Origin of the sequence: Empedobacter brevis NBRC 14943 = ATCC 43319 (assembly GCF_000382425.1) — a bacterium.
Lineage (GTDB): Bacteria > Bacteroidota > Bacteroidia > Flavobacteriales > Weeksellaceae > Empedobacter > Empedobacter brevis.
Genome location: NZ_KB908298.1, coordinates 115,344 through 167,698, shown reverse-complemented (window position 1 = coordinate 167,698; position 52,355 = coordinate 115,344). Strand labels below are relative to the sequence as shown.

The 52,355-nt window shown below is 29.9% G+C and carries 54 protein-coding genes (1 of these 54 only partly in view); 23 read left to right on the top strand and 31 right to left on the bottom strand.

Annotated elements, in window-relative coordinates:
* Nucleotides 1-213 precede the first annotated feature (213 nt).
* From H277_RS20570 to H277_RS0113100, 8 genes are all read right to left on the bottom strand, one after another.
* Entirely contained in the window at nt 214-525 is a 312-nt protein-coding gene (locus H277_RS20570; RefSeq protein WP_260392634.1) for a helix-turn-helix domain-containing protein, read from the bottom strand.
* A 245-nt stretch (nt 526-770) separates the two neighbouring features.
* Nucleotides 771-998, bottom strand: a complete 228-nt coding sequence (locus tag H277_RS0113130; RefSeq protein WP_019976065.1) for a hypothetical protein — start codon at nt 996-998, stop codon at nt 771-773.
* Between the two features lie 579 nt (nt 999-1,577).
* The gene (locus H277_RS19790; protein ID WP_019976064.1) at nt 1,578-2,396 is read right to left on the bottom strand and encodes a hypothetical protein; all 819 of its coding nucleotides are present in this window, start codon (nt 2,394-2,396) and stop codon (nt 1,578-1,580) included.
* A gap of 2 nt (nt 2,397-2,398) precedes the next feature.
* The gene (locus H277_RS0113120; protein WP_019976063.1) at nt 2,399-3,196 is read right to left on the bottom strand and encodes a hypothetical protein; all 798 of its coding nucleotides are present in this window, start codon (nt 3,194-3,196) and stop codon (nt 2,399-2,401) included.
* A gap of 15 nt (nt 3,197-3,211) precedes the next feature.
* Nucleotides 3,212-4,021, bottom strand: coding sequence for a hypothetical protein (locus tag H277_RS19070; protein ID WP_019976062.1), 810 nt, complete (start codon nt 4,019-4,021; stop codon nt 3,212-3,214).
* A gap of 736 nt (nt 4,022-4,757) precedes the next feature.
* Complete coding sequence (locus tag H277_RS0113110; RefSeq protein ID WP_019976061.1) at nt 4,758-5,450, bottom strand: type 1 glutamine amidotransferase domain-containing protein; 693 nt, start codon at nt 5,448-5,450, stop codon at nt 4,758-4,760.
* A gap of 116 nt (nt 5,451-5,566) precedes the next feature.
* Nucleotides 5,567-6,475 carry a helix-turn-helix domain-containing protein gene (locus H277_RS0113105; protein WP_185093393.1) on the bottom strand — a complete coding sequence of 303 codons (909 nt, stop codon included), beginning with the start codon at nt 6,473-6,475 and terminating at the stop codon, nt 5,567-5,569.
* Between the two features lie 45 nt (nt 6,476-6,520).
* Entirely contained in the window at nt 6,521-7,450 is a 930-nt protein-coding gene (locus H277_RS0113100; RefSeq protein ID WP_026357598.1) for an NAD-dependent epimerase/dehydratase family protein, read from the bottom strand.
* A 733-nt stretch (nt 7,451-8,183) separates the two neighbouring features.
* Between H277_RS0113100 and H277_RS0113095 the strand changes: the two genes are divergently transcribed.
* The 5 genes from H277_RS0113095 to H277_RS0113080 all read left to right on the top strand — a co-directional run bounded on the left by H277_RS0113095 (nt 8,184) and on the right by H277_RS0113080 (nt 11,970).
* The gene (locus tag H277_RS0113095; RefSeq protein WP_019976058.1) at nt 8,184-8,849 is read left to right on the top strand and encodes an ArsR/SmtB family transcription factor; all 666 of its coding nucleotides are present in this window, start codon (nt 8,184-8,186) and stop codon (nt 8,847-8,849) included.
* Nucleotides 8,850-9,017: 168 nt separating this feature from the next.
* A complete protein-coding gene (locus H277_RS0113090) occupies nt 9,018-10,121 on the top strand; it encodes an MBL fold metallo-hydrolase (protein WP_019976057.1) in 1,104 nt (367 codons plus the stop codon).
* A gap of 61 nt (nt 10,122-10,182) precedes the next feature.
* Nucleotides 10,183-11,427, top strand: coding sequence for an MFS transporter (locus H277_RS0113085; RefSeq protein ID WP_019976056.1), 1,245 nt, complete (start codon nt 10,183-10,185; stop codon nt 11,425-11,427).
* A 138-nt stretch (nt 11,428-11,565) separates the two neighbouring features.
* Nucleotides 11,566-11,673, top strand: coding sequence for a His/Gly/Thr/Pro-type tRNA ligase C-terminal domain-containing protein (locus tag H277_RS20620; RefSeq protein ID WP_373865942.1), 108 nt, complete (start codon nt 11,566-11,568; stop codon nt 11,671-11,673).
* Nucleotides 11,674-11,733: 60 nt separating this feature from the next.
* Nucleotides 11,734-11,970, top strand: a complete 237-nt coding sequence (locus H277_RS0113080; protein WP_081623226.1) for a hypothetical protein — start codon at nt 11,734-11,736, stop codon at nt 11,968-11,970.
* Between the two features lie 136 nt (nt 11,971-12,106).
* Here the strand turns inward: H277_RS0113080 and H277_RS0113075 are convergent, their stop codons facing one another.
* The 10 genes from H277_RS0113075 to H277_RS0113030 all read right to left on the bottom strand — a co-directional run bounded on the left by H277_RS0113075 (nt 12,107) and on the right by H277_RS0113030 (nt 20,745).
* A complete protein-coding gene (locus H277_RS0113075; RefSeq protein ID WP_019976054.1) occupies nt 12,107-13,018 on the bottom strand; it encodes a helix-turn-helix domain-containing protein in 912 nt (303 codons plus the stop codon).
* A 63-nt stretch (nt 13,019-13,081) separates the two neighbouring features.
* Nucleotides 13,082-13,876 carry an SDR family oxidoreductase gene (locus tag H277_RS0113070; RefSeq protein WP_026357597.1) on the bottom strand — a complete coding sequence of 265 codons (795 nt, stop codon included), beginning with the start codon at nt 13,874-13,876 and terminating at the stop codon, nt 13,082-13,084.
* 16 nt (nt 13,877-13,892) lie between these two features.
* Nucleotides 13,893-14,711 (bottom strand): SDR family oxidoreductase, encoded by an 819-nt coding sequence (locus H277_RS0113065; RefSeq protein ID WP_019976051.1) that lies wholly within the window; start codon nt 14,709-14,711, stop codon nt 13,893-13,895.
* A 17-nt stretch (nt 14,712-14,728) separates the two neighbouring features.
* Nucleotides 14,729-15,574 carry an SDR family oxidoreductase gene (locus H277_RS0113060; protein WP_019976050.1) on the bottom strand — a complete coding sequence of 282 codons (846 nt, stop codon included), beginning with the start codon at nt 15,572-15,574 and terminating at the stop codon, nt 14,729-14,731.
* A gap of 286 nt (nt 15,575-15,860) precedes the next feature.
* A complete protein-coding gene (locus tag H277_RS0113055) occupies nt 15,861-17,276 on the bottom strand; it encodes an aldehyde dehydrogenase family protein (RefSeq protein WP_019976049.1) in 1,416 nt (471 codons plus the stop codon).
* Between the two features lie 213 nt (nt 17,277-17,489).
* Nucleotides 17,490-17,936 (bottom strand): nuclear transport factor 2 family protein, encoded by a 447-nt coding sequence (locus tag H277_RS0113050; RefSeq protein ID WP_019976048.1) that lies wholly within the window; start codon nt 17,934-17,936, stop codon nt 17,490-17,492.
* A complete protein-coding gene (locus H277_RS0113045; RefSeq protein WP_019976047.1) occupies nt 17,933-18,751 on the bottom strand; it encodes a helix-turn-helix domain-containing protein in 819 nt (272 codons plus the stop codon). The genes H277_RS0113050 and H277_RS0113045 overlap by 4 nt, the downstream gene beginning before the upstream one ends.
* Nucleotides 18,748-19,245, bottom strand: coding sequence for a hypothetical protein (locus tag H277_RS19065; protein ID WP_019976046.1), 498 nt, complete (start codon nt 19,243-19,245; stop codon nt 18,748-18,750). The genes H277_RS0113045 and H277_RS19065 overlap by 4 nt, the downstream gene beginning before the upstream one ends.
* Nucleotides 19,246-19,641: 396 nt before the next feature.
* The gene (locus H277_RS0113035) at nt 19,642-19,989 is read right to left on the bottom strand and encodes a hypothetical protein (RefSeq protein ID WP_019976045.1); all 348 of its coding nucleotides are present in this window, start codon (nt 19,987-19,989) and stop codon (nt 19,642-19,644) included.
* Nucleotides 19,990-19,992: 3 nt separating this feature from the next.
* Nucleotides 19,993-20,745, bottom strand: a complete 753-nt coding sequence (locus H277_RS0113030) for an SDR family oxidoreductase (RefSeq protein WP_019976044.1) — start codon at nt 20,743-20,745, stop codon at nt 19,993-19,995.
* A 146-nt stretch (nt 20,746-20,891) separates the two neighbouring features.
* Here H277_RS0113030 and H277_RS0113025 point away from each other — a divergent pair, with 146 nt between their 5' ends.
* Nucleotides 20,892-21,248, top strand: a complete 357-nt coding sequence (locus tag H277_RS0113025) for a winged helix-turn-helix transcriptional regulator (protein WP_019976043.1) — start codon at nt 20,892-20,894, stop codon at nt 21,246-21,248.
* A 310-nt stretch (nt 21,249-21,558) separates the two neighbouring features.
* Entirely contained in the window at nt 21,559-22,383 is an 825-nt protein-coding gene (locus H277_RS0113020; protein ID WP_019976042.1) for a universal stress protein, read from the top strand.
* Nucleotides 22,384-22,642: 259 nt separating this feature from the next.
* Here H277_RS0113020 and H277_RS0113015 read toward each other — a convergent pair whose 3' ends face one another.
* A complete protein-coding gene (locus tag H277_RS0113015) occupies nt 22,643-22,834 on the bottom strand; it encodes a cold-shock protein (protein WP_026357596.1) in 192 nt (63 codons plus the stop codon).
* A gap of 603 nt (nt 22,835-23,437) precedes the next feature.
* Here H277_RS0113015 and H277_RS0113010 point away from each other — a divergent pair.
* Nucleotides 23,438-24,496 (top strand): 3-oxoacyl-ACP synthase III family protein, encoded by a 1,059-nt coding sequence (locus tag H277_RS0113010; RefSeq protein ID WP_019976040.1) that lies wholly within the window; start codon nt 23,438-23,440, stop codon nt 24,494-24,496.
* A 343-nt stretch (nt 24,497-24,839) separates the two neighbouring features.
* Here H277_RS0113010 and H277_RS0113005 read toward each other — a convergent pair whose 3' ends face one another.
* The gene (locus H277_RS0113005) at nt 24,840-25,040 is read right to left on the bottom strand and encodes a hypothetical protein (RefSeq protein ID WP_033422707.1); all 201 of its coding nucleotides are present in this window, start codon (nt 25,038-25,040) and stop codon (nt 24,840-24,842) included.
* Nucleotides 25,041-25,608: 568 nt separating this feature from the next.
* Here H277_RS0113005 and H277_RS0113000 point away from each other — a divergent pair.
* The gene (locus H277_RS0113000) at nt 25,609-26,706 is read left to right on the top strand and encodes a calcium:cation antiporter (RefSeq protein WP_019976038.1); all 1,098 of its coding nucleotides are present in this window, start codon (nt 25,609-25,611) and stop codon (nt 26,704-26,706) included.
* A gap of 15 nt (nt 26,707-26,721) precedes the next feature.
* On the opposite strand, the gene H277_RS0112995 is transcribed toward H277_RS0113000, so the two are convergent.
* The gene (locus H277_RS0112995; RefSeq protein WP_019976037.1) at nt 26,722-27,654 is read right to left on the bottom strand and encodes a beta-1,6-N-acetylglucosaminyltransferase; all 933 of its coding nucleotides are present in this window, start codon (nt 27,652-27,654) and stop codon (nt 26,722-26,724) included.
* Nucleotides 27,655-27,922: 268 nt separating this feature from the next.
* Between H277_RS0112995 and H277_RS0112990 the strand changes: the two genes are divergently transcribed.
* Together H277_RS0112990 and H277_RS0112985 are read left to right on the top strand one after the other, a co-directional pair.
* Nucleotides 27,923-28,483 (top strand): helix-turn-helix domain-containing protein, encoded by a 561-nt coding sequence (locus tag H277_RS0112990; RefSeq protein WP_051094547.1) that lies wholly within the window; start codon nt 27,923-27,925, stop codon nt 28,481-28,483.
* A 96-nt stretch (nt 28,484-28,579) separates the two neighbouring features.
* Nucleotides 28,580-28,822: a hypothetical protein gene (locus H277_RS0112985; protein WP_019976035.1), complete on the top strand. Its 243-nt coding sequence runs from the start codon at nt 28,580-28,582 to the stop codon at nt 28,820-28,822.
* A gap of 1,229 nt (nt 28,823-30,051) precedes the next feature.
* Here the strand turns inward: H277_RS0112985 and H277_RS0112975 are convergent.
* Genes H277_RS0112975 through H277_RS0112965 form a run of 3 tightly spaced genes read right to left on the bottom strand, consistent with a single transcriptional unit; the run spans nt 30,052 to nt 32,599 of the window.
* Nucleotides 30,052-30,372, bottom strand: a complete 321-nt coding sequence (locus tag H277_RS0112975) for a helix-turn-helix domain-containing protein (protein WP_019976033.1) — start codon at nt 30,370-30,372, stop codon at nt 30,052-30,054.
* A gap of 27 nt (nt 30,373-30,399) precedes the next feature.
* Nucleotides 30,400-30,813 (bottom strand): hypothetical protein, encoded by a 414-nt coding sequence (locus H277_RS0112970; protein WP_026357594.1) that lies wholly within the window; start codon nt 30,811-30,813, stop codon nt 30,400-30,402.
* A 16-nt stretch (nt 30,814-30,829) separates the two neighbouring features.
* On the bottom strand, nt 30,830-32,599 hold the full coding sequence (locus H277_RS0112965) for a hypothetical protein (protein WP_019976031.1): 1,770 nt from the start codon (nt 32,597-32,599) through the stop codon (nt 30,830-30,832).
* 263 nt (nt 32,600-32,862) lie between these two features.
* On the opposite strand from H277_RS0112965, the gene H277_RS0112960 reads away from it, so the two are divergent.
* The gene (locus H277_RS0112960) at nt 32,863-34,338 is read left to right on the top strand and encodes a tetratricopeptide repeat protein (protein ID WP_019976030.1); all 1,476 of its coding nucleotides are present in this window, start codon (nt 32,863-32,865) and stop codon (nt 34,336-34,338) included.
* Between the two features lie 142 nt (nt 34,339-34,480).
* Here the strand turns inward: H277_RS0112960 and H277_RS0112955 are convergent, their stop codons facing one another.
* From H277_RS0112955 to mobA, 4 genes are all read right to left on the bottom strand, one after another.
* Nucleotides 34,481-36,490: a BCCT family transporter gene (locus tag H277_RS0112955; RefSeq protein ID WP_019976029.1), complete on the bottom strand. Its 2,010-nt coding sequence runs from the start codon at nt 36,488-36,490 to the stop codon at nt 34,481-34,483.
* A gap of 407 nt (nt 36,491-36,897) precedes the next feature.
* Nucleotides 36,898-38,865, bottom strand: a complete 1,968-nt coding sequence (gene mobC, locus H277_RS0112950) for a conjugal transfer protein MobC (protein WP_019976028.1) — start codon at nt 38,863-38,865, stop codon at nt 36,898-36,900.
* A gap of 101 nt (nt 38,866-38,966) precedes the next feature.
* Nucleotides 38,967-40,253, bottom strand: coding sequence for a conjugal transfer protein MobB (gene mobB / locus H277_RS0112945; protein ID WP_019976027.1), 1,287 nt, complete (start codon nt 40,251-40,253; stop codon nt 38,967-38,969).
* Nucleotides 40,250-40,702, bottom strand: coding sequence for a conjugal transfer protein MobA (mobA, locus tag H277_RS0112940; protein ID WP_019976026.1), 453 nt, complete (start codon nt 40,700-40,702; stop codon nt 40,250-40,252). The genes mobB and mobA overlap by 4 nt, the downstream gene beginning before the upstream one ends.
* Nucleotides 40,703-41,344: 642 nt before the next feature.
* Here mobA and H277_RS0112935 point away from each other — a divergent pair.
* The 3 genes from H277_RS0112935 to H277_RS0112925 are packed head-to-tail and all read left to right on the top strand — an operon-like array spanning nt 41,345 to nt 43,172.
* Nucleotides 41,345-42,112, top strand: a complete 768-nt coding sequence (locus H277_RS0112935; protein WP_019976025.1) for a ParA family protein — start codon at nt 41,345-41,347, stop codon at nt 42,110-42,112.
* Between the two features lie 4 nt (nt 42,113-42,116).
* Nucleotides 42,117-42,548 carry a DUF3408 domain-containing protein gene (locus H277_RS0112930; RefSeq protein ID WP_019976024.1) on the top strand — a complete coding sequence of 144 codons (432 nt, stop codon included), beginning with the start codon at nt 42,117-42,119 and terminating at the stop codon, nt 42,546-42,548.
* Nucleotides 42,549-42,557: 9 nt separating this feature from the next.
* Nucleotides 42,558-43,172, top strand: a complete 615-nt coding sequence (locus H277_RS0112925) for a hypothetical protein (protein WP_026357592.1) — start codon at nt 42,558-42,560, stop codon at nt 43,170-43,172.
* A gap of 82 nt (nt 43,173-43,254) precedes the next feature.
* On the opposite strand, the gene H277_RS0112920 is transcribed toward H277_RS0112925, so the two are convergent.
* From H277_RS0112920 to H277_RS0112900, 3 genes are all read right to left on the bottom strand, one after another.
* Entirely contained in the window at nt 43,255-43,545 is a 291-nt protein-coding gene (locus H277_RS0112920; RefSeq protein ID WP_019976022.1) for a hypothetical protein, read from the bottom strand.
* A 718-nt stretch (nt 43,546-44,263) separates the two neighbouring features.
* Nucleotides 44,264-44,815, bottom strand: a complete 552-nt coding sequence (locus tag H277_RS0112905) for a hypothetical protein (RefSeq protein ID WP_019976019.1) — start codon at nt 44,813-44,815, stop codon at nt 44,264-44,266.
* Nucleotides 44,775-45,575 carry a KAP family P-loop NTPase fold protein gene (locus tag H277_RS0112900; RefSeq protein WP_019976018.1) on the bottom strand — a complete coding sequence of 267 codons (801 nt, stop codon included), beginning with the start codon at nt 45,573-45,575 and terminating at the stop codon, nt 44,775-44,777. The genes H277_RS0112905 and H277_RS0112900 overlap by 41 nt, the downstream gene beginning before the upstream one ends.
* Nucleotides 45,576-46,179: 604 nt before the next feature.
* Here H277_RS0112900 and H277_RS0112895 point away from each other — a divergent pair.
* The 8 genes from H277_RS0112895 to traM form a co-directional block, all read left to right on the top strand.
* The gene (locus tag H277_RS0112895; RefSeq protein ID WP_019976017.1) at nt 46,180-46,485 is read left to right on the top strand and encodes a DUF4134 domain-containing protein; all 306 of its coding nucleotides are present in this window, start codon (nt 46,180-46,182) and stop codon (nt 46,483-46,485) included.
* A gap of 10 nt (nt 46,486-46,495) precedes the next feature.
* Nucleotides 46,496-46,828: a DUF4133 domain-containing protein gene (locus H277_RS0112890; protein WP_019976016.1), complete on the top strand. Its 333-nt coding sequence runs from the start codon at nt 46,496-46,498 to the stop codon at nt 46,826-46,828.
* Nucleotides 46,825-49,320: a TraG family conjugative transposon ATPase gene (locus tag H277_RS0112885; protein WP_019976015.1), complete on the top strand. Its 2,496-nt coding sequence runs from the start codon at nt 46,825-46,827 to the stop codon at nt 49,318-49,320. The genes H277_RS0112890 and H277_RS0112885 overlap by 4 nt, the downstream gene beginning before the upstream one ends.
* 95 nt (nt 49,321-49,415) lie before the next feature.
* Nucleotides 49,416-50,030 carry a DUF4141 domain-containing protein gene (locus H277_RS0112880; protein ID WP_444979570.1) on the top strand — a complete coding sequence of 205 codons (615 nt, stop codon included), beginning with the start codon at nt 49,416-49,418 and terminating at the stop codon, nt 50,028-50,030.
* A 2-nt stretch (nt 50,031-50,032) separates the two neighbouring features.
* On the top strand, nt 50,033-51,025 hold the full coding sequence (gene traJ / locus H277_RS0112875; protein ID WP_026357590.1) for a conjugative transposon protein TraJ: 993 nt from the start codon (nt 50,033-50,035) through the stop codon (nt 51,023-51,025).
* A gap of 21 nt (nt 51,026-51,046) precedes the next feature.
* Nucleotides 51,047-51,670: a conjugative transposon protein TraK gene (gene traK, locus H277_RS0112870; RefSeq protein ID WP_019976012.1), complete on the top strand. Its 624-nt coding sequence runs from the start codon at nt 51,047-51,049 to the stop codon at nt 51,668-51,670.
* Nucleotides 51,671-51,681: 11 nt separating this feature from the next.
* A complete protein-coding gene (locus H277_RS0112865; RefSeq protein ID WP_026357589.1) occupies nt 51,682-51,966 on the top strand; it encodes a hypothetical protein in 285 nt (94 codons plus the stop codon).
* Nucleotides 51,953-52,355: the 5' portion of a conjugative transposon protein TraM gene (traM, locus tag H277_RS0112860; RefSeq protein WP_026357588.1), read on the top strand. 935 nt of this gene lie beyond the right edge of the window; only the first 403 of its 1,338 coding nucleotides appear in the window; the start codon lies at nt 51,953-51,955; the stop codon falls past the right edge of the window. Before H277_RS0112865 ends, traM begins: the two co-directional genes overlap by 14 nt.

Sequence of the window (52,355 nt, the reverse complement as noted above, 5' to 3'; positions counted from 1 at the left end):
ATTATTATGGACGAATTGAAGTTGTAAATACTTTGATAAATATACCAAGATTTGAAATCAATTCACAACCCAATTTCAGAGCGTGATTGGTGTACTTCTGTTGTAAATACTTACGTAAAATTACTAAAAGTGAAAGGAACTTACAACGCCGAGTGTATATATGTATTTTCTTTCATAGTTGTAACTACTTACGTAAAATTACTAAAAAAGCTCTTATCCAAGAGCTTTTTTGTTAAAGATATGTTTTGGGTAAAAGTACTTTTTACCGAGCTTAAAACAAGGAATCGTCTTGTTTCTCCTCATGCGATACAACGTTTTGTCACTAACGTTAAGGAGACTTTTTAGATCTGCACTATCGTAGAATCCGTGGTCTTTGTCCGTGGGTTGTATATTCGTAATTAATTCTACTAAAAGAAGTTTTAACTCGTTGCTATCCTTCTCTTTTTGTGTAAAAAAGTAAGTGTTTTGCGTACGTCTTAATTCACTTAATTTCAGTAAGATACATATTTTGATTAAATAAAACAAATCATAAGAGGAAGTAGGGATAGGGGGATTATTCTATATTTCTTCTTTTTATTTTTCAATATTCAAATTCACTTATAACAATGATTCTCAAAAGCCGTCATTACTGTAAATAAGAGCTTTAAAGCCTACGTACGATTTGCAGACGAGCTTCAATCCATTGAAACGAGCTTTAAAAAGATTAGTGAGCGATAGCGAGTCATTTAATATTTTTAGTGAGTAAAATGAAGATTTGCAATTTATATCTTTTAAGTATTCTTATTTAAATACTTTTTCATAATATTCAATACATTTTTGAGAGACTGCTCAGTAATTAAAATGGTTGACTTTTCAATCATTTTAGTTCTAAAATTATCACAGCAAGCAATAATTCTAAATCCATCTTTCGTTTCAATAAACTTAGGACTTTCATTATGATCAGAACATTTTTCTAATTCAATAATATCTTTAACATATTCGTAGTTAATTTTATCCATGGTAGATAATTTTTACATAACTATTTTATTTACTATTTTAAGTTCATTCAATTACGATTTAAAAAAATAAAGTGCAATTTTTACTAAAAAAAGTTATTCTAAAATTGATTCAAAAGCGTATCTTTTTTATTCTAAGACTTGTTGAATAATATTTATATCTTTTATCACGTAAGAGCTTATCAAAGAAAATTATCTCAATCTCACTATTCTTTGGTTAAATATTCAAACACATAAAATTTATAACTCAAAGCTTATTACTTATAAATAAATATAACTCTATTTCCGAAAACTTAGGCTTCAATCCATTAAAATGAACTTAAAAAAAGATAATTTTCTATATAAAGTTATTTACTCATTTTGAAGAATAAGATGTAAATTGAAAATTATACTTTCAAATACATAGGACATTCTGTATAATAGTATGCGATAAAAACATTAAACAAAAAAATACCGAGAATAAAATTCTATTTCTATAACCGTATTCTCGGTAATTAAAAAACAAACAGTTGATCGTATTGAGAATCATCTATTATTATAATACCTAGTGTTTTACTGAATAGGTATTACTTATCTCCACTCTTATTTTCCTAAATAAATAAATATATAAGCACCTAAAGATTTTGGTTCTAGAGGAATTGGAGTTTCTTCACCTCCTGATAATGCTGTGAAGGAATGACTATGTCCACCTGCAAGGCTTGTTTGTTTGGCTAAACCATCATCATCCACATTATTTTTAGTATTTGTTTGCGAACCACTATTTATTTTTCCTGCACCGATTTCATTATATTTATGTAGATGTGTAAATTCATCAGTCATACCATTTAAATCAATTTTAGGTAAATTAGAACGTGTTAATACAAACGAATCTTTTCCAACGAAATCACCTAAGTTTTCGTTTGAATATTTGTTTTTTAGAAAATGGTCTTTTGAATCAGGGAGATTTTTAGTAAAGCCCAATTCTGTAGCCTTTTGAGAAGCTTTCGTTGAAAGTGTACTTACATCTCTACCATTTAGTAAATACCAACCGTTATGATCTATAGAAGAAGCTGAATATTTTAAATCCCCAATAATAGGTGTATTAACTTCTAACTTTTGCCATACAAGTCCATCGTTATGGTAAACGCCTGGAAATACACTTGTATCTAGGTCGTTATTTATCACAGTTTCTTGATTGTAAACAATCATTCCAATAATATGTGTTGGAAAAGGGTCAGCTTCTAAAGTAGAAATTAAATTTACGTAAGGTAATAAAATACCTTTATTGTTAATAGATGTACTTAGTTCAACTATTGCATTATTATTAATAATTCTTGAAGATTTTTCGTTAGTTATTAATACTTGCGCATGTGAAAATATTAAAATACTTTTTAAAAATATTATAGTTAAAATTGTTTTCATAATTAATATCCTAAATAAATGAAAAATTGAGTTGTTAAGTTTTTTGGATAAATTTTAATAGGAGAATTCTTTCCTCCTGTTGCTATAGAAACTTTATGATCGTGTGCACCTGCAGGTTCTGTTGTTTTTGTAACGTTAGGTAAATACATTAAACCATCAAGGGTTCCATTTCTGTCATACCACATATTATTTCCGTGGCTTATATATCTATGACTATGATCTGGAATAGCATCAACCTGACCTTTGAATTCTATATTTGGTAAATTATTTTGTTTAATAGAAATAGTATTATCTCCACCAATCGTAGCAAATTTTGTTGAAGAACTTATTCCTTTTAAAATTCTATCCGTAGCATCAGGTAAATTATTTGTTATTTGAATACTATTAGCGTTTGACTGTGCTATTGCTGGTAAATTAGATAAAGATTGACCGTTTAATAAATACCAACCTTTATGTTCAGTTTCGTAAGCACTTGCTTTGATATCTCCAATTGTAGGATTTGATAGTTCTGTATTTAATAATACCCACTTTGTACCGTCGTTATAATATAGACCCGGATATACCTCATAAGGGTGCGATCCGTCATTTGCTATATTGTATACCCATAGTCCTTCTTGATGTTTTTCTAAAGGAGATGGATTATCTGTAGAAATCAATTTTATTTGATTAAATAGAAAACCTTTATCTTCAGCCTTTACATCAAGTATTGAAGATTCATTAGGATTTTTTGTACCTATTCCTACTTGCGCTTCAAGAGTAGAAAATATTACCAAGAAAATAATAAAAAAATATTTGTTCATAATTTTAAAAATAGGTTAGTCAATTCCAAGATAGATAAATGTATTTGTTACAATACTTTTTGGTATATAGGTGATAGGATTGTTTTCTCCTCCCAAAGGCATTTTAAAGGTATGAGAATGCGTTTCCGTATGCGTAGATTCAATAGATGTCAAACTATTGGCAAGAGGATTTAGTTGATCACGACCACTAATAGTCTTTTTAATATCACTTCTATTATCTATGTAAGTATGTGTATGATCTCCAACAGCGGATGTTATTCCTTGAAAACTAATATCTGGGAGATTAACTTGTTCAATAATGAAACTATTTTTCCCATTAAGTGAATTAATTTGTTCTGATGATGATTTATTTTTAAGATAGCTATCTTCCATATTAGGAATATTTTTCCCAAATAACTTTTCAGCAATAGCTTTTGCATTTTTTGGTAAACTTGAAGTTTCTCTACCATCTAGCAAATACCAACCATTTATATCATTTTTAATGAAACTATTTTTTATATCACCAAATCGGTTAGATTTAGCAGTTAATTTAAGCCATTTACTCCCATCATTTAAATAAAGGTTTGGTTGTACACCAGTTGTGCCACTAACAGTAGCTATATTGTATATAACCATACCTTCGACATGATCTGTTAATGGATAAGGAGAATTGATATCGTTGAGTGATAATCTTGGTAATAGAAATCCTCTATTCTGATCTTTACTTTCTAAATGTAATAAAGCATTCTCATTAACTTTATTATCATTAGAATCTGTTATTTTTACCTGCGCATTTAGTATATAAGTAAATAAGAGAGCAAACAAAGGTAATTGAATTTGTTTCATAAATTTTTTGGTTTGGGGTCAATTATTATTTTTAATAAGATGAATATTAATATAAAAGGTTGCGTTACTCCATAATTTTTTTTAATCTATTTATTTATTTTCCATTGTGTGCAATTAGTATTTGTCTCTATTATTAGTTGAGGCTAATACTTGGTTTTTTAAATAGTATAGACTATTCATCGTTATAGTAATTCTACTTCTCCGGAATGTTTGGCAGCTTTTCGAATCGTGAGAAATAATCAAAATCAAATATTTTAAATTTGGCTTTTGGTTCGCTTTGGTAAGTATTGGGTTTAGTATTCCAGGAATAGCAATGACAACAGTAGTTACAAGAATAATTTTCTTTTTCGTCATTTCGAGCTGTCGAGAACTCTCTCTCATTTAATAACGAATTTTAAAAACTGTCATTGCTGAAGAGTCGAGTGTCAATTCGACGTAGCGAGCGTTAAAAATGATTTTCTGTTCACATTTTATATGTGAATGATTTAAAGCATTTAGCGAGTAATCGTTATTGACCGATTTGTAAATAAAGTAATTAGCGAGTAATTGTTATTTATCGTTTAAGTCTTTGATACAACGTTTTACAAACGTCACTCTGACTGACGATAATAAGAAGCTGAAATAAATTTAGTTTGACAAATTATATCCTTACATCGTAAATCAAAAATCTCAAATCCCACATCTAGAATCTAATCTGTACACAATAAATTAATTTGTATTAAGACTTTCCCGAATCCTAAATCTGTTTCGAAAATTCCCCTATCACTACTTTTGCCATTTCTTTTGAGCTGAAAGGATTTTGTCCTGTGATTAGATTTTTATGTATTACCACATTTGAAGTCATTGGGATACATGCTTTTTTTAGATTAGCTTTTCGCAAATTAATTTCTGCTTCGAGATTAAAAGGAACTTCTCTTTTTCGTCTGGCAATAGTTTCTTCAAACCAATTAAAACCTGTTATGTTTTTCCCTTCAATTAGATAATTCCCGTTAGATAATTTCACATTGAGTAAACCGCTTACACCATGACAAATCGCTGCAACTTTTCTACCACTTTCATAGTGATTAGTAATGATATTTTGTAAGGTTTCATTATTTGGAAAATCATACATTGTGGCGTGACCACCTGCTAAATACACCAAATCGAAAGTTTTATTTTTTACATTTTCTAAAGATGAAGAAGTATTTAATTCCTTCATAAAATCAGCATTTTCGTAATAGTCTTTTGAGATTTTATCTAAAACTAAAGGTTTCAAGCTTTCAGGATCTATAGGTACTTTACCACCATTTGGAGTTGCAATATTAATCTCCCAAGCATTTTCTTTTAGGGAATGATAAATATGTGTGAGTTCACTCAACCACAAACCTGTTTCCAATTTACCACTTGCATACATGCTGACGTTGGTAACGATTAATAGTGCTTTTTTCATTGTTCGACCTTGATTGATTTTTATAGATATAAATTTCGTGTCAAAAAATACTTTTAAAGTAGCTCAATCCAAGAAATGAGTAGCAGAATCTCTGATAATAAGAGATTAAAGTACTGTTAATTGAAAGATGCCCTGTATTCCAAAGGCGATAAAATGCTGAACTTTTTGAATAAACGATGAAACGATTGCGGATGCTCGAAGCCCAATTGATAAGCAATTTCTGATACTGAAAGATGGGTAGTTGATAGCAATTCTTTTGCTTTTTCTATCACTCGATTCTGGATATGTTGTTGTGTAGTTTGTCCCGTTTGTACACGTAACATATCACTTAAATAATTAGAACTTAAGTTAAGCTTTTCTGCAAAGAATTGAACGGATGGAATACCATTTTCTATTAAATCATTTTTAAAATAATCATCTAATAGATTTTCCAATTTTGATAGTAAATCGTTGTTATTTTTTCTTCTGGTTAAGAATTGACGATTATAGAAACGGTCGCAATATTTGAGTAATAAATCGATATTAGAAACCAATAAATCTTGTGTAAAAGCATCCATATTGGTATTGATTTCGCTCTGAACATTCTCAATAATGTCAAAAATAGATTTTTCTTCTTTTTCGGACAAAAACAAAGCTTCGTTGCTTGTATAAGAAAAATAGCCGTAATCTTTGATTTTAGTTGCCAAAGGATAAGATTGTAAAAAATCGGGATGTACCACCATCACAAAACCACGAACGCTATTGAGTAACACATCTTCAAATTGCAACACTTGATGTGGAGCGATGAAATACATAATTCCCTCATCAAAATCAAAATAATTTTGTCCATATTTACATTTGCCACCTGCACAATCTTTTTTAAGAGCAATGACGTAAAAATCTGTAGTAATCGTGCTTAAAATGGTTTCTGTATTCAATTTTACATCATCAAAATTGAAAACGCTAATCAACGGATTTGAAGGACTTTTCAAACCCAAAAACTGATGCAATGCACTAATGGAGGCAATTCTTACAGGCGTTTTCATATTTTTTTCTGCTAAACGAAACATGGTAAATTTACATTATTTAAATTAAATATTTTGTTCATTTTTAATCTGTTCAATTCCTTTTCTATAGCTAGTCGATTCAAATTCAGGAAAGCGATTTCTGAATTTGGAATCATCAAAAATGTTGTCGTGTTCATATCTCGGTAATAATTCCTGCAGTTCTTTTAGTTTGTCATTGAATTTTGCACCAATCTTAAACACAAATTTTGGAACAGTAGTATATTTCAATCTTTTACCATAAACATCCGAAGCCAAATCGATAAGTTGACGATAGGTAAGATGGGACGGATCAACAGGTAAATTCCAAGTTTGATTATAAGCGTCGGGAGTATTGCCAATTAAAGCGGTCGCTCTACTGGCATCTGGCGTCCAAATAAGACTTCTTTTCTTATCCGCACAAAGAGGGACTTTTAGCCTTTTTACTTTTTTTATGTTTTTGAAAATAAGCGTGTTGGTAATGCTTTGTGTTTTCCTTGGTCCATAAAATTCGGGAGCACGACATATCACCGCTTCCAAGTCGCCAGATACCATTTCTTTCAGTACCATTTCAGCCATGTCTCTGCGTACTCTTCCTTTTCTGCCAATAGGTTCAAAAGACGTATTTTCAGTTTGTATGCGATCGTCTTGTGGATACATATACGTGTTGTCGAAAAATACCAGTTTAGTCCCGTTGATTTTACAAGCTTCAATAACATTACTCAAAATAAAAGGAAATTGTTTTTCCCATAAATCGGAACTTATCGGAAGTCCCAACGTGAAATAAGCAATTTCACTGCCTTTTATCGCTTCTATCGCTTTTTTTTTGATAGATAAGTCCGCAGAAAAAACTTCGTCTGTATCGTTTACTTTTCGGGGATATCTGCTTACAATTCTAATATTTGAAGTATAATTTCTTTTTAGTTCTCTTGCCAATTCTTCTCCAATTTGGCCATTGGCTCCTAATATTGTTTGCATTGTCATGTTTTTTATTTTTATAATACAAATTTCAGTAACAATTTATACAAAATAGTAACCCTTTTATGGTAAGTAGTAGCCAAATCTCGGTTTTAATATTCTATTTAGATTTTTTGTTTGTGTGCATATTCTAATACCATTCTCTTAACTTTTCATATAATCAAAATTGCTAACTGACAATGAATTTCAAAAACTGTTATTGCTGATAAATCGAACACTGTTATAAGTATGATTTTAAAGTCGACATACGATTTGCAGACGAGCTTCAATCCATTGAAACGAGCGTTAAAAAGATTAGTGAGCGATAGCGAGTCATTTAATATTTTTAGTGAGTAAAATGAAGATTGAACGTCGAAAATCGCAGTCTTGACGTTTTGTAATTACACACTACGTAGATCAGACTTTACATTAAGGTGAAACAGTTAAAAGAAAATGTCATTTCTATGTTGACCGAACTTATCGAAAAATCTTTAATCAATTTTTTCAGTTAAAAGAATATAAAATATAAAAACTTAGAAATGAATGAAATTCTGAAAAAAGAAATGATTTAGTAAGCAAAAAATTCAAAAGAAAATAAAATTATTGAGATTATGAAGGACAGTTTTTCAGCTGATGTATAACTGTTTTTAGATAAATGATCTTAAAAAATTTCTATTCAATCATAATATTGAATAGTTTAACTACTTTTGTGTTCTGATCTTTACAAGATATTGTACAAGTAAAAGTGTTAATTATGAATAAGAGAGATTTTAAAGATAAAGTATATACAGAATTGTCAAAGGTAGCTAAGGCAATGTCTAATCCCATTCGATTAGAGATTATTGATTTATTGGGTCAAGGACCATTTACGGTAGAGCAGATTGCTAATTATATAGGACAGTCTATTGCAAATACTTCCCAACATTTACAGCATTTAAAAAATGCTAAATTAGTACAAATTAATAAGAAGGGAAACTATATCAACTATTCCCTTAGTAGTGAGAATGTATATCATACCTGGATTTCTTTGAGAGAATTGGGAATTAATTCCAATGCAGAAGTTGAAAAAGTGATACAAGATTTTCGTAGTAGACAAAGTGTAGATTTACAGGCAATTGATGCAGAAACATTAAAAAGAATGATTGACAAGGATGAAGTTATTTTACTTGATGTAAGACCAGAAGAAGAATATGAAAGAGGTCATATCTATAAAGCTTTATCAAAACCTATTGATCGATTAGATGATTCATTGAAAGATTTATCTAATGAAAAAATGTTAGTAGCCTATTGTAGAGGCCCATTTTGTGTCTTTGCAGATGAAGCTGTCGCACTGCTTCAAAAAAAGGGATATCATGCCGTGAGATTAGAGGAAGGATATCCCGAATGGGCATTAAAAGGATTACCTGTTGATTCTTTATAAAGGGAAATTAATGTAGAATTTAAAGCGTTTCATTTTTTATGAAACGCTTTTTTTATTTAAATAACTGATAATCAATATGGGTGTAAATTATTGATCAACTATTCAATATATTTATTGAATAGTTGAGTGAAGTATGTATATTTGTATCGAAGTAAAAAACGATTTAATATGAAAAATCAAGAAATAAAAGTAGAAGATCTTCAAAAGATGTTTGAACATGGAGAAAAAGTAACGGTATTAGATGTAAGACCTATGGAGCAAAGAAATGAATGGCAAATTGCGGATAGTATTCATAAAGATGTTTACAAAGGTCTTGTATCAGGAGATACAACCGTCTTTGACCAAGATAATTTTGATAAAGATATACCGATTGTCACCGTATGTACTGCAGGAAAAACAAGTTTAATTGCAGCAGAATTACTACAAAATAAAGGTTTTGATGCGTTGTCTTTACATGGAGGCATGAAAGCTTGGAATTATGCTTGGAATACAGCTAGAGTAGAAGCAGATGGTGTTACTGTATTGCAAGTAAGAAGGGTTGCAAAGGGATGTATTTCTTATATGGTTGCCTCGGAAGGAGAAGCTATTGTAGTTGATGCATCACTGGATCCGAGTGTTTATATCGGTTTAGCGCAAAAAAATGGTTGGATAATTAAATATGCGATGGATACTCATGTTCATGCCGATTATATTTCTAGAACTATTGATTTAGTACAAGCTACTCATGCAAAACATTTGTTCACTGAAGGGGCTGATGTTGCTTATTCTTTTACTGCTTTACAAGATGGTCAACAGATTCGCGTTGGAAAAGCATTTATTCTGGCTATTCACACCCCTGGTCACACGCCAGAGAGTATCTCTTATTTAGTTGGTAATCAATTTTTATTAACAGGAGATACCTTATTTACCAATGGTGTTGGTCGTCCTGATTTAAAAGCTGATCAAGAGCAAGCCTTGAAAAAAGCAGATGAATTATTTACATCTTTAGAAAAGATAAAGCAGTTACCAAGTGATATTTTAATATTGCCAGCACATACATCTAGTGCTATTGTTTTTGATCAAGTTTTAATAGCCGATACAATAGTAAATCTTTTTGCAAGTATTGAATTACTTCAATTATCAAGAGAAGAATTCATTTCGCAAACAATACAACGTATTCCAGCTACTCCACCTAATTACATAGAAATTGCTACGCTAAATAAAAGCGGAAGCTATCAAGATATAGATCCAGCAGATTTAGAGGCAGGTGCTAATAGATGTTCAGTTTCTTAATCCGTTTAACGAAAAGATTAAATTCTAAATGCTCAAAATAATTTTATAGAGTAAAAATACAATGGAAAGTATAAAGTTAGGTTTAAAAGAAAACTGGAAACAATTTACCTTATTGGTTCTAGTGAATATGATGGTTGGGGGAATGGTTGGATTAGAGCGAACTGTAGTTCCTTTAGTAGGAACGGATGAGTTTCACATTCAATCGGATGTTGTTGTTTTTTCCTTTATCATCGCCTTTGGAGTAGTAAAAGCATGTACTAATTTAATTTCTGGTGTTTTAGCAGATAAGTATACACGAAAAAAGGTATTGATTTGGGGTTGGTTCATCGGTTTACCCGTTCCGTTTTTACTAGCCTATGGTCCCTCATGGAATTGGATTTTATTTGCTAATATTTTATTAGGGGTTAGCCAAGGATTGGCTTGGTCTATGACAGTCAATATGAAGATTGACCTTGTGGGAAGTAAAAGTAGAGGGTTGGCGATGGGACTTAATGAGGCTGCAGGATATGGAGCAGTAGGATTCACCGCTTTGTTAACTGGTTTTATTGCCTCTCGTTATGGGCTTCGTCCAGAACCCTTTTATTTAGGAATAGCTTATACTATTATAGGGTTGATACTTTCCATTTTTGTTGTTAGAGATACTCGAAAATATGCTCAATTAGAAGCAACATTAATAAAACAAACCAATTCAGGTGAAGAATCACGCAAGCCTAATTTGTGGTGGGTTTTTAAGGAAACATCCTTTAAAAATAAAAATCTATTTTCAATTTCTCAGGCTGGGTTAATTAACAATTTAAATGATGGAATGTCTTGGGGCGTGTTTCCTCTACTTTTTATGTCTATGGGAGTAGGATTGGAAGGAGTTGGGTGGATTAAGGCCGTTTATCCTGTTGTATGGGGTGTGGGGCAAATTGTAACAGGTCCTTTAACCGATAAGTGGGGAAGAAAACCGCTAATTGTTTGGGGAATGTTTGTTCAAGTACTAGGTCACATCATTATTGGTTTAACAATATTTGATCCTTTAAAAGCAGGCTTAATTGGTTCAATTTTGTTGGGTATTGGTACAGCCATGGTTTACCCTGCTTTATTAGTTGCAGTGAGTGATGCTGCACATCCAACTTGGAGAGCTTCTTCTCTAGGGGTTTATCGATTTTGGCGTGATATGGGATATGCAGTAGGAGCATTAATGGCTGGAATTGTTGGAAACTATTTTGGCTTGATGTGGGCCGTTCATCTTGCGGGAATTATCACGCTACTATCAGGTATCGTAGTTTGGATTAGTATGAAGGAGACTTTGAAAAAATAGAGATAAACATATGATCAATAATCAAGAGGGATTTGTAAAGTATATTTTAGAGGGGCAACCTGATCTACCAAGTTATTATACAACAAAGAACTGGACATCCTAACTTAATTGTGAGTATAAGTTAAACATAAAACCTTAATTTTAAAATTTGCAGATTGGGAAACAAAAGGAGTGCCCCTTCGAATCAGTATAGTAGCTAGAGATATGCAAAGTAATTCCGTAGAAGTCGTTTGCCGTGATACATGAGCTAAAATTCTTGTTAAACGCGAAGAACTTAGTGCATTTGTTCAAAGTGAATTGAATAATATGCAGCATAGAATGTTTCAAAAAGCCCTTGATTTTAGAGATAATCATATTACCAAAGTAACAACGATGCAAGAGTTTAAGCAGATACTTGAAAATAAAGGAGGTTTTATTTCTTGTTTTTGGGATGGTACAGTTGAAACAGAAAAAAGAGTGAAAGAGGAAACAAAAGTAACGATTCGCTGTATTCCACTTGATTCAATTGAAGAAGTAGGAACTTGTATTTATTTTTACAGGTAAACAAACAAAGTTGAAGGTATTGATTGCGAAAGCTTATTAAACGCAACTAACAGACCATAATTTGTGAGCATTAGTTTTAGATAGCCGAGGTTTTTGACCTCGGCTCTTTTATTTTTTAATTAAACAGTTTAATAGTTTAGTTAAAATTCGCTCGAAACTCCAGTGGCGACATATTCGTCTTCTTTTTAAATAACTTGTTAAAGGATTGGGGGTATTCAAACCCTAGATTATAGGCTATTTCCGCTACAGATAAGGTACTCGTAGATAAATAGATTTTAGCTTGCTCGATTAACTTATTGTGTATGTGTTGTTTTGCACTTTGTCCTGTTAAAGAACGCAACATATCACTTAAATAGTGAGGGGATAAATTGAGTTTATTAGCTAAGGACTCCACCGTAGGAACGCCTTTTTGAAGTGTTTCTTCTTTATCAAAATAATCCGTCAACAATTGTTCTGTTTTGACTAACAAATCGTTATTTACTGCTTTTCGAGTAATAAATTGTCGTTCGTAAAAACGGTTGCTGTAATTGAGTAATAAATCCAGCTGCGAGAGAATAATATCTTGAGTGTGTCGATCAATAAACTGATATTCTTGTTCAATTTTTTGAAAGATTTCAATAATATTCGCTTCTTCTTTCTCTGAAAGATGCAAAGCTTCATTCAAAGAATAGGAAAAGAAACCGTAATTTTTAATTTGAGCTCCCAAAGGGTGATTGTACAAGAAATCAGGATGAATCATAAGCATATAGCCCAATCCACAGTTTTGCGAGATCTTGTTCACTTCGTTAACTTCCAAAGATTGAATTTGTTTAGGCGCTAAAAAATTCATCGTTCCTTTATCAAAGTCATAGTACTGTTGGCCATATTTTACCTTAGCTGTTACATTGCGCTTAAGCGAAATACTATAAAAGTCGAGTGTGAATTTCTTCCAAATGTCGTTTTCGCTAATATGCATTTGCGTGACATCTACTAGACTAATTAAAGGATGAAGAGGAGCAGGTAAATCGAGCAATTTGTGAAATTCGGATATAGAGCTTATGTTTTTCATCTTCTGATATTCTTGTATAAAATTACAAAATCTAGGTTATATAAATTCTTCTTTTGGTTGAGATTAACTAAAAATATTCTTTTTAAATTCTTGGTGCATTGCATCTTGTCCAATTTCTAAACGTCTCTCATATAGCGCTTTAGCATCTTCGCCCGCTACATAACGCAATTGGTATTTGCCATCTGTAGCGGCTTCATATACCACATCTGCAATTTGCTCGGCAGTAGAGAAGTTGTCTATATTGAACATCCCCATTAATTGATCTACAGCTCCTGCATAGCTTGGGTGTTCTACGACTTCTATAGAACGCCCACCAAAATCAGTAATAATTCCACCAGGGGCAACGGTTTTGATTTGAATATTGTGTAACCCCAATTCAAAGGACATACTTTCAGACCACCCTTCTAAGGCCCATTTCGTTGCGTGATAAATCGAATCTAAAGGCATAGATACAAGTCCACCAATCGAAGTCGTTGTTAGAAATAATCCTGCTTTTTTCGCTCTAAAGTGTGGAATAAAAGCCTGCGTTACACGTACTACCCCTAAGAAGTTGGTCGTAAGTTGACGCTCTATTTGGGTATTACTATAAGCTTCTAAAGGGCCGATTAATCCATAACCTGCATTGTTAAATACCACATCAATATCGTGAAGCTCAAGGGCTTTTTGAACCGTTAATTTGATTTGTTCTTCTTGGGTTACATCTAATGGAAGCAGAGTAACATTGGCTACGTGTACTAATTCCGTTTCTTTTTCTGGATTTCGCATGGTAGCAATGACATTCCATCCTTTAGCGGCAAATAATTTTGCAGTGGCTTTTCCCAATCCTGAAGAAGCGCCTGTAATAAAAATTGATTTCATTGTTTTTGACCTTATTTTAGAAGTTAAATAGTGCTCGCATCTTGGCGATGTAATCCGAGTCTGAATGACTCGTTCTTAAATCTACCCATCCTTTTACATCCTTTCCAACTAAGTATCTCAATTGGTTTGTTCCATCCGTTGTTGCTGTGTAGATTTCATCTGCTACTTGTTGCGCTGTAGCGATGCCATCGTGCATCCCCTCAAACTGCTTCGCAAAAGTAGTGGTGAATGCTTCATACGATTTTAGTGCTGGGTTTGCGGCAAAGTTTTTAGCGGCAGTATCGTGAAATGGAGTTTCTACACCACCCGGTTCAATTAATTTAATGATGATGTTCTGAGAGGCTAATTCATAGGATACAGATTCTGTCCAACCCTCTAAAGCAAATTTAGAAGCACCATAAGAAGATATCATCGGAATACCCACGCGTCCACCTCCTGAACTTATATTGATAATTATTCCTCCTTTATGCTCGCGAAAATGGGGTAATATCTCGCGAATTACGTTTAATGTGCCTAATACATTTACTTCAAATTGCTCGGCAATTTGTTCTGGTGTTTGCGCCTCAAAAAGACCATATTGTCCGTAAGCTGCATTGTTTATTAAGGCATCTATTTTTCCAAAACGCGCAATACCCTCGCGTAATGTATGTTGAATACTTGCCACATCGCGCAGCTCTAATTGCGTAACAAGTACATTTTCTAGCGTTGTTAACTCCGTTTCTTCTTGGGGACTTCTCATCGCTGCAATTACATTCCAACCTTTAGCTGCAAATAATAAGGCCGTTGTTTTTCCAATTCCCTTAGATGCTCCTGTGATTAATATTGTTTTAGTCATAACTATTATTTTTTAAATTACTTTTTGTTGTCAAATCCTTTAGGAGCAAAAAGCCCACGTAAGAAGTCGACATATTCTTGTTCACTTTTTTCTTTTCTCATTTCAATCATCTGCTCAATATCACTGCCTGCAACATAGCGCAATTGATGGGTACCATCAGTAACTGATCGGAAGATTGTTGCTGCTACATCTTGAGGGGTAAATGCCTCTGCTGAAGATAGATTGCCTAATAATTCCGTTGTTTGCGTTAAAAAGTCGGTGTAATCTGATATGGTAGCATCGGTTGCAAATTCAGTTGCTGCTCTTTCGTGAAAACTGGTTTGTACATAGCCAGGCTCAATAATCTTCACCTTAATATGCTGTGAATCTAACTCATAAGCTAAAGATTCGATAAAGCCCTCAATGGCAAATTTTGAAGCTGTATAGACACTGGTTAGCGGAAAGGGTATTTTACCAACGCCAGAGGTGATGTTTGCAATTACGCTTTCTGTTTTTTGTTTGCGCAAATAGGGTAGGAGCGCTCTTGTTACATTCATTAGCCCAAAAACATTGACATCGAATTGTTGTTGAACTTGTTCAGCGGTGATCGCTTCAAATAGTCCCTGTTGACCATATCCAGCATTATTTAGCAAGGCATCGATTTGACCAAATCGCTCGATTCCTTTTTCTATAGCTGCTACAATTGATTCAGGTTGTGTTACTTCTAAAGCGGTAACTAAAATATTGGGGTGTTGAACGAGTTCAGTTTCTCTTTCAGGATTTCGCATGGTTGCAATCACATTCCATCCTTGTTGAACAAAGTACAATGAAGTAGCTTTTCCAATTCCCGAGGAAGCACCTGTGATTAAGATTGTTTTTTGCATAGTTTTATTTTTTTGATTATTACCATACAAAAGTCCGTCTACTTTAAAATAGTACTGTTTCCGAATTGCAGAAATGTGTATCCAAAATACAGATTGTTGCCGAGTAGTGGAAAAGAAGATGAAAATTGACTTTTCAAGCTTGTTTGTTTATAACGAATACTATTAGGTCAATTGGAGAGTGCGTATCTTCGATTAACCTATTTTAAAGCAATAAGATGAAGTAGAAATAGTAAAAAGAAACAAAGGCTCTTGTTATAGAGCCTCGTTTATTTTTATAAAGTACATATTATTCTAATATTGCTTTAGGTTCCAAATAAGCAGATAGTCCATATACTCCATATTCGCGTCCTATTCCAGATTGCTTAAATCCTCCAAAAGGGGCTTTTGCATCATGAGATAAGCCATTAATACATATTCTACCTGCATCTAACTGTGAAGCGACCTTTTTTGCTCGTTCTATATCTGAAGCGCTAACATATGCAGCCAATCCATAGTCCGTGTCATTTGCAATTTCAATAACCTCTTCTTCGGTTTGATAAGGGATAATACATAGAACGGGACCGAAGATTTCTTCACGTGCAATGCGCATCTTGTTATTTACATTAGTGAATATCGTTGCAGCAATAAAGTTTCCAGCTTCTAATCCTTGAGGTTTTTGCGTTCCACCAGTTAATAACGTAGCTCCTTCTTGTTGGCCTATTTGGATATAGTCAATAACGCGTTCGTATTGTTTTTGGCTGACCATAGGACCAATGGCAGTATCAAGATCATTGGGATCGCCTACTTTTAAACTTGCAGCAAAGTTTTTGGCGATGGTATTTACCTCATTTAATTTCTCCATAGGCACAAGTAGGCGAGTAGCGGCTGCACAAGCTTGTCCGCTATTTAAGAAAGCAGCCATAATAGCGGTGGGAATAGCGGTTTGTAAATCCGCGTCATCAAGGATAATATTGGGTGATTTACCTCCTAATTCTAACGTTACGCGTTTCATGGTATCCACTGCTCCTTTTGCAATCATTTTCCCTACATTCGTAGAACCTGTAAAAGAGATTTTGTGGATATCTGGATTTCTTGTTATTTCTGCTCCCACTACGTCGCCAAGACCATGGATGAAATTAACGACCCCTTTAGGCAAGTTGGCTTCATGGAAACATGCTGCCATAATTTGGGTTTGTTGTGCACTCATTTCACTAGGTTTTACAACAACCGTACACCCAGCAGCTAGTGCCGTTGAAAGCTTAGTTCCAATAAATCCATTACTCATATTCCACGGAATGATAATTCCAACAACGCCTACTGGTTGGAGTACCACTTTGGATTTTCCAACCACTTGTTCAAATTGATATTCCTTTAATAGGTCGATCATGGTAGTGAAGTCATTGATGGCAAACTCAATAGTCATAGCGCTGAATTGACGCACTCCACCATATTCTTCAATCATGACATCGATCAACGCTTCTTTTCTTTTTTCAATGGCATTTCTTACGTTTTCAAGGTAAGTAATGCGCTCTTTTACCGTAGACTTAGAATAGGTTTTAAAGGCTTCTTTAGCAGCGGATATGGCTTGTTTAGTATCTATTTCATCGCCCAGAGTGACTTCCGCTATTTTTTGATTGGTAACTGGACTAAATAGGTCTAATGTATTTGTACCATGTGGTGTGACAAATTCACCATTAATGTACATTGTATTAATTGCTTTCATTTGTATAATTTTTAGTATACAAATATCCTTTGCATTTTAGGGAACTTACTTGTCATAAAGCTCAAAGATGAGTTGTTGTATGGCTCAATTTTTTGGGTTTAATGTTTTTTTATTACAAGAAAAGAATAGGAGGTAAGTCATTTATTTTTCACTACAAGGCGGCCTAATAAAACCAGTGAGGTATTCTGAATATTCGGAATACCTCACTGGTTTTTATTGGTTTGTAATCCAATCAACGAACAGTTTTCGTTCTGCAAAAAGCCATCGTTCTTGAAGTTTGACAAATTTATCTTGATAGCGAATAGCAGCAATCATCAATTTTTGTTGACCCTCTTCTTGAGTGAGATGGTGCGCCATACAATAGGTAATTCCCGTAGCAGTTGTTCCTTCTAAGGTTACGGAATTCTGTCCATTGAAATGCATTGTACGCTGATAGACATTTAAGTGGTCAAATACGGGAAATAGGTTGGCTTTGTCTTGCACTATTTCGGAAGGAATGTCCGATGTAGGATCATAATAGACCTCAAAGGTAGTGTCTTCAGTAAAAAGTGCCATTTGACCTATAGCATCTCTTGTATCTGCACAAAAGGCATATTGATCGATGAGGTTTCTTATTGCTAATCGGTCATCAGCTTCTTGGAGTTTTTGTTCTATATTCATTTTGTTCGTAATAAACTTTGACTGGGTGTAACGCCATATTTCTTTTTGAATGCGGTGTAGAAATGAGATAAATTTTCAAACCCCAGATCTAAATAAAAATCACTTGGTTTTTCCTGTTTGTGATGGATAAGATAATAGGCTTCTTCTAATCTTTTGTTTTTTAACCACTGTGCAGGAGGTAGGTCAAAGATTTTGAGAAAATCTCTTTTAAACGCGGCTAAACTTCTTCCTGTTAACTTCGCAAAATTTTCAATAGAGGAGTTATATTGATAGTTTTTGAGCATAAACTCTTCTAAATCAATTTTATGTGGTCCTGTAAAGTCAAACAAAAATTCTTTGAGATCTAGTTGGGTATGTTGCAGGAGTTCAATAATTTCTACGATCTTGCTAAATGCCATCTTTTCATTACTTTGATGGGCTTGTTCTATGTAAGGAACTAAGGATTGGAAATAGCTTTTTAAAAAACTAGTAGACTGAATCAGTAGGTTGTTTTTACCCGTATACCTACTAGGCAGGTCTATCTCATTTAGTTTCGTATAACTTTGTAAGTCTTCTTGTTTAAAAATAACAGAGATAGCCTTGTATTCCATATCAGTAGCACGTACTTTTAGTGTCTTTACAAATTGATTTCTCCGAGATAAGAGAATATCTCCTTTTTTTAGAATGAAGGTGCCACCTTGATGGTAGATATGGGTTTCTCCTGAAACTTGATATGAAATAACGTGATTGGGAACAAATTGTTCGAATCCCCACTTGTCTTGAACACTACAAGAATATACGAATGAATTATCTTGTAAAGGTGTGATCTTTTTCATTTTTTTAAAGTTAAAAGTTGGTTGCGATATCGGGTGTTTCTAGCTGCTGTTTGACTATCCACAAGCAGTAGAAAAACACACATAAGCACAAGCACAATACTAGTTGCTCTCCAAGTAGGAGAAACAGGAAAAAACAAGAGCAAAGCAGATAAAATAGCGAGGGTAGGCAATACGGTAAAGACAATTTTAAACTGGGCTTCTGACTTTGTTGTTCTAGCGATTTCACGATCAAGTAGACCGCGTTCATCTTCTAAAGCTTCTTTTTCAAATTGAGCAATTCGCGGTTTATTTGCGCTATATAATCCAATTCCCACAGTGATAAGAAAAACACCTGCTACAAATAAAGGAATTACAAAGGCTTTAACCATAATCGCTTTTCCCCAGAATAAAAAAACGGAGGCAGTTGCCAATACAAGCAGACTAAACAACCAAACGATTTTAGCTGAAACTAGTTCTGCCTTAGCCCATGCTATGCTGAATTTTAAAATATCCATTGTTTCTTTTTTTTCTTGTACAAAGTTCAGGAAGTAAAAAGAGGTATTAGTTGCTATTTAGCTCATTTTTTGTTTTCTGTGTGGCTCATAAATAAACTTAAAGATACAAAATATTTTAGGTTTAAATTAGATTTACTTGACAAGAGAAAAAATAGTTAATTTATAAGTTGGAGCCTTATATAAGGGATAATAATAAAAAGATGGATGTTATTTTGTATCATCACAAAATAACATCCATCTATAAGGTGTTACCCACAAAACCAGAATGAATTGCGTTTTTACAGGTTAGCAGTATTCTTCTATACCCTAAGGATTCTAGAAGAATCTAGTTTAAAACGTATACACTGCATTATTTTACTAGCCTAGTTTGGATTAAAATGTAAAAGAACTTACTACTTAGTAGGAAATAGGGACTTGTTCTTGTACATCAACGATAGATTCTGTTGTTAGGAATTGTGAGTATTCAACAAAGGCGGTAAATTCCTGAATAAATTGTTTTAGGTTATCATCGTGATTGATATGGTGATACATTGCTTGAAGACTGTGAATATCAATAATTTCAATATAGTCGTATAACGGTGCTTCATGATCATTGCCCATTACTTCAAGAGTACGCAATACTTTAAAGCGCTCATGTGAGGATAATGTCACATTGTATTGAGATACTCGATTTTCAAAAGCTTCAAACTGTTCGCGATTCACGTCTTTTTTTAACTTAATAAAGCCAATAATTACTTTTTTCATCGTTTAAACTTTTAAGAAGGCTCCGCCATCTACTATGATTTCTGTACCTATTTGAGATTCTGATCCTGGTGCGGCTAAATACAGTACTGCTTGTGCTATTTCTTCTGATTTGATTAACCTTCCATGAGGGATATGCGCTACTAAATTGGCTTTTAATTGTTCTAACTGTTCTCCATCTACTCCAAGTTTACCAAGTAAAGCAGTATCGGTTGAGCCTGGGCTAATTACATTAACTCTTATGCCGCGTGCAACCCATTCACTACTTAGCGTACTAGCAATATTTCTGACAGCGGCTTTAGAGGCAGAATAAACACTTGATCCAATATGTGCTTTGTGCGTTCCAGAAGAAGAAGTAAGAATAACAGACGCTGGATTATTCAATAAAGGAGATATTTTTTGAAGGGTAAAAAATAAACCTTTTAAATTCGTTTGAATCACTTCATCGAATAATTCTTCTGTGATGTCTTCTATCGCTGCAAATTTTGCAATTCCCGCATTTAAAAAGGCTACGTCCAATTGAGTGAATTCCTTTTGAATAAATGTAATTAAGCGGTCAATTTCATTTATTTTACTCGTATCATAGGAGAAGAAATGCCAGTTCGTTTTGTCGAAATCGACAAGATCTTGACGAAGATGTTCTCCATTTCTACCTGCAATAATTACTTGTGCTCCTTCTTGTAAAAAGAGTTTTACAGTAGCTAATCCGATACCACTAGTTCCTCCAGTGATAAGTACTTTCTTATTTTTTAATTTCATAAATCTTTGTTTTTATTCTTTACAAAAGTAGGTTGAAGTGGGGATTAAAATACTATGGGTTCCCTGTAAGAGACTGGTTTCAAATTGGGTACCTTGCTTTTTTTTTATACTTTAGCTCAACAAGTTTTTTTTAATATATAGTTCGAATGGATAAAAAAGCAATAGAGGAAAGAAATCTAGCATGTAAAGCTAAAATCTTAGCCATAAAAGATACAACAGACCTACTTAGTGGAAAGTGGAAAGTTTTTATTTTAGGAAGCTTATTGGTAATGGGCAAAATGAGATTTATGGAGCTTCTGAATTCAATTGATGGCATAGGACGCAAGATGTTAGCAAAAGAATTGGATGATTTGCAAGTCAATGGATTAATTACCCGTACAGCATTAAAAACAAAACCAATTACAGTAGAATATGAATTAACAGAGCGAGGAAAAAGCTTTAAAGGTTTGATGGATGAGATTATTTTATGGGGCGAAAATTATCGTCGTAGTTTGTACAAATAAATAACTGTAAGCATTTTTTCCATGTAATTACATAATTTTTACCATTATTACTGATTAAATTATTTGTAAACAACTCTTAAAAAGTGTTTAATTGTTCAATATACTTTGATATTTAAATACATTAATTAGAATTATACTTATGAGTTTAATGTGCTTGATTTTAATCTAGATATTTTTTAAACTTTCTGATTTTATAATTAATTATTGGTAATCGATTTAGTTTCGATTCTTAATTTTTATATTTATCTTTAGGAATAAAGGATTATTTACATTATAGTTTATAAATTTTACTATTCCAAACAATACTACTATGAAACCAATTATTTTACTCCCAACAGATTTTTCTAACAATTCAATTGTCGCAATGAAGTATGCACAAGGTTTAGCGAATTATCTGAATGCTGATATCCATATTTTGCATGCTTACAAAGCGTTTGTAACTGCTTTTCAAAGTAAAATAGTTAACGAAGCTGATGCTTATAGGGCTAAATATGAAGCAGAAGTAGATATGAAAAAATTTTTAGCCAAATTTACAGAACAAGAAATAAATATTTTTACGACTTCCATTATTGAAGGGAACTTAGTGGATGTAATTCAACACTACGAATCTATAAATCCATTAACTTTAATTATAATGGGGACTCATGGATCTTCTGTTCCTCGTAAGAACATTCTCGGTAGTAACAGTTATGATATTGCAAAAAATACTAATACACCTCTTTTAATTGTCCCAGAAAATAATAAGGGCTTTAAAATGGATAAACTTATCTTTTTTACAGATTATCAAAACCAAGACAATAAAGTATTTGAAATATTTAAATATATATTCAAACCGAAAAATATTATATGCACCATGGTTCATATCACACATGAAAGGTATGATGAAGAATATAAGAAATTAAAGGATTGGGTTAATAATTTATCTAAAACTAATAATATGCAATTAGAATCCAAATTAGTATTAAATCAGGAAAAAATAAATGTAGTTAATGAAATAATAGAGGAACTTCAAGCAGATTTGTGCTTATTGACTTTAATTGAAAGACGTAACTTTTTTGAGCGACTTTTTAGTAAAAGTCTTGCGCGTAAAATTATACTGAATCCGAAAGTACCTATCTTACTGAATTTAGGATAAAATTATATAGAAGCAATAAATATTAAGTAGAGAAGAGATTATGTTTACTGAATAGTTAAACGATCAATTTCAGAATATAAAAAATCATAAGAGAGATATCATTGTTATAAACAATCCTAATTAAAGACAGTTTATATTTTGAATGTTATAGAATAAAAAAGGCTGAATTCCTTTATAGAATCAGCCTTGTATGATGTATTAAATAATATTTTAGTCTAAAACATTTAGATGTTTACATTAATATATTATTAAAGTTCAATTACATTCTTCTAACGTTAGTAGCTATAAGACCTTTTTGCCCTTGCTCTACTTTAAATGAAACTTTATCGTTTTCTCTAATATCATCAACTAAATTTGATGTATGAACGAAAATTTCATTTCCTGTTTCTTTAATTGTAATGAAACCAAAACCTTTAGCATCATTAAAAAACTTTACTGTACCTTCTTGCATAATATTTTTTTTTAAAAAAGAGAATAATAAATAATTTCTATAATTATACATAAAGGAACTATTTCTATTCTAAAAAAAGAAATCTTTCATTATTCTCAATAAATTCATCAACTTAACGCGTGATAATTAACGTGAAATACTTGAGATTAAAATCAATTTGAAATTGAATATATTTAAAAGTGTAAAGTAAAAGTAAAAAAATACAATATTTTAAGAAGTATAAGGCCTACTGCCACAAAAATAAAAAACGGTATCTAAAAAATTTAGTTTGTAACTAATAATATCTTATCTCTGATATCTGTACAAATGTAAAGTAAATAGTTGAATAAGTAACAACTTGATAAAAAAACTTTTTTTATTTATTATAATTTTGATATTAAATTTTTATACGTTAAATGTATAAAAGATTGATTTTATAATGTTATATATAGTTATAAAAAAATTACAGCTTGTATTTATCCAATAATTTTTTCCTATACATTTAGTTTTTCAATATAAAAGTCTTAAATATTGTGTTAAAAAATGAATGCTTTGTTGTGATTGTTATTTAATCCCGACATTGTACACACTTAATAGTTTTTTATTACTATTATTTCTTTTTTTATGGGGAATCATTTCACAGGTGTTGGCAACTACATACCAACCAAAACAATTTCAAATCTTTTTTTTGATAATCATCATTTTTTAGATGAAAAGGGTAATACTATTTTACAAGATAATGCTACCATTGCTTTCAAATTAAAACAAATAACAGGTATAGAAGAACGTCGATATGCAAAAAATAATCAAGTAACATCAGATTTGGGGTATTTAGCAGCTGCTTCTGCAATTAGGAATGCCAAAATAGATGTCGAAACAATTGATTATATTATATTCGCTCATAATTTTGGTGATGTAAGGTATGGTACAATACAATCTGATATGGTACCAAGTCTTGCTGCAAGAGTAAAGCACAAATTAGAAATTCAAAATCCATATTGTGTTGCGTACGATGTTGTTTTTGGGTGTCCAGGATGGATAGAAGGTGTTATACAAGCCAATGCTTTTATAAATGCTGGTTTAGCCAAACGTTGTTTAGTGATAGGGGCTGAAACCTTATCGAGAGTGGTAGATAGACATGATAGAGATAGTATGATCTATGCAGATGGTGCTGGTGCAGTAATAATTGAACCAGGAGAGATCAACATAGGTATACAAGCTCATTTATCAGCTTCATATGCAAACGAAGAAAAGGAGTTTCTTTATTTTGGTAAATCTTATAATTCTGATCATTGTCCAGACACGAAATATATAAAAATGCATGGACGAAAAATTTATGAATTTGCTTTATCTAAAGTCCCATTAGCTATGAAAAAGTGTATAGATGATAGTTTATATAAGATAGATGATATAAATAAAATAATAATTCATCAAGCGAACGAAAAAATGGATGAAGCCATAGTCAAACGATTTTATAGATTATATGATAAAAATATGCCAAAAGATATAATGCCAATGGTTATTCATAAATTGGGTAATAGTAGTGTAGCAACTGTTCCTATTTTATTAAAAATGATACTAAATGATGAATTAGAAAATCACCAGATTAACGAAGGAGATGTAGTTATATTTGCTTCTGTAGGTGCTGGTATGAATATCAATACTTTCATATACCAATTTTGAATCTATATATTATAAGCTCTAGGTTTTCATAGAAATATGAATGATATTAAAATTTAATAAAAACCTTCATTATTAAATAAAAAACACCCCAATATATATTAGGGCAATAATTTATTAAACATTTTGGATTTAAAGTTTTTTTAATAAGTAGTTTTAAAATTCTAAATTACTTCAGATTCTAAATTTTATAGAATTAATTTTTGATGATTTTCAAAATAGAAGATAGTATAATATGTTTATTATTAATGTTGATATATTTTCAACAAATACATAATTAGCTACTATATTTAAGAGTTTTTAGCAATTGAAATATTCATAATTATATGATTAATAGTTCTTTTAATTACTCGTGTATTATTTTTTCTAAGATAAAGGTTAAGGAGTACATATAAGCCGATGTAGAAGCTAAAGTTATAGGAATAACATCTTTTACTTTATAACCATCTTCTAAATAGATATTTAATTGTGGATACTCTTTTTCGATAAATTTATTGTCTCGGTCAAGGATATTTGTATGAGTGGTTATTGTGATAACTTTTTGCATAATTTTAATTTTTTGATTCAATTTATCCTTTTATTACTTTGTAAGTTACAACTAATTTGTTTAAAAAAAGTTTTATTTCATATATTACAAAAAATACTTTGCTAGATAGTTTTGTTCGTGAAATTTAATACATGTTCACTTATACTATATTGTATATTATAAATTATAAATAGACTACTTAATAGTTAGTACTAAAAAAAAATAGAATAATTTTAAATATTTTCGATTTTCATGCTATATCATATAAAATAACCTATCATTTCCAATGATAGGTTTATAGATTATCACTATATTTGAAAATATTATATTTACATATAAGTAAATTAAAGAACTCTTATTCCAATTTATTTTTCAAAGATTGTTCAATGTTTTTTTCTAGTTTTTCTAGATTTCTACTCACTTATCACTTTGATTTTAATGCCTTAATCTAAGATGTGTAGAACTATTAAAATTTAGTTGACTTCCTCTTATTTTTTTTAATGAAAGTTTCTTATACTCTATGTATATAATATAGAACAGAACACTCATTTTTAATTACTAAATACTACAAAAAACACTATTATCTTCTATGAAGAAAAAAATATATCTTTTAGTATGGACTATCCTTATTCCAATATTTGGATGGCTGACTTATTTTGGACACTACTATTTTTCTGGAACATTTTATTCTTTTATTTTATGTTTCTTGCTTATAGGAAGTATACTTGCAGCTGTGCACCATTCCGAGGTTATTGCTTATAAGGTAGGTGAACCATTCGGTACGCTTCTCTTGGCGTTTGCCATTACTGTAATTGAAGTTGCTTTGATTATTTCAATTATGTTGGGAGCAAAAGGTTTGGAAACCATTACACTTGCTCGAGATACAGTATATGCAGCAGTAATGATTATTATTACAGGAATTATAGGTGGATGTATCATTATAGGCTCTATAAAGTTTAAAGTACAAAATTTTACACTTCAGGGTGTAAGTACAGCATTGATTACTCTTACTTCTATTATTATTTTTGTTCTTATTTTACCCAATTATACGATTAGTCATAATGGAGGTGAATATACATCTACGCAATTGGTTTTTGTATCTATTATTAGTTTAGGCTTATATCTTGGTTTTACAATGATGCAGACGATTCGTCATCGTAGTTATTTTATATCTCCAGAGAATAAATTATCTAAAAATACTGTGTTACATAAACTTCCAATAAAACCATCACGCAAGGAAATGTACATAAGTATTGTATTTTTGATATTATGTCTTGGTATTGTTGTGTTGTTGGCAAAGTTACTGTCAAAAGATGTAGAACATATTGTAAAATGGGCAGGTGCTCCAAAATCTCTAGTAGGAGTAATAATAGCAGGAATTGTACTTCTTCCGGAATGTTTGGCAGCTTTTCGAGCAGCTAGAAATAATCAAATTCAAACATCTTTAAATTTGGCTTTCGGTTCTGCCTTAGCAAGTATTGGGCTTAGCATTCCTGTAATAGCAATAACATCAGTAGTTACAGGAATAAGAATGAGTTTAGGAATTGATACTAAATCAACTATTTTACTAGGGTTGTCATTATTTATTATTACGATTTCTTTAGCAACAGGAAAAACTAATATTATGCAGGGATTTGTATTGATATCAATTTTTCTAATTTATTTATTTACTATAATAATACCTTAGGGATCATATTATTTATTAATTTTTCCGATGGTCACCAATCCTTAACTCTTTTTTTACATCATTAATTTTAGGGAGTTTTATATGAAAACTTTCTTCAATATATTGAAGAAGAATCTGATCTGTTTCATCTGTGATTTTTCTTATAAAAAGATAATTCTCTTTTTTAAGTTCATTAATAAATATTTCAACAATTTTTTGAGTATTCCATAGTACTCTTTTATTGTCATTGACAATAATGCTATGAAAAGTTGTGTTCATTAAAACAGTTTGGAAAAAAGAATTTCCAGGTAAGAATGTATTAAGGTAGAATTTTTTAAACTTTATTACTTGGCTGTCTTCACTAATAAAAATACAAGTTTCTCTTGTGAAGATAAACCATTTTTCACCAATATAAGGAATCACATCCTTCATATATTCTCTTTTATAAACGAAAGAAGAAATATGATAGGTAAGTTCTGTAAAGTGATTTTGTATCCTTTTTAAAGTATCTGGTCGATGAGTTTTTTGATCGTAATAGAATAAGTAGTTTTTTTCTCTGTTTTCTGAAAGAAATTGACGAATGATACGTTGAGATTTTAGAGGAGAATCATCTCCACTAAGATTGATGAAAAAATCCCATTGATTACTTACATTAAGCAAAAATTTCATTGCATTTATTTCAATTTCTACAATACTGAATCCATGAATGTTAATATTAGTACTTTCTAAAATATAAACATTAGGGAAATGTATTAGAAATTGTTGTATTTCTTCTATGAATTGAGGTTTAGCCTTTCTGTCTATATGAATAAGATACCATTGATCACTGGTATAAATTTTTTTAAAAAGATTTTTAAATCGTTCTTCATTATGATGTATGATAATAAAATAAGCTATCTTGATTAAATGTCTAGAAGGAATAGATTCAGTTTTTGTCTGAGGTTGGGTTTGAGGAGAAATAGTTTGCATTTTTTAAGAAGATTTTAGAAATCATCCACTTAAGTAAACAATTTTAATTATCGTATTGCAAGTTAGGAATATATTTTTACAAACCACTCAATTATAATCCTTATTCTACAGCGGTAATTTTTTTGTTTTTTCAAGAAAGAATCAATCGTATCATTGTGTATATTACAATAATCATCAAAACATTATTTTGTAATGAAGTATACAGTTATAGGTAAAAACTTCGTAAATAGCTGTAACTTCCTAAAAGCTAAACATAAATTATATCTAAATGAAACTATACATAAAATATATGGTGAGTCTACGTTGTAAGATGATGGTAGAAGAAGAGCTAAAGAAAATAGGGCTTAAATATGTAGTAGTTGATTTGGGAATGGCTGAAGTTTTAGAAGGAATAACAGAAGAGCAGCGAGAAAAGCTTAAGGAAAATTTATTGAAATCGGGATTGGAACTTTTAGATGATAAAAAAAGTATTCTGATTGAAAAAATAAAGAATGTAATAACAGAAATGATTCATCACTCAGAGGAACTTCCTAAAGAGAATTATTCAGACTATATCAGCCATAAATTGGGCTATGATTATACTTATCTTTCTAATACGTTTTCTGAAGTAAAAGGAATTACACTGCAACAATTTATCATTATGCATAAAATAGAACGCGTAAAAGAATTGCTTTTATATGATGAGTTAAATCTTACAGAAATATCTTATAAGTTAAATTATAGCAGCGTTGCTCATTTATCCAATCAATTTAAAAAGATAACTGGGCTTTCTCCTTCTTTTTATAAGCAACTGAAGCAAAAACGAAAAGGGAATTTAGAAAATCTGTGATATGTGTAACTATCTTAATTATATATGTAATATATCCTATTTATTTATAACCACCTTTGTTAAGTAACAATTCAGTTACAATAAAAATCATGAATTATGGATACAAATTCAAACAAAAACGGTAGCGAAAAATTTAAAATTATTGGAGACTGGAATGAACAGTCAAAAGAACTTAAAGAAAAATTTTCGCAACTTACGGATTCAGATTTAAAATTTGAACCTGGTAAGGAAAATGAATTGATTGAAAGAGTAGGGAATAGACTTAATAAAAAGGCAGATGAAGTTATGAACATTATTAAGAAAGCTACAAATGTAAAATCGAACGGACTTACTTCATAAAATCTATTAGATGAATCATATTCAAGAAGGATAGGAATTATTTTTCCTGTCCTTCTTGTTAAAAGAAAAGTCCTTATGACTAGAATAAACAATTTTAATTACAACCAGTTATGGACAAGAACGAAAAAATACATAGATTAACGAATGAAATTCTTTTGACGACGATGAGGATTCGGAAAAAATTTCCAGAATTGTATATTCTTTTGCTAGAGACTCCTATAATTTTTTCTCAAAGTAATCATATTACTGTTGTTGAATTAAAACAATATTTATCTGCAATCAAAATGCAATTAAAAATATTCGAAATCTCTTCCAAAGATTGAAAAAGAAACGAGATATAAAGTAGTTTTTTTCAAAAGTAAAACCATAAACCAACGAGAATTACTGGTTTTAATATAAAAAAATTGCCAGCTATTAGTCTATTAGTAAAGTTTATACACAAATTAAAATAATTGTGAAAAAAAATATTTTTCTCACATTATTCAAATAAAAATGTAAAATTATTTTCATCAAAAAAATAGTTGAATCTAAACTATTAAATATTTGAGTTCATAAACAAGTAAATATTAAAGTTTATGCCGCTTTTTTTTGAAAATATTTTATCTAGTGTACTATGTTGTTTTAATATATTTATTTTCAATTCCTTGTAAGTATTTTCAGAATAGAATAAATATAATACCTAAATCTTATTTAAAATAGCGTATATTACAATAACCTCTTCTAATAAATTAAAAAAATTAAAGTATACTCTATGGCGAAATACGAAAAAAACGGATGTTTACGAACAATTCAAATTTTACTATTGACTGCGGTACTAACCGCAATAATAATTTGGACTTATTTTAGGTTAATCCAAGATAAAACCTTTTAGATTTAATTTTATTAACTTCTTGTCTTAAAAAGGAAAATCTATTCATAAAGTTAGTTTGTAAAACATAAAATATGAATATTAGAAATAATATCTTTTTAGAGAATTAATAAAAATACTGAATTTTCTATTTAAATATAGTGATTTTGTATTATTAGTATACGTACTGCAAAAAAAGATATGAATAATATATAGGATCACTATTAGATTTTATTGAATATTTTTACTTAATCTTGAAAATAAAAAAGCCAAGTGTTTAATTACTTGGCTTGAGTAGCACTAATTGAGTGTAAGATTGATTGGTTTAAAGAGTTAGTAATGTATGGTTGATTTTCTGAAAGAGAAATCATTTGTTATATAATTATATAACAAATGATTTTTTCCATTTGCTTACAGTATTTCTACTGAGATTAAATTTTTTAGCAAGTTGAGAATTGTTAAGTTGATTTTTTTTTTGATAATTAAGAATTTTTAAAATAGTTGCTTCATTATAAGAACGATATCTTGAATTTTCATTTTGGCATTTAACTTCTACATCTTCAAAAATAATACGATTTAGTTCTACCACATCTAATACAGATAATACCTTTTTATTTAATAAAAATTGGCATTCTTTTAATTTATTTTGCTTTTTATGCAAAATATCTAAAAATATAGCTTTATAATTTGGTTGCTTTTTCATAGAAGATATTCTTATTACATTAAATGATTAGCCGTGTTTATTTATCCATTTGTATAATGTTGTCTTAGGAATTCTATATCGATCTATCACTTCTATTTTTGTCATTTGTTTTGTTTTAATTTGTTCTAATATAAAATCAATGATTTCTTGTGTATAAATATTTTTTCGAAACATGGGTAGCTTCGTTTTATTTCTTTTACTTTTATCTGCTGAAACAGGAGCATATAGTATCAGATGCTGAGAATAGATTCTAAAAAAATCATATTCTAATAGTTTACTCCATTTCAACAAAATATCTGATGGTAAATTTTCTTTTTTATACATTTTATCAACCTCTTCAGGAGTACATTTCATAAAATTGCAAATACGGTCTATTTTAATATTGCTTTCAGTTACTTTTATTTTAATTAAATGTCCTAAATGTATTTCTTTAAAATTCAATTTTCTTTTTTTATGATTAATTTGCTTTTAAAACACTATTGTCTATATACCATTTACCATTAATTTCAGTAAATGTAATTATAGTCTCTTTTCTTGCTCTATTTCCAGAACCAATTGAAATATATGAATTCTGCACTATTGTGGTTGCATTAGAATTTGCTATGGAAATATTTCCGATATTTCCATTAAATCTTAAACCATTATAGGGAATTTGAGTGGGAATAGAAATAAATCTTATGACTCTATTTGAATTTGTATTGTTTATGTTTACCGGTAGAGTAATTGACACAGTATATCCATTGTTACCTGTTGTAATATCATTTAAAATATATAAATCTTTTAAATTAGATTCATTAGTTAGATCATTTATGGTTTGGTTAGCATTACTCGTGTTTACATTGAAGGTTTGTGAAGACCAAGTGCTACTGCTATTATTGCTATTTCCTGGTAATCCTGATATAGTTCCAAGAACTCCGTTATCATCAGCTACAACAGTTCTTGTTGCATTAAAAGAACTTGTTTTTGTATCTGAACCGTTATATATAGAGTTGGATGTATTATGTAAAGGTAAATCCGAAATTTTAGCAGTTCCTTTAACGTCCAATGTTTCTTTAGGAGGAGTGCTAATTCCTGTTGCGATACCTATTTTTTGAATTCCACCAGAAGATAAAAAACCTATTCCATATAGCAAGTTACCTAAATTCATTTGATTGCTTTGATTCGTATTATATGCTTGGACATTATGACCAACTATAAAGTTTCTATTTCCTGATAGAAGTGTGTTTGCAACACTGTACCCCATAAAAATGTTATGATCACCGGTAGTTAATGTTCCTCCAGAAGACCATCCTATTGATTGATTTCCTGTTCCTGTCTGTATATTTTTTAATGCATATAACCCTGCTGCAAAATTATCATTCCCAGTTTGTAAAGAAGATAACGCCTCTGATCCTAAAGCAGTGTTTCTTCCTGCTGTTGTAGCTGACAACAATGCTCTATTTCCGATTGCAACATTCTGCCAACCTGTAGTTAATTTTCCTAATGCTAATTCTCCAATTGCAACATTCCAAAGAGAAGTAATTGAACTTTCCATTGCTCTTAATCCTATTGCAACATTAGATCCCCATTTTTTTCGTAATTCATTATCACCAGATATTTGGTTCGATAAGGCATATGCACCTAATGCAATATTATTACTTGAATGAGTATTGTTTTTTAAAGCTTGATATCCAATCGCAACATTATTATAAGCAATTAAAGATTCGTCAATAACGTTATCAAATGAACCTTCTCCAAAAACAATATTTCTATCTGGTTTTGATGTAGAAGTACTTCCGATATAACCAGTAATTACATTGTTTGTTTTAATAACTAAAGGTTGATTATCTAATGTTCCTAAAAAATTTTTGGAAAGATTCGTATTTAAATTTCCTGTAGTTTTCCAATTCTCGAATTCGTCATTAGATAGTTTTAACCATTTGTTTACAGAGTTATTTCCATTAAAATAATAGTAACCCGCACTGGTGACTAAACTTGTCTGTCCCGAAGGTGTTGGATCAGCTAAGGTAACATAGACTAGAGCTCCTGTTTGTTGATTAGTATATATTTTTGCGCGTAATTTTTCCCCTGTTATTCTGGGAGCAATTATGCCATCCATTTTTGAAGGATCATTCTCTGAAGCTACAACATCTAATGTGGCTTTAGGATCTTCAGTATTTATTCCAACTTGGGCTAATGAAAGTGAAGAAATTGATAAAAGTAAAAGACAAAATAAATTCTTTTTCATAAATAAGTTTTTTAGTATTATTTTATTGATTTGTAAAAACTGTAAAAGACATTTTGTTAAGTGAATTCTCTCTTAATAATGAAATTATAGCGTCCTATCTAACAGTAGGACAAATTTATATGCTATAAAATTTTAAATAGCATACTCTAGACAATCACAACTACTCATATTTACTCAATATTACTCATATTCTTATTTTTTGAAATTTCAAAAAAAAGAAGTGGACTTTTTATTTTTTATTTGTATCTAAAATATTATCTATAATGAATCATCCTTTTAAAAAGAGAGTCTCAGTTTTTCTTTTCATTATTATTCATGTTACTACTTTTGCTCAAGAATATTCTAAAAAAAAAATTGATAGTTTAATTGCTATAATCAGAAATGATGATTTGTATACTCATTACAGTGATAAAGAAATTTTAAGACTTACAACAGAGATATACTATCAGTCAAAACAAATTCATTACAAATTACCACAGTTAGAAAGCTTGGTGAAATCGATGGAAGTATATTATAACACATCAGATATAAAAAGCTTGGCTGAAATAGAGGTAGAAACAAATTCATTAGCATTGGAAATAAAAGATTATTATTTCTTGTGCAGAGCCTTAAGATTTGAGGCATGGATGTATACAAAAATTGGTAAATATAATGAAGCCAATAATAGACTTGAACGCGCACTTTTTTTTGCAGAAAAAATTATAGATACTGATAAAAGATATCAAGTATTAATGAATATAAATTCTTCATATGCTTCTTATTATGAAGCATACGATGGCGATGTTAATAAGATGCTTGATTATTCAATAAAAGCATTTGAATATGCAAAAAAAATAAGTACAAACAATAGTAAAAAAGACATTTATTTAGCAAATACCTCCACAGTTATAGGAAGTATATATTTATATAAGAATGATATTAAACAATCAAAAAAATATATATTATTTGCAAAAAATACTTATGCGAAAAGAATTGATAAAAGTGGGTTAATTTATATTTATAAGACTTTAGGTGGAATAGCCAATACTGAAAAAGAATTTGAAAGAGCTGAAAAATACTTGATAAAAGCCATTCAGCTTTCAAAAAAATATAACATGCCAGATGCTGAAAAAAATATTTATCCAATGTTAGCTGAAGCAAATAAACAATTAGGAAATTACAAGGTATCATATGAAAATTTAGAGCATTATAAAAGGTTAAATGATAGCCTAAGAGTAATAGAAAAGAAAACAGTAAATAAAACATCCAATTATATTTATTCAAAGAAAGAGCAACCGTTAAATATAAGCTTTCTCCTATATACTGGTTTAATTTTTTCTATTTTCATCGCAGTTATATTATATTATATTATAAAAAAGAAAAAAAATAAGAGAGAAGTTAGTCCCACTGAATATTTGAATAGTCATAATGAAAAATCTGCTTATTCTAAAAAAGAATCGGAGTCTACCAATCAACTAGAAGATTTAATAACTCTTGCTAAAAATGACGAACAAGCTTTCTATACGAAGTTTCATGAAGTATATCCAAATTTTACTCAGAATCTATTAATAAAATTTCCAGCTTTATCTACTACAGAATTAAGATTATGTAGTTTTTTGAAATTGAATTTTGACACAAAAAAGATTGCAATTTATACAAATTCTTCTGTCAAGTCTATAGATTCAAAAAAATATAGGTTAAGAAAAAAATTAAACTTATCACCTAAAGATGAGTTGTATAGTTTTATATCAAGATTTTAATTTAATAGTTTAAAATTATTATATAAACTTTGTATTCTGTATGTAATATAAACAATTAATAATTACTTTATATTACATAATTTATAAATTATCGGCATGGTTTTGAAAATATATTTATACAAATCAAAGATTAAAATACTTCTTATTTTAATCTTTGATTTGTGTTACTACTTATAAACATTTCATTTTTTTCTTCAGAAATAATTTCAATAAAACGTTCATAATGTTTTAATACATCTGAAATCAATTCGTTTTTGGTAAATAGTTGAACATCGTATCCTACTCTGTCATCGCCAAAATAAGATTTTGGATAAAAAGACCGATTATTTTCAATATCTGGTAAATTATCTTCATTAAGGAGATAATCAGAAACTATTTTTGAATCATTTTTAACTCCATAAATAAAATTGTTTACAATATCATACTTAATTTCAATTTCAATTCTTTCGGGATTTTCATAATAATTTATTTTTACTTGTATATTATTTTCGGCAAATTCTTTCTGTAAATCTATAAACGCTTCTTTTACGATTGTTTTAAGAAAGTTGTTAACATTGTTCTTATCATTAAATGAAATAATTTGTTTTAATCGATTTCTCCATGAGGCGCCTGACCAAGGTATAGTTGATACTGAAAAATCACGTTCATAATAACTTTTATCTATGGATAAAGCTTTTAAAAGACTCACAATGAACAATAACATAATAATAGAAAATGGTAATGCCGTAATCAATGTCATGCTTTGAAGAGATGCTAACCCCCCTGCATTTAATAATAATAAAGCCAGTATAGCGAGTAAAACGCCCCATCCTATAGTTTGCCATTTAGGTGAAACTTTAGCATTTTTAGTAGCAATACTATTCATAACGAAAATTCCTGAATCAGCAGAAGTAACAAAGAAAATGATGATTATCATTACTGTAAAAAAACTCGCTACATTGCTTAAAGGTAAATATTCCAGAAATCTAAACATTAATGCATCCGGATTTTTAGAAAGCTTACTCAATATACCATCTGCTACATTAATATCTAACCATATAGCACTATTACCAAAAATAGACATCCATATGAAATTAAATAATGTTGGTATAATTAAAACAGCTGTAACAAACTCTCTTATAGTTCTACCTTTTGAAATTTTTGCTATAAATAATCCTACATATGGAGACCACGAGATCCACCAAGCCCAATATAATATTGTCCAATCATAAAACCATGATTGCATTTCTGTTTCATAAACATGTGTGCTAAAAGTAAGATTAAAGAAATTGGTGATATAATTTCCAATACCTTCTGTAAAACTATTAATTAGATAGACCGTGGGGCCTAAAGCTAGAACAAAAAGTAAAAGTATTATTACACTCGCAATATTGATATTACTTAATATTCGTACTCCTTTGTCAACACCACTTACAGCAGAAATTATAGAAAGTGAAACTAAAACTATCACAATCAACACTTGATAGAGAAAGCTACTTTCTGGTAAAATTCCTAAAGTTTCTAAACCAGAGTTAATTTGAACTACGCCAAATCCTAAAGTAGTTGTAATCCCAAAAAAAGTACTGCATAGAGCAAAAATATCAATCATATTACCCCATCGCCCCTTTATTTTATCTTTAAGCAAAGGATATAAGCAACTTCTTAGCGAGAGTGGCAAGCTGTAACGATATGCAAAATAAGCTAAGGATAATCCAACAATACAGTAGATAGCCCAAGCATGTATTCCCCAATGAAAAAAAGTATATAATTGTGCATCCTTTGTACGTTTAACGATTGAATTTCCATCAAAAACTTCATTTGAAAAATGTTGTATTGGTTCTGCTACGCTAAAATACATTAGTCCAATTCCCATACCTGCAGCAAACAACATTGAAATCCATGAAAAGAAAGAATATTCAGGTTTACTATCATTTTTTCCTAGTCGTATATTCCCGTATTTACTAAACATTAAATAAATCAAGAATATAACAAAAATTGTAACAGACCAAACGTAGACATAATTAAGATTAACAAAAATAAAATTTTTGATGACACTAAGTAATTCATTTGTAAGTTTTGGATAAATAGCAGATAAAATACATATTCCAACAATAAAAGTTAAACTTGGGATAACTGTACCTTTACTTAATGTAGTCTTTATATTTTTTATCATAGAGTATAGTAAATTTATATCACATTTTAAATTTCCTTACAAAATAAATTGGTATATGATTAAAAACGAAAACTCTTATTGTTAAATGAGAAGAGACAAAATTAATTCGTTGTGATGATTGACTAAAATTACTTAAATGTAGATAATAAATCAAATACTTGGAAATAGTGACTTTTCTCAAATATATAAAATAAGTACAGATATCCCAAATTAGTTTCTTTAATAAATAGTAATATCATGATTATTTTTATTATAAAATCTTATTAAAAAAGTTTTAATGAGTATATTTTGCGTAATTAATAATATAAATAATGTGTGATAAATATATTTAAGAGCAGCTATTATAGGATTTGAATGAAATTGTTTTTAAAATAGCTACATTAATTTATTGATGTTTATTTCTTATTTTAATGTTTTATACGTTCCATTTCTCTTTTAACTATATTATGAATATCTTGTTTTATTTGTTTATAATTTATCTCAATTTCTTTTTTCATTTGATCGATTCCTTTTTTATTTTTAAATGATCGAATGTGTGGTATTTTTTGATAAGTTTTCGTTTCAGAAGTAACTTTCTTATGATCAATTACAATTTCTGCGTGAAATATTTTTTGTTCAATCCGCTCATCAAAATTATCAGAAACCGCCCCGACAAAAATACCTTGTGTAAGAGTAGTAATCTTTGAAGCAGGAATTAAGCTATCCAATTGAGTAGAAATCGAAGTTGATTTATCGTTTCTGTTAATGGTTAAACTTTGGCGTTTTTGTAAAACTTTTCCAAAACGTTCTGAAAGGCTTTTTGCTGTTTCTCCAACGACTTGTCCACTAAAAATATTACCTACAGTATTCTGTATTACTTTCGCTTCTTTATCACCATAATCGCGAATCAATTGTGAATAATCTTGAAAACCTAGACATATAGACACTTTATTACTTCTTGCCGTTGCGATCAAGTTGTCTAGACCTCTGAAGTAAATCGTAGGTAATTCATCAATAATAACTGAGCTCTTCAATTGTCCTTTTTTGTTGATGAGTTTTACAATTCTCGAATTGTATAATCCTAAGGCTGCTGAATAAATATTTTGACGATCAGGATTATTACCTACGCATAATATTTTTGGTTCTTTTGGGTTATTGATATCCAATTTAAAATCATTACCGGTCATTACCCAATAGAGTTGAGGTGAAATCATTCTTGATAACGGAATTTTTGCTGATGCAATTTGCCCTTGTAATTGATCTTGAGCTCCTCCTTGCCATGCATCCATGAAAGGAGATAAGTAATTTTCTAATTCAGAATATGAAGTGAGAATGGTAAAAAGATCAGAATATTTTTTATTGAGAAGTTCAATGGCATGAGGAAATGTACAATATTTACCATTCTCATAAATTTTAAGATACCATATTATTGCTGCTAAAAGAATTATGGGACTTTCTACAAAAAAATCACCTTGTTTTTGAATCCAACTTCTGTTGAGGTTTAACATGATGGTATAAGCCGCTTCATAAGCATCGGAAATATCCGTGATAAATTCAGGATTTAGAGGATTACACCGATGACTTTTACTTGGATCATCAAAATTGATGATATAAAACTTTGGTTTAATCTTATATTTATCTTGATGTTTTAATAAATGATTGTAGGTTATGATTGAAAGGTCATCAAATTTAAAATCATAGATATACATCGAAAAACCTTTCTCAATATGCTGTTTGATGTAATTATTCACTACGGCATACGACTTTCCAGAACCAGGCGTTCCTAATACAATCGTTGCACGAAATGGATTGACAATATTAATCCATCCTTTATTCCATTTTCCTTTGTAATAAAATTTTGTGGGGAGATTTACAGAATACTCATTCTCCATCAATTTCGTTTCTTGCATGAAACTTTCATTTTCATTGTTAAAAACATCATTCATCAAGTTGATTCGAAGCAAGCGATTCATCCAAACTCCAGCAACCATAATAGCGATATAACCTAAACTTGATGATAAAAAATAGAGGAATGTTGAGATTGGTTGAGGTAATTTTAAGAATGGATAATTAAAGAAAAACAATAGGATCCCAATGACTAAAATAATTATTATTTTAGTCCAACTTATTTTTTCATTTTTAACTCCTTTTGTACCTAAACAGCTTAATCCAAGTAGTAAAATTGAGAAAAATTTAGTGTAAATTCCTTTTGAAAATAATCCAGTTGTTTGATTGAAATTAATTAGTATTTTATTGATAATTTCAAGTGTCCATCCATTTTCTAAAAAGAATTTATAACAAAACCAATACAAATGCATCAACACTATAATGATGCTTACAGCTCGCATAAATCCCATTATTTTTGCTAAACCTCTTAAATCGTCTTCTCCTTGCATTTTAGAATCTTATAATTTGAAGATGAAATTATTTACTTGTAATTAAATAGGTTTTGATTTGGAAGTTATTGGCTAAATAAGGCTTGATCTGACCAAATGAATCATTGATTTCTTTTCCTTTTTCTTTTTTTCATCAAATCATTATTTAATTCAAAATTGTCAAATTCTTCATGCTGAGCATGAGGAATTAAACTTCCAAAAATTTCAAGTAGATTTCCTCGCTTCTTATGTTCGTCTAGGAAATTGAACAAATGGTTTTGTTCTTTTTCAATTGGAAGAGTTAGCTTTTTATTCAATTTTATTGAAGAGTTGTTTTCAGTAGTTGAATTATTATTCTGTATACTAACATTCTTCCAAGATTCATGGAAAGAATTGGCAGAAAATTCTTTTCCCAAACGTGAACCATTCCATACTGTTTTAGAATGATGATCGATGAAGGTCATTCCATATATTCGATTTTCAGGATTCTTGCGGATAATTACATTAATATTTTGTTTAGCTAATTGATTTTTAAAAGTCAGTTCATTAATAGAAGTTTGTAAAGCATTTGTGATTACAGATTTTAAAAAGACTCTACTTGGATGATTTTTTAATTGGTCTTTATTTTTTTCAAAATGTTTTTCTAAAGCTGATAATCCTGTATTTTTTCCAAAAAGCGATGATTTAAACGTTAGTCCAAGTTTCTCTCCTTTATCGTTGAGAACAAAATAGATTAATCCTTTAAGGATTTTACCATTTCTTTCTCCTTCCACTTTTTCAGCTGTAATATTAAATAAAGAGAGTAGTGCATTGTATTCTCCAAATGTTTGAAAAAAATAATGATTTGGAAGATGTCGGACTATTGAAGCAATTTGACTTTTTATTTCTCCATTTTGATAGTTGACTGGTTGAAAAATCGAATGATTCTGTTTGTTTTCTGTAGAAATAGCAGGAATTAATCCAAACTTTTGTTCTAATTCTCTACATACATTCATAGAACGTCTTTTCTCAAATTTATCTGAAATTTTCTTTCCATTTTCATCCACACAAACCGAAACGATATGGATATGACTTCGTCCTGTGTCAGTATGTTTAAAAACAACATATGGTTGAATTCCATATCCCATTTCTTGCATATAATGAACTGCAATATCTTGAAATTGTTCATCATTAAGTTCATTTTTAGGATTTGGATTAAGTGAAATATGTAACGTATGTTTTTCAGTATTACGATTAGCAATTAAATATGCAGCAAATGATTTAGCCAATTGATTTACAGAATATTGTCCATTTGGAGTTTCAATCATTTTATTGGTCATTAGTATTTGACCTTTCTCTTTCTCAATTTTTAAATTATTGTAAGCTAAAACACCATACAAATTATGACTTCTACCAATTTTTGCAATCATTTTAAATTATTTTTCAAGTGTTTTGATTCAAATTCTTCTGTTATTTTAATAATTTCTTGACATAATAATGCCATTTCAATTGTTTGTTTTTCTAGTTTATACAGAAAAACAGCAGCTTTTTTCTCAGAAAAATGACTGTATAACATTTTAACAACCTGATTATAGTTTACACCAACTGCCCGAAATTGACTGTAAAACGAAGTTAATCTCATATAAAAATCAATGGTTCCTTTGTCAATTTTGATTATTTTTATTTCTTTATCAAACAAAATTGAAACGATAAATTTAGCTTTATTAGGCATTCCAGATGCTTCAAATAATGATAAAAATTTAGCATTTTCTTCTACATTTAATCTAAAAACATGACGATGGATACTTGGATTCGTTTTAGAAATTCGTCCACCTTTGTTTTGTTTTTTGTGATTGTTTTCATTCTTCATATCATCCATTTTTAATTTATACAAAATCCTGACTTTGGAAGATTTTCTAGCCTCGCAGAGCAAGTCGTTTTGAGGCACGAAATTCTTTTTGAGTGCCTCAAAACACAACTTGCAATGTTCTAGTGAACATAAAAATTCGTTGGTTAAAACGAATTAATTTGAAATAGAACTAATCGGTTTTAAAAACCGACTTATATACGTTCATTTTTTCTAATAAGTCAGAATAATATTGTTAATCATAATTATTGAACAAAGTAAACTGTTGTTTAAGAGATGTTTATTATAAGTCATTTAGACAAATTCTGTCATTGAAAGCCAAGTGTTACCAACTTTAATTGATTAACTATTTATTGCTATTTATTTGTACTCACAAATAGATGTAAAAAAGTATGTAGATAGGGATTTCATTATGTAAATACAAATTGACTTACCGATTTAAGTAAATAGTTCCATACTCATTTTGTTACTCAAATATGTTGTGACGTATGTACATGAAAAAATACTAAAGTGAATAAGTATTTAATAACATAAACATGTATTCATAGATGTTTTTACATGCGTTTGTATGCTTATAAATAAGTACCTACTTATTGATTTGAGTATTTCAATAATTAAGTAGATGAATAAATATTACAATTAAAACAATAAATTATGAAAGTACAACACCAAACAATTTTTATTGCTTTTTCATCACAAAAAGGTGGTATTGGAAAAAGTACATTTACAACACTTATAGCAAGTCAACTTCATTACCGTTTAGGCTATAATGTTGTCGTTTTTGACACAGATTTTCCCCAACATAGTCTTGTTAAGATGAAGGAAAGAGATCTTAAAATGGTAATGAAAAATGAAATTCTAAAAAAACAGGCTTACCAACAATTTACATCAATTAATAAAAAAGCTTATGAAATTATTCAACATAAACCAGATCATGTATTAGAAGCTGCACATGAATATATTAACAAATCCTCAATTCCAATTGATGTTGTATTATTTGATTTACCTGGAACCGTTAATACTTCAGGAATTTTAAATACGTTGGCAGGAATGCATCATATTTTTACTCCGATAAGAGCAGATCGTGTTGCAATGGAAAGTACTCTTGTATTTTCTCAAATACTGAATGATGTAATTATGAAACAAAGTCAAACTTCTATTAAAACCTTGAATCTGTTTTGGAACCAAGTTGATGGAAGAGAAAGTACGCAATTGTATGATTTATATAATAAGCTTATTGATCAATTGGGTTTGAGCTTGATGAAAAGTAAAATTAAGAACAATGCTCGATTTTGTAAAGAAAGTGAAGAAAAAAGTAAACACGTTTTTCGTTCAACATTGATGCCTCCAGATTTAAGATTGATGAAAGACAGTCAATTGGATAGTTTTATGATTGAGTTTTTGAATATTATTGAATTATAGTAGTATGGATAAAGAAAATAAAAAACAAATACAACCTAAAATTGACGAAGATTTAATGATGAGTATTATGGCGAATGGCGTTAAAAAGGAAGGCTTGAAGATTCCTTCTGAAATGGATATTCAAATTGATAAGAAAGAAATGTCTAAAAAAAGGAATCAAGATAGTAAAGTTGTTAAAGATAAAGTTCAGAAAAACAGAAACGTTGCGATGAATTATGAAAGTATCTTTTTAATAAAATCGGACACCAATGCTCGTGATGGAAAAACTGTTTATATCAGACCAGCTTTTCATGAGAAACTAACACGAATTATTCAAGTCATAGGAGAAGATAAAATTTCAATTTATGCTTATTTAGATAATTTATTAGCACATCATTTTGATGAATTTGGAGAGCAAATTACTAAAAGCTATAATGATAAATACAAACCAATTTAAAACAGTTTTATGGAAATATTGATATTAATATGCTTAATAGTTGTGATTGCATTATTAATCTATGACAAGCTACCATTACAAAGAACTCAATCATCAAAAGATGAAGAAATTAGCCTCAATTTACCCGATATAATGGGGAGACCAAACCATTCAGCGTCAAACTATGCCATTAAAGATCAAGTTAAAAAAGAAACAATAAATCCCCATAATTTAGCCATAGAATTTGATGAAAATGAAATTATTCTTCATCAAAATTCTAAAGAAGAATTGGATGAAGGTTCCATTAATGTACCTGATTTTGAAGAAGAGGAAGAAGAATGGAAAAGGTACAGAATGAGCAACAATAATGATGGTTTTGCCCAAGGGGTTACTTTCGAAGAACTTAGTCAAGTGAAAAATTTTTTAGAAAAAAATGAGCGACAACTTTCTAAAATAGAGACCACTGCAACTATTGTTCAGAAACTAAATGGAACCGAATTATTCAGTCTGCTTGAAAATTCAATTGAAAATGCATCTATTAATATTTCAAAATTATTGGATAGTAGCATTTTACCTGAATCAGATTCCAATTCTTCTATTTATAAGAAAAATCTTGATGATTTTGATATTAGGGAGTTTGTGTGAACAAACTCTTTTTTTTAAATACCCTAATCGCCAGATCAAGTTGTGACTATTATAAAATAAGACACCTTTTAAATACTATTTATTAATTTCTATTCCATTTCAATTTTATTTGATCTAGCATTTCATTAACAGGCTGATGTTTAAACTCAAAGTCAATATTCTGTTTTGTTATATTAAATTCTTTTACAAAAAGAATAAATTCTTCTAAAAAATCAAAAGGTTCTTCAATTTTAAATCTAAATTTATCAGACTCCAAATACAAAATAAATCCTTCGAACGAATCAAATAATTTATTAATTACCTCAATAGGTAAACCTATTTTAAATGAGTTTTTCTCTTCTCCATAGTAATCTTGAGGCTTAATACAATACATAAAAAATTCGTTATAATATTTTGGTATTATATCGTAAATAAGTTTATCTCTATTTTCATTAATAATCTTAGTTATTTGCCCCCATCTATTTTCTGACTCCTTTTCCCAATCATTAACAAAACAAAGTTGATAACAATCCCAAAATTTTTCATCTATTCCATTTATTAATTTTGAGTTATTATCAAAACATCAAACTAGATATTCATCTATCTCTTGCTTATTGAATGGTGTATTTAATGAAGAGTCTTATCCACGACTATCATATAAAAACTTAACAAAATCAGTTTCAAAATCGTAAAATTCTTTTTTAACATAAAATAATGATTTAAAAAATATTTTAAGTTCTTGAATATTAGAATAACCAAATTTATTGATGAGCACGTTGTTATAATTATTCATACAATTATATAGAAAATCAAAATCGATACCTTGATACTTAAAAATCCTTTCATTTGACTTTAATCTATCTATATATAAAAAGTATTTTAATAAAATTCTCATATTCTTCTTTAGATTTTAAGTCTTTATGAATTTTTACTTTGTATAAAAATAATGTTAAACCTATTAGTCTATCATTTTTATAAACATCGTCAACAAATTCTTTTTTCTCTTCTAATGATTTAGTCATGAAATCATTAAACTCTGCATTAGAAATATTTGATTCAGATAGTTCATCTTCAAAATAGTGATAATAATTATGTCCATAAGTAATTGCATTTTATTTTGTATTAAATGGTCCATAACCATCTCCAAATATTCTTTCACATATAAACCCAATTATACTTAATTCATTTTTACTAAATATGCCTAAAGATTTAACATCTTCATTTAATATAGATTTTGAAAAAGAATTAATACCTCCTTCTTTTGAATCTTTCTTTTTTAACTTATAATGTGTATATTGATTAATTCCAATTCGTTCATACTTACTATTTTCAAGATAATTATTCTTGTTAAATAGTAATCTATAAACATCGTAATAAGAAAATTTTAATAATTTAATTAATATAAAACCATGTAGATAAATGTCATCTTTTATGTTTTCAATACTTAGTTTAAGTTCATTCAAAAATCTTTTTGCATTTCGAATATTACTAATCGATTCAAAAACATTTTCACCATTAAAATTCAAGATATTATAAAGATTAAAAAAACTTTCTAATTCTTCTTCTTTTTCAGTTTCAAATAATAAAATACCTTTTTTTATAAAATCGTTAATATCTTCCTGTTTAATTGGTGATAAAGGAATTTTTTTTAAATATTTTTTCATAATACCTATCAGAAAAAGAAATATTATTTTTTTCTAAAGCAATGTTTAAATAAGCTTTATCATAACCAACTACAAAACTAAATACATCAAATGATGCTGTATTACGTATAAGCTTTAAAACTTCGAAAACTTCGTTAGGTTGTAACCTATCAATATCATCAAAAAATACTATAACTTTCTTATCGAGTTTATTTAAAAGAGTATTTAAATTTTCAAAATTATCTGATAAACTATTTTCAGGAATAATATTAATTGCATTAAGCAATGTCTCTGTAGTTGAATTTTTATTAATTGATAGAACATTATTACCATATTTTTTTAATTCTTTTGAAATATCAATACTATAAATACTAATCTTCTTTTCTATTGTATTAAAAAAATCATTGATAATAGAATTTATCGAAATATTTAACCAGCTATTAAAATGTACAATAATATAATCTTTTTCATCAACAAAAGACTCTTCTATGAAATTCATAAAAGAAGTTTTTCCATTTCCCCATTCACCAACAATCCCTATAGCTAAAGAAGTTTTTGATTTATTTCCTTTAATTAATCTAGCAACTTGTATTGCTTTTTGCTTTCGATTTAAAATATCTTCTTCTGAGCAATTAATTGGGTTATCATCATAGAAATCTGATTTTTTGTTTTCTTTTTCTTTAACTCTATTAAAATACCAAAAAGAAACAATTAATATTATTGGTACTATCGCCAATAAGAGAAAAAAATCAAAATATTTCACTTTTGATAAAATATTCATTCCTAACAAATCATCGCTATAACTGTATCGAATATATCCGTATATAAATACAGATAACAGTGAATAAATTATATAGTCTTTTTTTAAATAAAATTTAATTTTGATTTTGGAATAGACCCAATAACAAAGAAATAATAAGGTTAGAAAAATAAAAATATCAGTCAAATAAGATTTGTTGAAATTGACTAAAATTGTATTTGATATATACTTTTGAAATATAGAAACAATTGATTTTTCAAAAAAAAGAAAACAAAGATGAGTAGAATTATTTGTTTGAATTTATAGATGTGTTTCATTTATACTTTTTATCAAATCTAAAGAAAAATTAATAGTTATCAAATACACAATAAACTTATAAAGTTTAATAATTTTTCTTCTTGAATATAAATTAGTATCAAATAATAGCTGTATTAACTATTTAATTTTTAGATATTTAAAAATTAATATATTATAAAACGTTTACTTGCAACATTTCATTATGTATAAGAAAACGAATTCCAAAACCAACCACAAACTTCCATTCTAACTTTCTATATCCATTTTCAGAACATCTTTGTTTTTGAAAGTTCACATCGAGTGAATATAAAAACAAAGAACTTCAATTATGGAAAAACAAAACAACAAGTTATTTCTAACAGCAATTATTTTTCTCTCAGGAATTTTAATCTTCGCTCAAGGTAATGGAGCAGCAGGAATTAATGAAGCAACCCAAATGGTTACCTCTTATTTTGATCCAGCAACAAAGCTCATTTACGCAATTGGTGCAGTGGTTGGACTTATTGGTGGGGTCAAGGTGTACAATAAATTTAGTTCAGGTGATCCTGATACCAGTAAAACCGCAGCTTCATGGTTTGGAGCCTGTATTTTCTTAATCGTTGCTGCAACTATTCTGCGTTCATTTTTCCTTTAAAACTGCGTGTATGAAAAACTACAACATTAACAAAGGAATTGGAAGAACCGTAGAATTCAAAGGACTCAAAGCGCAGTATCTTTTCATTTTTGCAGGTGGACTTTTAGGTGTTTTACTTTTGGTTATGATTTTATACATGGCAAATGTAAATTCTTATATCTGCTTAACAGTTGGGATTACCTTGGGCTTGGTGATAACATGGCAAACCTTTCGACTAAACAAAAAGTATGGTGAATATGGATTAATGAAACGTGGAGCAAATCAAAAACATCCTCAATTCATTATTTGTCGTAAAGCAGTAAAACGTTATTTGATGTTTAATTCAAAACGTTTGGTACAATGAGAAATAAATCACGAATCACCACACTTGAGAATAAATTCCCTTTATTAACAGTTGAAAACAATTGCATCATTTCAAAAGATGCTGATATCACGGTTTGTTTTGGAGTGAAATTGCCAGAATTGTTTACAGTTGCGTCACCAGAATACGAAACAATTCATTCTGCTTGGCACAAAGCAATTAAAACTTTGCCCGATTTTACCATTGTTCACAAACAAGATTGGTACATCAAGGAAACTTACAGACCTAATTTGAGTGAAGAAGATCAAAGTTTTTTATCTAAATCATTTCAACGTCATTTCAGTGAACGACCATTTCTCAATCATTATTGCTATTTGTTTTTGACCAAAACAACCAAAGAACAAATGCGAATGCAGAGCAATTTTAGTTCATTGTGTAAAGGTATTTTAATTCCAAAAGAGATTCGCGATAAAGAAGTGGTACATCATTTTATGGAAGCTGTTTCGCAATTTGAACGAATTCTTAATGACAGTGGACTTATTCAGTTGAGAAGATTGAAGGAAGATGAAATCATCGGAACGGATGATAAACAAGGACTTTTAGAAAACTATCTAACGCTTTCAAAAGAAACTGATGTTTCCATGCAAGATATTGCATTAGGTACTGAAGAAGTTCGAGTAGGTAATAAAAGATTGAGTTTACATACTTTGTCTGATACGGATGATTTACCAAGTTCGGTTTCAGCAGATGTTCGATTTGAAAAACTATCAACTGATCGAAGTGATTGTCGTTTATCGTTTGCTTCTCCGGTGGGTTTGCTTCTTAATTGTAATCACATTTACAATCAATATTTGTTTTTGGATAACAGTGATGATAATCTTCAAAAATTTGAAAAGTCAGCTCGAAATATGCACTCACTGGCTCGTTATAGTCGTGCTAATCAAATCAACAAAGAATGGATTGAAAACTATTTGAATGAAGCGCACAGCTTTGGACTTTCTTCAATACGGGCACATTTTAATGTAATGGCGTGGTCAGAAGATCCGAACGAATTGAAGCAATTAAAAAACGATTGTGGAAGTGCTTTGGCACTCATGGAATGTAAACCACGCCACAATACGACTGACGTAGCGACTTTATTTTGGGCTGCAATTCCTGGAAATGCAGGAGACTTTCCAAGTGAAGAAAGTTTTTACACGTTTATTGAACCTGCCTTATGCTTTTTCACTGAAGAAACCAATTACCATAATTCACCTTCACCATTTGGAATAAAGATGGTGGATCGATTAACAGGAAAACCTATTCATTTGGATATTTCTGATTTACCAATGAAAAAAGGAATCATTACCAATCGGAACAAATTCATTTTAGGACCATCAGGAAGTGGAAAATCATTTTTTACGAATCACATGGTTCGTCAGTATTATGAACAAGGTGCTCATGTTTTATTGGTCGATACTGGAAATTCTTATCAAGGATTGTGTGAATTGATTAAAGGAAAAACGAAAGGAGAAGATGGTGTTTATTTCACTTATACAGAAGATAATCCAATTGCTTTTAATCCTTTTTATACCGATGATGGTGTGTTTGATATTGAAAAAAGAGAAAGCATAAAAACCTTAATTCTTACACTTTGGAAACGTGATGATGAACCGCCTACTAGAGCAGAAGAAGTAGCTCTTTCCAATGCAGTGAGTGGTTATATTGAACTTATTAAAAAAGAAAATATCTTCCCATCATTCAATGGTTTCTATGACTATGTAAAAGGAGATTATCGTAATGTATTAGTTCAAAAACAAGTCCGTGAAAAGGACTTTGATATTGCTAATTTTCTCAATGTTTTAGAACCTTATTACGAAGGAGGCGAATATGATTATCTGCTCAATTCAGATAAAGAATTGGACTTACTTTCTAAACGATTTATTGTATTTGAGATTGATGCTATTAAGGATCATAAAATACTTTTTCCAATAGTCACTATCATCATTATGGAAGTTTTCATTAACAAGATGAGACGACTAAAAGGAATTCGAAAACTTATTTTGATTGAAGAAGCTTGGAAAGCAATTGCAAAAGAAGGTATGGCAGAATACATTAAATACCTTTTTAAAACGGTTAGAAAATTCTTTGGAGAAGCTATCGTCGTAACCCAAGAAGTCGATGATATTATTCAATCACCTATTGTAAAAGAAAGTATCATCAACAATTCCGATTGTAAAATCCTTTTAGATCAACGCAAATACATGAACAAGTTTGATGAAATACAGGCAATGCTTGGATTGACAGACAAAGAAAAAGCACAAATTCTTTCAATTAATATGAAAAATGATCCAAAACGGTTGTATAAAGAAGTTTGGATAGGACTAGGCGGAACTCATTCTGCTGTATATGCTACGGAAGTAAGCACCGAAGAATATTTGGCTTATACCACAGAAGAAACCGAAAAAATGGAAGTCATGAAATTGGCTTCTGAACTCAATGACAATATCGAACTAGCTATTAAGCATATTGCTATGCAAAAACGAGAAAATTAACACTATAACAATTAATCTAAAAAATATTAAAAATGAACGTATTCAATCAATCACACATCAATCAAGTTAAACTGGTTTTGTGTAAAAAAGTATTTATGATGTGTATCCTGTTTATTTTATCAGGAACATATGCAGCCAAAGCTCAATTCGTGGTAACTGATCCAACCAATTTAGCTTCAGGAATTCTTAATTCAGCCAATGAAATTGTTCAAACTTCTTCAACCGTTAGTAATGTGGTCAAAAACTTCAATGAAGTTAAGAAAGTATATGAACAAGGAAAGGAATATTACGACAAGCTAAAAGCAGTCAACAATCTTGTGAAAGATGCTCGTAAAGTACAGCAAACAGTCCTTTTAATTGGAGATGTATCTGAAATGTATGTGCACAATTTTGGAAAAATGATGAATGATCCAAATTTTTCTCCAAAAGAATTAGTTGCTATTGGAAATGGTTATGCCGTATTGTTAAATGAAAGTACAGAACTTCTGAAAGAACTCAAACAAATTGTCAGTGTTTCCAATTTATCATTGAATGATAAAGAAAGAATGGACATCATTGACCGAGTTTACAAAGAAGTTAAAGAATACCACAATTTGGTTCGCTACTACACGAACAAAAATATTTCCGTGAGTTATTTAAGAGCCAAAAAGAAAAACGATGCTAAAAGAGTGCTTGACTTATATGGAACTTCAACCCAAAAATATTGGTAATCATGCAAGCCGATAATTTACACGAAGTACTCAGAAGTTTATACGATGAGATGATGCCACTTGCTGCTGATATGTCAGCAGTAGCAAAAGGATTAGCTGGATTAGGTGCACTTTTTTATGTTGCCATCAAAGTATGGCAAACCATTAGTCGAGCAGAACCAATTGATTTATATCCATTGCTACGACCTTTTGCATTAGGAATTTGCATTATGTTTTTTCCAACATTGGTTTTAGGAACACTTAATTCAGTTTTGCGTCCAGTTGTTACAGGTACTCATTCCATTTTAGAAAGTCAAGTCATTGATATGAAGAAATTGCAAGAGCAAAAAGACATTCTTGAATACGAAGCAATTGTGCGAAATCCAGAAACAGCCTTTTTAATTTCTGATGAAGAATTTGATAAAAAATTAGATGAATTAGGTTGGACACCATCTGATATAGGAGCAATGACAGCTATGTATATGGATCGTACGGCTTATCAAATCGGTAAAGCATTTAAAGATTGGTTCCGTAATTTTTTGGAAATATTGTTTCAAGCGTCAGCTTTAGTAATTGACACTATTCGTACATTTTTTCTAATAGTACTTTCTATACTCGGACCAATTGCTTTTGCAATTTCTGTTTGGGATGGATTTCAAATTACCCTTACGCAATGGCTCAGAAGATACATCAGTGTTTATTTATGGTTACCTGTTTCAGATTTATTTAGTGCTATGCTTGCACGTATACAATCTTTAATTCTAGAACGTGATATTGAAATGCTTGCTGAACCAAGTTTTATTCCAGATAGTTCAAATACTATTTACATCATTTTTATGATCATTGGGATTATAGGATACTTTACAATTCCAACTGTTACAAGTTGGGTAATTCAAGCAGGAGGAGCGGGTAATTTTATGCGTAATGTAACTAAAACAGCTGAAACAGCTGGAAATATTGCAAGTGCTGGAGTTGGTTCGGTAACGGGAAATATCAGCGGTCAATTACTTAAATAATGAATCAAATATTTAATTATTATGGAATTTAAAACTTTACGAAATATTGAAAACAGTTTCAAACAAATCAGGCTTTATGCTATTTTGTTTGTGATTTTTTGTAGTACTGTTGTAGGGTTTGCTCTTTGGCAATCCTATCAATTTTCAGAAAAACAACGTCAAAAAATCTATGTATTAGATCAAGGAAAATCATTAATGCTTGCTTTATCTCAAGATATTAATCTCAATCGTCCTGTTGAAGCAAGGGAGCATATCAGACGGTTTCATGAACTCTTTTTTACACTTGCACCTGATAAAAATGCGATAGAAAATAATATGAAACGAGCTTTTCAACTTGCAGATAAAAGTGCATTTGATTATCACAATGATTTGGCAGAAAAAGGATATTATAACCGAATAATTTCAGGTAATGTTCAACAACGATTAGAAGTTGACAGTATAGTCAGCGATTTTAATCACTATCCATATGCTGTAAAAACCTATGCGAAACAATACATTATTCGTTCTAGTAATGTTACAAAACGACAATTAATTACTACATGTCAATTGCTAAATTCAGTTCGATCAGACAATAATCCACAAGGTTTTAATATTGAAAAATTTAAGGTATTGGAAAATCATGATATTGAAGTTGTAGAACGCTAAATAATTAGATGATGAAAAATTTAAAATTAAAACTTAGAAACTACCTCGGAAATATAGACAAACAATTGCAATTGTTAACCTTAGAAAAGCAACATCAGTATCTCTTAATTTTTTTCTTAGGCTATGGATTATTAAGTACAGCGGTCTTTATAAAAATCGGTTATGATGTAATGACTACAAATAGAAAACTTCAGATAGAACACATTCAACAACCTTTTCAAAAAAGTAAACAATTGAAAATCCAATTGGATTCACTAATAAATATTCATAAAAATGATTTCTATGAAAGAGAATAATGAAAAACAAATCAGATTATTGGTAGGAAACGATTCTCAATCCAAAGATGAAACTTTTCAGAATTCGTCTGCAGTAAATCAAAAAGATTTACTTACAAAATTCAAGAAACCACTCATTTTTAGTTTAATGATTGTAGCGTGTATTGGTTGTTTGTATATGATTTTTCGTCCATCAGAAAACAAAACTGAACTTGATGAAAATGGTCTAAATGGGGCAGTTCCACAAGGAACAGATGCAGAAATGCCGATGGACAAAGGAAAAGCTTATGAGCAAGAAATGTTGGCGATTAAAAACCAAGAAAAACAACAAGCCTTGATGACTCTTTCAGAATATTTGAATCAGGAAAGTGAAAATAGTGTGATGAATAAACAAAATGAATTGCAGAATT

What these genes read in the sequence shown, in the direction of transcription:
- H277_RS0113015 (WP_026357596.1), bottom strand. Translation starts at nt 22,834, where the DNA reads ATGCAAGAAGGTACAGTAAAGTTTTTTAATGATGCTAAAGGTTTTGGT.
- H277_RS0112885 (WP_019976015.1), top strand. Translation starts at nt 46,825, where the DNA reads ATGAGAAATAAATCACGAATCACCACACTTGAGAATAAATTCCCTTTA.
- H277_RS0113085 (WP_019976056.1), top strand. Translation starts at nt 10,183, where the DNA reads ATGGAAAGTATAAAGTTAGGTTTAAAAGAAAACTGGAAACAATTTACC.
- H277_RS0112995 (WP_019976037.1), bottom strand. Translation starts at nt 27,654, where the DNA reads ATGCAAACTATTTCTCCTCAAACCCAACCTCAGACAAAAACTGAATCT.
- H277_RS0113070 (WP_026357597.1), bottom strand. Translation starts at nt 13,876, where the DNA reads ATGAAATCAATTTTTATTACAGGCGCTTCTTCAGGATTGGGAAAAGCC.
- H277_RS0112900 (WP_019976018.1), bottom strand. Translation starts at nt 45,575, where the DNA reads ATGAATATTTTATCAAAAGTGAAATATTTTGATTTTTTTCTCTTATTG.
- H277_RS0113105 (WP_185093393.1), bottom strand. Translation starts at nt 6,475, where the DNA reads ATGAAAACGCCTGTAAGAATTGCCTCCATTAGTGCATTGCATCAGTTT.
- H277_RS0113000 (WP_019976038.1), top strand. Translation starts at nt 25,609, where the DNA reads ATGAAGAAAAAAATATATCTTTTAGTATGGACTATCCTTATTCCAATA.
- H277_RS0113045 (WP_019976047.1), bottom strand. Translation starts at nt 18,751, where the DNA reads ATGAAAAAGATCACACCTTTACAAGATAATTCATTCGTATATTCTTGT.
- H277_RS0113005 (WP_033422707.1), bottom strand. Translation starts at nt 25,040, where the DNA reads ATGCAAAAAGTTATCACAATAACCACTCATACAAATATCCTTGACCGA.
- mobB (WP_019976027.1), bottom strand. Translation starts at nt 40,253, where the DNA reads ATGATTGCAAAAATTGGTAGAAGTCATAATTTGTATGGTGTTTTAGCT.
- H277_RS0113025 (WP_019976043.1), top strand. Translation starts at nt 20,892, where the DNA reads ATGGATAAAAAAGCAATAGAGGAAAGAAATCTAGCATGTAAAGCTAAA.
- H277_RS0112990 (WP_051094547.1), top strand. Translation starts at nt 27,923, where the DNA reads ATGAAACTATACATAAAATATATGGTGAGTCTACGTTGTAAGATGATG.
- H277_RS0112935 (WP_019976025.1), top strand. Translation starts at nt 41,345, where the DNA reads ATGAAAGTACAACACCAAACAATTTTTATTGCTTTTTCATCACAAAAA.
- H277_RS0113020 (WP_019976042.1), top strand. Translation starts at nt 21,559, where the DNA reads ATGAAACCAATTATTTTACTCCCAACAGATTTTTCTAACAATTCAATT.
- H277_RS0112985 (WP_019976035.1), top strand. Translation starts at nt 28,580, where the DNA reads ATGGATACAAATTCAAACAAAAACGGTAGCGAAAAATTTAAAATTATT.
- H277_RS0113110 (WP_019976061.1), bottom strand. Translation starts at nt 5,450, where the DNA reads ATGAAAAAAGCACTATTAATCGTTACCAACGTCAGCATGTATGCAAGT.
- H277_RS0113080 (WP_081623226.1), top strand. Translation starts at nt 11,734, where the DNA reads ATGCAGCATAGAATGTTTCAAAAAGCCCTTGATTTTAGAGATAATCAT.
- H277_RS0113030 (WP_019976044.1), bottom strand. Translation starts at nt 20,745, where the DNA reads ATGAAATTAAAAAATAAGAAAGTACTTATCACTGGAGGAACTAGTGGT.
- H277_RS0113055 (WP_019976049.1), bottom strand. Translation starts at nt 17,276, where the DNA reads ATGAAAGCAATTAATACAATGTACATTAATGGTGAATTTGTCACACCA.
- H277_RS0112920 (WP_019976022.1), bottom strand. Translation starts at nt 43,545, where the DNA reads ATGTATTGTATTAAGCCTCAAGATTACTATGGAGAAGAGAAAAACTCA.
- H277_RS0112905 (WP_019976019.1), bottom strand. Translation starts at nt 44,815, where the DNA reads ATGAAAAAATATTTAAAAAAAATTCCTTTATCACCAATTAAACAGGAA.
- mobA (WP_019976026.1), bottom strand. Translation starts at nt 40,702, where the DNA reads ATGGATGATATGAAGAATGAAAACAATCACAAAAAACAAAACAAAGGT.
- traK (WP_019976012.1), top strand. Translation starts at nt 51,047, where the DNA reads ATGGAATTTAAAACTTTACGAAATATTGAAAACAGTTTCAAACAAATC.
- H277_RS19790 (WP_019976064.1), bottom strand. Translation starts at nt 2,396, where the DNA reads ATGAAAACAATTTTAACTATAATATTTTTAAAAAGTATTTTAATATTT.
- H277_RS19070 (WP_019976062.1), bottom strand. Translation starts at nt 4,021, where the DNA reads ATGAAACAAATTCAATTACCTTTGTTTGCTCTCTTATTTACTTATATA.
- traJ (WP_026357590.1), top strand. Translation starts at nt 50,033, where the DNA reads ATGCAAGCCGATAATTTACACGAAGTACTCAGAAGTTTATACGATGAG.
- H277_RS0113130 (WP_019976065.1), bottom strand. Translation starts at nt 998, where the DNA reads ATGGATAAAATTAACTACGAATATGTTAAAGATATTATTGAATTAGAA.
- H277_RS0112865 (WP_026357589.1), top strand. Translation starts at nt 51,682, where the DNA reads ATGAAAAATTTAAAATTAAAACTTAGAAACTACCTCGGAAATATAGAC.
- H277_RS0113100 (WP_026357598.1), bottom strand. Translation starts at nt 7,450, where the DNA reads ATGCAAACAATATTAGGAGCCAATGGCCAAATTGGAGAAGAATTGGCA.
- H277_RS0112930 (WP_019976024.1), top strand. Translation starts at nt 42,117, where the DNA reads ATGGATAAAGAAAATAAAAAACAAATACAACCTAAAATTGACGAAGAT.
- H277_RS19065 (WP_019976046.1), bottom strand. Translation starts at nt 19,245, where the DNA reads ATGGATATTTTAAAATTCAGCATAGCATGGGCTAAGGCAGAACTAGTT.
- H277_RS0113060 (WP_019976050.1), bottom strand. Translation starts at nt 15,574, where the DNA reads ATGCAAAAAACAATCTTAATCACAGGTGCTTCCTCGGGAATTGGAAAA.
- H277_RS0113065 (WP_019976051.1), bottom strand. Translation starts at nt 14,711, where the DNA reads ATGACTAAAACAATATTAATCACAGGAGCATCTAAGGGAATTGGAAAA.
- H277_RS0113090 (WP_019976057.1), top strand. Translation starts at nt 9,018, where the DNA reads ATGAAAAATCAAGAAATAAAAGTAGAAGATCTTCAAAAGATGTTTGAA.
- H277_RS0113010 (WP_019976040.1), top strand. Translation starts at nt 23,438, where the DNA reads ATGGGGAATCATTTCACAGGTGTTGGCAACTACATACCAACCAAAACA.
- H277_RS0113095 (WP_019976058.1), top strand. Translation starts at nt 8,184, where the DNA reads ATGAATAAGAGAGATTTTAAAGATAAAGTATATACAGAATTGTCAAAG.
- H277_RS0112890 (WP_019976016.1), top strand. Translation starts at nt 46,496, where the DNA reads ATGAAAAACTACAACATTAACAAAGGAATTGGAAGAACCGTAGAATTC.
- H277_RS0113075 (WP_019976054.1), bottom strand. Translation starts at nt 13,018, where the DNA reads ATGAAAAACATAAGCTCTATATCCGAATTTCACAAATTGCTCGATTTA.
- H277_RS0112925 (WP_026357592.1), top strand. Translation starts at nt 42,558, where the DNA reads ATGGAAATATTGATATTAATATGCTTAATAGTTGTGATTGCATTATTA.
- H277_RS0112975 (WP_019976033.1), bottom strand. Translation starts at nt 30,372, where the DNA reads ATGAAAAAGCAACCAAATTATAAAGCTATATTTTTAGATATTTTGCAT.
- H277_RS0113120 (WP_019976063.1), bottom strand. Translation starts at nt 3,196, where the DNA reads ATGAACAAATATTTTTTTATTATTTTCTTGGTAATATTTTCTACTCTT.
- mobC (WP_019976028.1), bottom strand. Translation starts at nt 38,865, where the DNA reads ATGCAAGGAGAAGACGATTTAAGAGGTTTAGCAAAAATAATGGGATTT.
- H277_RS0112895 (WP_019976017.1), top strand. Translation starts at nt 46,180, where the DNA reads ATGGAAAAACAAAACAACAAGTTATTTCTAACAGCAATTATTTTTCTC.
- H277_RS0112880 (WP_444979570.1), top strand. Translation starts at nt 49,416, where the DNA reads ATGATGTGTATCCTGTTTATTTTATCAGGAACATATGCAGCCAAAGCT.
- H277_RS0113050 (WP_019976048.1), bottom strand. Translation starts at nt 17,936, where the DNA reads ATGAATATAGAACAAAAACTCCAAGAAGCTGATGACCGATTAGCAATA.
- H277_RS0112965 (WP_019976031.1), bottom strand. Translation starts at nt 32,599, where the DNA reads ATGAAAAAGAATTTATTTTGTCTTTTACTTTTATCAATTTCTTCACTT.
- H277_RS0112960 (WP_019976030.1), top strand. Translation starts at nt 32,863, where the DNA reads ATGAATCATCCTTTTAAAAAGAGAGTCTCAGTTTTTCTTTTCATTATT.
- H277_RS0113035 (WP_019976045.1), bottom strand. Translation starts at nt 19,989, where the DNA reads ATGAAAAAAGTAATTATTGGCTTTATTAAGTTAAAAAAAGACGTGAAT.
- H277_RS0112955 (WP_019976029.1), bottom strand. Translation starts at nt 36,490, where the DNA reads ATGATAAAAAATATAAAGACTACATTAAGTAAAGGTACAGTTATCCCA.